The sequence below is a fragment of the Streptomyces sp. NRRL S-118 genome (assembly GCF_000716335.1).
In the GTDB taxonomy this organism is placed as follows: Bacteria; Actinomycetota; Actinomycetes; order Streptomycetales; family Streptomycetaceae; genus Streptomyces.
Map to the genome: position 1 here is coordinate 470,363 of NZ_KL591002.1, position 56,612 is coordinate 526,974.

Here is a 56,612-nt window from a genome sequence, read left to right on the forward strand (position 1 = left end):
GCCGACGTACTACGAGCAGGTGGCGCGGCTGTTCCTCGCCGCCGAGTCGCGGTCGTACGCGTCGCTGTTCTTCGGCAAGGCGCGCGCCGCCGAGCAGCGCCACGCGCTGGCCGTGGACGAGGAGCGGCTGCGGGAGGTGTTCCTGGAGTTCGCCGGGGCGGGCGCGCTGAGCGGCAAGGCGCTGCGCGAGCACGCCAAGGGCCTGGCGGCCCGGCTGTCGGCGCCGGAGGCGTACGAGCAGTTCCGGGCGCTGTCGCTGGAGCGGTGCGCCGCCGGACTGCCGCCGTACGCCGGGATGCTGGAGGACCTGCGGCGGCTGGCGAGGGCGGCGCGGCTCGACGTGGCCGCCGAGGAGCGGTCGCTGCTGGCCGAGATCATCCACACCGGGCCGATGAGCCGGGCCGCCGCCAGCTTCTGGAAGGCGGCGCTGCCCGCGCTGTCGGCGGTCGCGGCGGAGAACCGGGCGGTGCGGGAGCGGCTGCTGCACCTGATGCCGACGGCGGGCGGCGACCAGCGGGCGGAGTTCGAGACGTCGTGGCTGGCCCTGCTGGACGGCTGCGGCGCGACCGGACTGCTGCTGGACGGCACGGTCCCGGCGGCCCCGTGGCTCACGGCCTGGGCGGCGCACCGGCAGCGCGGTTACGGGCGCAGCACACGGCTCGCCGCCGAGCTGGCGCTGGTGGAGCGGCTCGCGGACCGGCTCGCCGCGGACGGGGTGCCGGTGCGGCTGCTGGGGGGCGGCAGCTGGCGCGTCGACGCCGACCTGGACCTGCTGGACCTGTGCCTGGCGCGGGGTGTCCCGGTGGAACCGCCGGCGCCCGACGCCACCACCACGTATCTGGACGTGGCGGGCTGGCTGGGGGACGAGGCGGAGGGCCGCCGGGACCTGGCGGCGCTCGTCGCCGACGAACGGTTCGGCCCGCTGCTGCGCCGGTCCGTGGAGCAGCTGGCGGGGGACGGGGCCGAGTCCACGGAGCGGCTGCGCCGCGTCGTGGAGCACCCGGCGCTGGAGACGGTCGTCGCGGACTGGCTCACAGAGCTCGCCGACGGCCTGAGCCGGCCGTTCGGACTGCCGGAGCTCGACGAGCAGTTGACCCGGCTGGCACCGTTCACCAGCCCGTCCGTGCTGGCCACGGCTCCGGCCGCGGTGGAGCGGATCGCCGCCGTCACACCCGCCGACGCGCTGCGGCGGACCCTGCGGGCGGGGATCCTGGACGAACTGGGCTGGCCCGCGCTGGAGGAGACCCTGCCCAAGCTGGGCAAGGTCGACGCGCAGGTGGCCGGGCGGGGGCGGCGGCGTCCCTTCCTCGCCGAGCAGTGGTACCGCACCGCGGACGCCTGGCCCGCCCTCGTCGTGCGCAACGGCAACGAGGTGGCGGCGATCGGCCCCGACGCGGCGCTGGACGTGCGCACGCTGACGCTGCCGGTCGCCCGGACCAATCACTGGGACCAACCCACCGTGCGCTTCGTGGACGGCCAGTGGCTGGTGGCGAACGGGCACGGGAACGAGCGGCGCGCGGTGTGGTCCGGGCGGCCCGCCGATCCGTTCACCCCCTCCGGTCCGCTGGGCGACCACTGGGGTGCGGTGCACACGACGTCGCTGGGACTGCCGGGCGGCGGCCGCTGCTACGGCGGCCGGCCGGTGCACCCCGGGGACACCTCGTTCGCCGAGGAGCGGCGGCCGGTGGCCTCCGACGGCATCTCGGTGTGGGTGCTGCACGAGGGCAACTGGTGGGAGTACGACCCGGCGACCGCGCGGCGCGGCCGGGCGGCGGCGCCGGCGTTCTTCGACTCGGCGCTGGCCGGCGCGTCGGACGGGCAGCGGCTGCTGCAGAGTTACTGCGTGCTGCTGCCCGCGCAGCCCGGCATGGAGTCCTCGCCGTTCGGCAGCAAGGACGGCCTGCTCGGCTGGTGGGTGCTGCACGACCACGAGGCGGGCACGATGACGGCCTGTTCGGTGGACGGTACCCGCAGCCCGGCCGTCCCGGCGCCGCGGGCACGGCACCTGTACCCCTCGAAGGGCATCCCGCTGCCGCCGCTGCGGCTGCCGGGCGGCGCCGTGCTGCACCCGCGCGAGACACGGCAGTTCGACCCGACCGTCGACCTGTACGACACGGACGGCGTGCGGGTCGCCACGGTGCGGCTGTGCGACCACGGCGACCGGTACGCCGCGGGCATGCCGCTGGTGCCGCCGCTGGCGTACTGGCACGCGCTGCGGCCGCGTGACGAGCGGGGCTCGGCACGGCTCCGGGAGGTCACCGGGGCGGACACCGAGGCGCTGCTGGCGGCCGTGGCGGAGGGCACGGCGCCCGCCGAGGCGGTGGCGCGGGTACTGCCGGAGCTGACCCACCCGGGGCTGATCGCCGGTGTCGCGGGGCTCGTCGCGGAGGCGGCCCGGTGCGGCAAGCGGCTGGCGGGTGTCGAGGAGAAGGCGCGCCGCCGCGAGCCGCGGCAGGACGAGTCGCCGGTGCGGCACGCGCACGACAAGGTGCTGGGCCCGGTCATGTCCGAGCTGGGCGCCGGGGCCAACGCGTACGGGTCGTACGGCTACTACCACGCGCAGCAGGGCAGGGGCCCGCACACGGCCGTCGACCAGTTGCACCGGGTGGCGGCCGTGCTGACGGCGCCCGAGGGAAGCGTCCCGGAGAAGGTGAAGCTGCCCGCGTCGGCGGTGCCGTGGCTGTCCTTCACCGGCCGGGGGCTCGCGGCGCTCGCGGTGCGGGCGGCGTCCCCGGCGACCGGGGAGGAACAGCGCGCGGCGCTGCTGGAGTTCCTGGGCCTGGCCGCGGCGGTGGTCGTCGGCAGCGATCCGGTGCTGGTGGACCCGCGTGGACGGCTGCGGCTCGTGGGGCTGCGCGGCGCACGGCCCGGCGGCACGCAGCGGCTGGGCGAGGTGCACCGGTCGGGCCGGCGGCGGATGCTGCTGATCGCGTGCCGGCGCCAGGACGACCAGTACGCGTTCTGGACCGCCCTGGAGTACGACCCCGCGGCGGAGTTCGGGGCCTGGGACGGTTTCACGGTGGTCGACGACACCGTGTTCGGCCGGCCGGAGGACGGGCCGCTGGCTCCCGCGCTGCGGCGCACGGCGGAACTGGTGGCGGAGCGAGGCCCGCTGCCCTACCGGCCCGAGCAGGTCGCCGGGTTCGCGGAGCGGGTGGGTCTCGGCGCGCCCGCGGCGGCGCTGGTGCTGACCGGGTTCCCGGGCCTGGAGGGCTGGGACCGGGAGAGCCTGCTGCCCGCCGAGCTGCTGGCCCCGTTCGGCGCCAAGGTGCGGGAGGCGGAGGCCGCCCGCACCGCGCTCAGGGAGCTGTCCGGCGCCGACCGGCGGCGGTTCACCGCCCTGCTGCTGCCGGAGGACGCCGAAGCCGTACCCCGCCTGTGGGAGTCCGGCTTCGGCCTGGATCCCCTGGCCGAGGCGTGGGTGGCGGCGCGGGGCAGGCGGCGCGTGGCGCCGCCGGAGCTGGTCGCCCTGGCGGTCGCCGAGACCCGTCAGGCCCGGATGCTCGACTGCGTGCTCAACCCGGAGGTGCAACCGCAGCTCACCGGCCGTACCGAGCAGCGGATGGACGCGGAGCTGGGCCGGCTCGACCCGGTGGAGCCGGCGAAGCTGCTCGACGGGCCCGCGCTCTCGGCGTACCTCACGATGCTGCGCTGGCTCGCCTACCGGCTGCCGTTCGGTGACCCGCTGCGCGCGGTGCTGCCGGTGACGCTGCGGATGCTGCGCGAGCGGCTGGCCGATCCGGGGCTGCTGCTCGCCCTGGGGGTCGACTGGGACCACGAGGGCAAGGCCACCGCGCTGCGGCTGCGCGAGGCGCACGGGCTGCCCGCCACCGGTGGCGCGACCGAGGACGGCCTGGTCGAGGTGTCGGACGCGCTGGTGCTGACGCCGATGCCGTACGGAACCCAGTGGGAGACGGTCTGGCTGCGGCCGGCGGCGGTGCTGCCGGGCGCGGGCGAGCAGGGCGGCCCGGACCATCCGGCGCTGACGCTGCTGGCGGCCGTCTCCCGGCCGTCGGCACAGCTGGAGGCGCTGCGGACGCTGCTGAGCGACGGCTTCGAGGAACTCGTGTCGGCGGACAGCCCGGCGCACGGCCCCGCGGGGGCGGCGCAGCACCCGGTGAACAGCGTGCCGGAGCTGGTGGACGAGGCGGCCGGGCGGCTGGGGCTGTCGCAGGACGCGGCCGCGCTGTACCTGATGCTGCTCGCGCTGCCGGATCCGACGGACCGCAAGCAGGCGCAGTGGACGGGCTGGAAGCCGGCGCGGCTGAAGAAGGCCCGGGCCGAACTGGCCGCCACCGACCTGGTGGTGGAGGCCAAGCGGGCCCGCGCGGGCCGGTCGCTGTTCCTGCCCGGCGGCTGGCTGGAGCAGAAGGCGCCGCTGCTGCCCCTGGAGAAGTGGAAGTGGGAGCTGCTGCGGTGGGACTCGTACGGCTTCGTGGTGCCGGACCGCCCGGTGGCCGCGCTGTACGCGGCGGCGTGGCGCCGGGTCGTCGACGGTGACGTGCCCGGATACGAGGAGTTCGAGGGCCGCGGTGGCGGCCGGGGCCGGGGAGGACGGCGATGACGGTGACGGTGACGGACGGGGGCCGGCAGCGGCAGGTGGAGCTGCCGGAGGACCGGTACGCCGAGGAGCTGGCGTTCCTGGCGGCGTACGACGACGGGCCGCGGCCGCCGGGGTGGCGGCTGACCCCGCGCGCGGTGGTGGTGTTCGTGTGCGGGTCGGGCGGTGAGGAACTGACCGGGCCCGACGGCCGGGCGATGGCCGTGTCGCGGAAGTTCGTGGGCGACCGGGCGCTGGTGGAGCGGTGCGTGGTGACGCTGGCCGGGGAGCGGGGCCTGCTGCTCGTCGGTGAGCCGGGCACGGCCAAGTCCATGCTGTCCGAGCTGCTGGCGGCCGCCGTCTGCGGCAGCAGCACGCTCACCGTGCAGGGCACCGCGGGCACCACGGAGGACCAGCTGCGCTACGGCTGGAACTACGCGATGCTGCTGGCCAAGGGGCCCAGCCGGGAGGCGCTGGTGCCGTCGCCGGTGCTCACGGCGATGGTGCGCGGCGCGGTCGCCCGGGTCGAGGAGGTCACCCGCTGCCTGCCCGAGGTGCAGGATTCGCTGGTCTCGCTGCTGTCCGAGCGGCGCATGTCGGTACCGGAGCTGGCGGGGACCGGTGAGGACGGCGAGGACGCCACGGTGCACGCCGCGCCCGGCTTCACCCTCATCGCCACGGCCAACCTGCGCGACCGGGGCGTCTCCGAGATGTCCGCCGCGCTGAAGCGGCGCTTCAACTTCGAGACGGTCGGCCCGATCGACGACCTGGCGGCCGAGACGGAGCTGGTGCGCGGGCAGGCCACGGCGGCGCTGGTCCGCGGTGGGGCGGAGTTCACGCTGGACGAGGCGGTGCTGGAGGCGCTGGTCACCGCGTTCCGGGACCTGCGCACCGGGCGCAGTGCGGAGGGCTGGGAGGTGGAGCGGCCGTCCACGGTCATGTCGACGGCCGAGGCCGTGCAGGTCGCCGCCTCCATGGGCCTCGGCGCGGCGTACCTGGGCAACGGCCGCGATGTCGTGCGGACGCTGCCGGGCCATCTGCTGGGCACCGTCCGCAAGGACGATCCGGCCGACCACGCGCGGCTGCTGGGGTACTGGGACGGGCCGGTGCGCCGCCGCGCGGAGGGCGGGGCTCCGCTGTGGCGGACGCTGTGGGAGCTGCGCGATGAGCTCACCTGAGCCCGGGCCCGCCGGGGCCGTGGAGGAGCTGGCGGGGTGCCGCGACCCGTTCCTGATCGGGGTGCGCCACCACTCCCCCGCGCTCGCGGCGGCGGTCCCGGCGATGCTGGCGCAGGCGGCCCCGGAGGTGCTGCTGGTGGAGCTGCCGGAGGAGTTCGCTCCGTGGCTCCCGTGGCTGGCGGACACGGCGACGGTGCCTCCGGTGGCGCTGGCGGGCAGCGGCGGTGCGGGCGGACTGGTGTTCCTGCCGTTCGCGGAGTTCTCGCCGGAGCTGGCCGCGATCCGCTGGGCGCGGGAGGCGGGGGTCGAGGTGGTGCCGTTCGACCTGCCGCTGGGGGCGCGGGGCGCGGCCGCCGCACGGGACGCGGGTGCGGACGCCCCGGGCCGGAGGGCTCCGGGTCCGGACGCCGCGGTGCCGCCGGCCACGGACCCGGACGGGGGTGCGCGCCCGCCTGTCGGGGCCGGGGCGCGGGGTGTGGCGGCCGCGCTGCGGGCCAGGGCGGGGGGAAGGCCCGAGGACGACCTGTGGGACCGGCTCGTGGAGGCCCCGGCGCCGGGCGCGTCGCCCGAGGCGCTGCGGCGGGCGGCGCTCCTGGTGGGCTGGGCGCTGCGGCACGACCAGGAGGCCGTCGACCCGTACGACCTGCGGCGCGAGGCGCACATGCGGCGCCGCCTGGCCGCGTACGCGGACCGGCGCGCCGCGGCCGTGATCGGCGCGTTCCACGCGCCCGCCCTGCTGCCCGGTGCGGCGCGCGGCGGTGCCCCGGAGGACACGGCCGTGGAGGGGACGGCCGTGGAGGGGTCCGCGGGCGGGGTGGTCACGTCGCTCGTCCCGTACGCGTACGGGTTGCTGGACGAGCGCTCCGGCTACCCGGCGGGCATACGGGACCCGGAGTGGCAGCGCGGCGTGTACCTCGCCGGGGGCGACCCCGCCCGGCTGGACGACCTGCTGCTGTCGTCGGCGGTACGGATCTGCGCGGCCGTGCGCGCCGCGGGGCACCCGAGCGGGCCGGCCGACGCGCGGGAAGTGGTGCGCCTCGCCCGTGACGTGGCGAGCCTGCGCGGGCTGCCGGCCGCCGGCCGGGGGGAGCTGGTGGAGGCGGCCCAGTCGGTGCTGACGCAGGGCCAGCTGTACGGGCGGGGCCGGGTGGTCGCCGCCGCCATGGAGAAGGTGCTGGTCGGTGAGCGGCGCGGCCGGCTCGCGCCCGGGACACCGCGCTCCGGGCTCGGCCCGGACGTGGAGGCACTGCTGGCCCGGCTGTCGCTGCCGGCGCCGGACGCGCCCGCGCGGCGCGAACTGCGGCTGGACGCGCTGCGCGGTGACCTGGACCGCGAGCGCGAGGTCTGTCTGCGACGGCTCGCGGTGTGCGGGGTGCCGTACGGGGAGGAGTCCGGGGTCGCGGGCGTGGGCGGTGCCGCCGCGCTCACCACCCGCTGGACGGTGGCCTGGACGCCGTCGACCGCGGCGATGCTCGATGTGGCGGGCGTGCACGGGGTGACCCTGGAGCAGGCCGCCGCCGGGGTGCTGCGGCAGCGGCACGCCGCACAGGTGCGGGAGGGCGGCCCCACCGCGGCGCAGGCCCTGGACGGGCTGCGCGCGGCCGCGCGGTGCGCGCTGCCCTGCCTCGCCGCCGAGCGGCTCGCGGAGACGGCCGTCACGCTGCCCGCCTCCGGGACGCTGCCCGAACTGCTGGACGGGATCGCCCTCCTGGACCGCATCCGGTCCGGCCATGTGCCGGGCCTGCCGGAGGGATGGTGCGCCAACGCGGTGGACGCGGCGTACGAGGAGCTGGCCGGGGCCGGGGTCCGCGCGCTGGACGGGCTCGCCGGGTCCACGGACCCGGAGGACGCCCGCGCGCTCGTGGGCCTGGCCGGGCAGGCAGCCGCCGCGGGGAGCGGGGGCCTGCGGCTCGCCGACGCGCTCTCCCGGCTGGACGCGCAGGCCACACCGCTGATCCGCGGGGCGGCGGGGGCGGCGCGGGTGCTGCTGGGACAGCGGGACGCCGGGGACTTCGGGGTGCGGCTCGCTTCCCGGGCGGACGGCGCGACGACGCCGGAGCTGCGGTCGGAGCTGTCCGGGCTGCTGCGCGGTGCCCTGCTCGCGGCGGGTCCCCTGCTGGAGACGGGCCGGGCGCTGGACCCGCTGCTGGAGCGGGTGGAGACCTGGCCGGACCGCGGTTTCCTGGACCGGCTGCCGGCACTGCGCGCCGGTTTCGACACGCTGTCGCCCGCGGCCCGGTCCCGGCTGCTGGCGGCGGTCGAGGACCGCACGGGGATCGCCGCCGGCTCGCTGCCGGACGCGGTGCCCGACCCGGCGGCGCTCGCCCGGCTCGCCCTGGCTGATCTGGCGGGGCGTGAGGCGCTGGCACAGCGAGGACTGGGCGTGGCCCCGGCCGGTGCGGGTGGTGCGCCGGAGGCGCCCGGCATGGACTGCGCGGCCGCATCGCCGACGGCCGGCCGGCGTGACGGTTCCGCCGCTGATGCCGCTGAAACCGCTGATGCTGTTGATGCCGTTGATGCCGCCGGTTCCACCGGGGACTCCGGGGACTCCGGAAGCTCCGGGGGCTTCGGGGGCTCCGGGGCTGAGGCGGGCTTCGCCAGGGATTCGGCCGGGTTGACGCCGGGCGAGCGGTGGCGGCTGGTGCTCGGCCGGGCGCAGGGGCTCGGCGGGGCCGCCGGCCGGCTCGCCAGGGCCCTCGACGAGCTGTACGGGCGCGGCCACGGCGAAGGTTCCCGGGGCGAGGAGGCCCGCGGATCGGGGGGCGGCGGCGAGGCGCCGTTCCCGGACGTGCGGGCGTGGTCGCAGGAGTTGGCAGCGCTGTTCGGGCCCGGTGTGCGGGAGGAGGTCCTCGCGGCGGCCGCCGACGCCGGGCGCCTCGACGCCGCCATGGAGCTCGACCCGGCGGCGGCCCGGCCTTCGGTGGAGCTGCTGCGCACGGTGCTCTCGTACGCCGGCGGCCTGCCCGAGCACCGGCTGGACCGGCTGCGGCTCCTGGTCGCCCGGCTCGTACGGGAGTTGACGCGGGCCCTCGCCAACCGGCTGCGCCCCGCGGTGAGCGGGCTCGCGCACCCGCGCCCCACGCGGCGCCCCGGTGGCCCGCTCGACCTGGAGCGCACGCTGCGGGCGAACCTGGCGTCCGCGCGCCGCGACCCCGCGACCGGCGCGGTGACCGTGCTGCCCGAGCGGCCCGTGTTCCGCACCCGGGCCCGCAAGCAGGCGGACTGGCGGCTCGTCCTGGTCGTGGACGTCTCGGGGTCGATGGAGGCGTCCACCATCTGGTCGGCGCTGACCGCGTCCGTCCTGGCCGGGGTCCCGTCGCTCAGTACGCATTTCGTGGCCTTCTCCACCGAGGTGATGGACCTCACTGGCCACGTCGAGGACCCGCTGAGCCTCCTCCTGGAGGTCCGGGTCGGCGGCGGCACCAGCATCGCGCGGGGCCTGCGGCACGCCCGCGGGCTCGTCACCGTGCCGTCGCGCACACTCGTCGTCCTGGTCAGCGACTTCGAGGAGGGCGGCCCGGTCGGGCCCCTCCTGGCGGAGGTGCGGGCCCTGGTGGACGCGGGCTGCCACGTGCTCGGCTGCGCCTCGCTCGACGACGAGGGTCGCCCACGGTACTCGGCCGGCGTGGCCGGACAGCTGGTGGCGGCGGGCATGCCGGTCGCCGCGCTCAGCCCTCTCGAACTGGCCCGCTGGGTCGGCGAACGCGTAGGAGGTACGCAGCGGTGACGGTTCTTCCCCCGGTGGTCGCCGAGGTGGCGGCCACCGCGCTCGACCTGCTGCCCGCGCGGCTGCGCAAGCGCGTGGACGGCGCGGTGGCGAAGGCGGCCGACTGGCCGGTGGAGCGGGTGGCGGACGGTGTGCGGGTCAGCGCCGGTGACGACACGGTGGTGACGCTGACGACGACCGCGGGCGGAGTGGTGGCGTCGGCGGAGGCGGCGGTGTGCAGTTGCCTGCTGGCTCCGGCGTGCCTGCACCGCGCCGCGGTCCTGTCCCGGGCGCCCCTCGCGGAGCCCGAAGCCACCGCGTCCGATGCCACCGCGTCCGATGCCACCGCGTCCGACGCCACCGCGTCCGACGCCACGGACCCGGCCGGCACGTCGGACTTGGCGGAACCGGCGGACCCGGCCATCACGGACGCCCCCGCGACGACCGCCGTGGACACCGCGGACACCGTGGACACCGCGGATACCGCGCACACCGGCGTTGCGGCACCCGGGAGTGGTGCCGAACCCGTGACCGCCGGGCCGACCCGTCCCGATCCGCCCGGCCGGACCGACCGGCCCGGAGATACCGGCGGGCCCGGAGATACCGGCGGGCCCGGAGATACCGGCGGGCCCGGAGATACCGGCGGGCCCGGAGATACCGGCGGGACCGGGCAGCAGGCGTCGCCCGGCGCGCCCGGTGACGCCGAGCAGGCCGGCGACGGAACGGGTGCGGCGCTCACCGGTGTCCAGGGCGCGGCCCTGCGGGCGCTCGGGGACGCCGCGGTGGGCGTGCTGGTGGCCGGGGTGAGCGGGGCCGGCGCCGTGGTCCGCGCCGAAGTGCTCCACGCGGCGCACTCCGCCCGCCTCGCCGGGTTGCCCCGGCCCGCCGCGGTCGCGGTGCGCGTGGCGCGGCGGCTCGGCGAGGCGCGCTCCGAGGACCCGGCGTTCCGTCTGCCGGAGCTGTCCGCGGACCTGGCCGAGTTGCTGGATGCCGTGCAACGGCCGCTCTCGGCGGCGGGTCCGGCGCGGCGCGCGTACCGGCCCACCGGTCCGCTGCGGCTGTACGGGCTGTTCACCGAGCCGGTCGTCACCGCGTCCGGGTACGCGGGCGCGACCGCGTACGCCGTGACGCCCGACGGTGCGCTGCGTACGGTCTCCGACGTGGCGCCCGGGGGCCCGGAGCGCGCCGTGCAGGCGGCCGGCGCGGCCCTGGTGCCCGGCGGCTCCGCGCTGCCGCTGCGGGAGCTGGGCGACGGGGGCGGGGTGATCCTCACCTCGCCGACGGTCTCGGCGGACGGGCGGGTCGGCGGGGGCGGGCCGGTCCGTTCCGTACGGGCGGCGGGCTGCTCCTGGCACGAGCCGCCGCTCGACGCGCTGTGGCGGCGTCCGCCGGCGGCCCAGCTGGACGCGGCCCTGGACTGGTGGGACCGGCCCGCCGACGACCGGACGGCGGGCGGCGATCTGCTGTTCCTCGACGGGACGGTCACGGCGGCCGCCTCGGCGGGCGGCGGCCCCGCGTTCGCGGTGGAGGGCGGGCCGACCGTGTCGCTGTACGCGCCGGACGAGCGGCCGGAGTTGCCGTACGCCGAGAACCTGCGGCTGCTCGCGGCCCGCCCCGGGCTGCGGTTGCGGCTGATCGCCCGGATCGCGCCGGACCGGCCCGGCGGGGTGTGCGCGCTGGCCGCGTCCTGGGCGGGGCACGACGGGGAGGCGGTCCGCGCGGACCTGGGCCTGCGCCGGCTGCACCGTACGGACTTGCCCGCGGTGTCCGCCGAGCCCGCCGCACCTGCCGCGCCACCGGCCGTGGAGGCGCCGGCGGCCCTCCCGCTCGAGCTGGACCTGCTGCGCCGCGCGGTGGACCGTACGGTGGCGGGCGGCCGGGCCGTCACGGCCGCCGCGGCCGACGGCGAACTGCCGCGCCGGCTCCGCGCGGTGGGCCTGTCCACGGGCGCGGGCTGCGCACGTGCGCTCGAGGAGGCGTCGTCCGCCCGTGGCCGGGATGCGCTGGGGCGCCTGACGCCCGCCGATCCGGAGGTGTTCGCCCGGGCGTGGCTGGCCGCGTCGGTCTACGTGTCGGCGGCGGCCCGTTCCCTGCTGTCGGCGGCCTGGGCGTCGTCGTCCGGCGAGGTCTCCGTGGAGAGCCAGACGCGCAGCGGGCCGGTGGCCGTGAAGCCGTGACACAGGGCGGCGTCGAGGTCGTCGCCGTGTTCGTACCCCACGACCGGCGTCCCCGGCAGGCGGGCGGCGATCGCGGCGAGGCACCCGGGCCAGGCGGCGTCGCCGCCGAACAGGTTGGAGACGCCCGCGACGCCGGCGGCGTGGCTGACCACGGCTCCGGAGACGATACGGCCGTCCGGTCCGCGCCCGGCGAGGACCGTGGTCGACGGGTCGGCCAGCAGCGCCGGCCGGAACAGGCCCATGGTGTCCCCGTCGCTCCACGCCGCCTCCCACGCGGCGAGTCCGGCGGGGGCACGGACCGGCTGCCAGGCGGCCTCACCGGCGTCGGGTCGTCCCGGCGGGGGCAGGTCCGCGGGCCGGTGGATCCACCGGGCCTCGAAGAGCGGCGCGAAGCCGTGGCCGGTGAGGTCCAGGTCGGCGAAGCTGTCCTTGACCGAGCACCCGGGTGCGCGCCGGTCGACGGCGTCCAGCAGGTCCCGTACGTCCCGCGGTGAGAGGCCCGGGGCGAGGGTCACGGCGTCCGGGTAGTACGGCGGCGTACGGCGCGGGCTCGTCCAGGCGCGGGCGCCGAAGGTACCCCCGGGCAGGCCGTGGGCGCGGCACATGGCGGCGCACCACGCGGCGTTGTTGCGGGCGGATGCTCCGAGGTCCATGCCGGGATCCTGTCAGAGCTGACAGTCCTTCCCCCGCCCCCTGCCATTTTCCGAAGAACGGAATATATTTTCCGTACATCGGACTTGGGGGTACTCATGGCAACGGAGCGGGCCCTGCCCCGCCGCGCGGTCGCCGAATCGGTCGGCAGCGCGGCCCTGGTCGCCGTCGTCGTCGGCTCCGGATTGCACGCCAGCGGCCTCAGCGACGACATCGGCGTGCGGCTGCTGGCCAACTCGCTGGCGTCGGCGATCGGACTCGGCCTGCTCATCGCGCTGTTCGCGCCGGTCTCCGGGGCGCACCTCAATCCGGTGGTCACCCTGTGCGTCTGGTGGACGCGCCGCCGGGCCCGGGACGGACTGACCGGTCGCGAGGTGGTGGTGTACATCGCCGCCCAGCTGGCCGGTGCGGTCGCCGGCGCGCTGCTCGCCGAGGCGATGTTCGGGCGGGCGCCCGGCAGCTGGTCCACCCAGGTGCGGTCCGACGGGCACCTGTTGCTCGGCGAGACGGTCGCCACGGCCGGGCTGGTCCTGCTGATCCAGGGCCTGGACCGGATCGGGCGGGCGTCGCTCACGCCGGTGGCGGTCGCCGCGTACATCGGGGCGGCGATCTGGTTCACCTCGTCGGGGTCGTTCGCCAACCCCGCCGCGACGGTCGGCCGGTCCCTGACCGACTCCTTCACCGGCATCGCCCCGGCCTCCCTCCCGGGCTTCATCGCCGCACAGCTCGTCGGCGGACTGGTCGGCGCCGGGCTGGCGAACCTGCTGTACGGGCGGCGGCCGCCGGGGGCCGAGCCGGCCGCAGGCTGAACCGGCCGCCCGCTTTCCGCGTCTCGACGAAGGGACGCGAACGGGAACACCAGCGGGAGGTTCGTACATGCGACGCAGGTGGCCGCTGCCGCTGCCCAGGAGCCGGCGGGGCAGGCGGCGGCTGGTGCAGGGCGTCATGCTCGGGTGCGTGCTGGCGCTCACGCCCGCCACGTGGATGCACGCCGTCGCCGACGGCCGGCTGCGCAGCGCCGGCGAGGTCCCGGCGCAGGACGTCGCCGTCGTCTTCGGCGCGGGGCTGTGGAACGGCCGGCCGACGCCGTACCTCGCCCACCGCCTCGACACGGCGGCGGAGCTGTACCGCGGCGGCAAGGTGAAGGTGGTGCTGGTCACCGGCGACAACAGCCGCGCGGAGTACGACGAGCCCGACGCGATGCGCGCGTACCTGACGGACCGGGGGGTGCCGGACGGGCGGATCGTCAGCGACTACGCGGGCTTCGACACGTGGGACTCCTGCGTGCGCGCGAAGAAGATCTTCGGCGTCGACCGGGCGGTCCTGGTGACCCAGGGCTTCCACATCCGGCGGGCCGTGGCCCTGTGCCGGGAGGCGGGCATCGACGTGTACGGGGTCGGCGTCGACGAGCCGCACGACTCGGTCTGGTACTACGGCGGGGTGCGGGAGCTGCTGGCGGCGGGCAAGGCGGCGGCGGACGCGGCGTTCGAACCGGACCCGGTGTTCCTGGGCCCCGAGGAGCGGGGCGTCACCGAGGCTCTCGGCCGCTGACACCACGCCCCGCCCCGCCGGCGCCCGCGCACCCCCGCGCCCACACCCCGGCACCCCGACCCTGACACCACGCCCCGCCCCGCCGGCGCCCGCACACCCCCGCCCCCCGGTGGCGGGACCACCCGGGCCCGCCGCCACGCCCCTCCGCGCCCTGGCCGCTCACCGTCGCCCGAGCGCTCGATGGAGCCCGACGTACCGGAGGCGTAATGCGGGGGGTGCGTGGGCGTAACACGGGCGTCGCATGCTCGGGGGCATGCTCACCGCCACCACCCCCACGCACTGTCCGTACTGCTCCCTGCAGTGCGGCATGAACCTGCGAGCCGCCGGTCCGGGCGTCGAGGTGGTGGAGCGCGCGGACTTCCCCGTGAACCGGGGTGCCCTGTGCGGTAAGGGACGTACCGCACCCGCAGTGCTCTCCTCCCGGGTCAGGCTGGTCGAGCCCCTGGTCCGACGCCCTGCCACAGGCAGGCTCGAACCGGCCACCTGGGAGGAGGCCCTGCAGGCCGTCGCCGACGGCCTGCGGCGCACGCGGCAGGACCACGGGCCGGACGCCGTCGGCGTGTTCGGGGGCGGCGGGCTCACCAACGAGAAGGCGTACGCGCTCGGCAAGTTCGCCCGGCTGGTCCTCGGGACCTCCCAGATCGACTACAACGGCCGCTTCTGCATGTCCTCCGCCGCCGCGGCCCACCAGCGGGCCTTCGGCCTCGACCGGGGGCTGCCCTTCCCGCTGGAGGACATCCCGCGCACCGGCTGCGTGGTCCTCGTCGGCTCCAACCTCGCCGAGACCATGCCGCCGGCCCTGCGCTACCTCACCGAACTGAAGGAGAACGGCGGCAAGCTCATCGTCGTCGACCCGCGCCGCACCCGTACCGCCGAGCAGGCCGACCTCCACCTCGCGCCGCGCCCCGGCACCGACCTCGCGCTCGCCCTGGGCCTGCTGCACCTGGTCGTGGCGGAGGGGCGGACGGACGAGGAGTTCATCCGGGACCGCACGAGCGGCTGGGAGGACGCCCGCGCCGCCGCCATGTCCCACTGGCCCGCGCTCGTCGAGCGCATCACCGGAGTGCCCGTGCCGCAGCTGCGCGAGGCCGTCGGGATGTTCTGCGACGCCGCCGACTCGATGGTGCTCACCGCCCGCGGCCCGGAGCAGCAGTCGAAGGGCACCGACACCGTCGGCGCCTGGATCAACCTGTGCCTGGCCACCGGGCGCGCCGGGCGCCCCCTGTCCGGGTACGGCTGCCTGACCGGCCAGGGCAACGGGCAGGGCGGCCGCGAGCACGGCCAGAAGGCCGACCAGCTCCCCGGCTACCGCAAGCTCGACGACCCGGCCGCCCGTTCCCACGTCGCCGCGGTCTGGGGCGTCGACCCCGATGTGCTGCCGGGGCCGGGGCGCAGCGCGTACGAGCTGCTCGACGCGCTCGGCACGGACATCAGGTCGCTGCTCCTCATGGGCTCCAACCCCGTGGTGTCCGCGCCGCGTGCCGCCCACATCCAGGAGCGGCTGGAGTCCCTGGACTTCCTGGCCGTCGCGGACGTGGTGCTGTCCGAGACGGCGCAGCTCGCCGACGTCGTGCTGCCCGTGACGCAGTGGGCCGAGGAGACGGGCACCCTCACCAACCTCGAGGGCCGCGTCCTGCTGCGCCGCCGCGCGATCGACCCGCCCGCGGGCGTACGCAGCGACCTGGAGGTGCTGAGCGGACTCGCGGAGCTGCTGGGCTGGGAGAAGGGGTTCCCCACCGACGCCGAGGAGGTCTTCGACGAGCTGCGGAGGGCCTCGGCCGGCGGCCCCGCCGACTACGCGGGCATCAGCTACCGCCGCATCGCCGAGGAGGACGGCGTCTTCTGGCCGTGCCCCGAGCCCGCCCACCCCGGCACGCCCCGCCTGTTCCTGGAACGGTTCGCCACGCCCGACGGGCGGGCCCGCTTCGTCCCGGTGACCCACCGGGCCGCGGCCGAGGAGACGGACGACGAGTACCCGGTGGTGCTGACGACCGGGCGGGTCGTCTCGCAGTACCAGTCAGGTGCGCAGACCCGGCGGGTCGACGAGCTGAACGCCGCCGCGCCCGGGCCGTTCGTGGAGCTGCACCCGCGCCTCGCGCAGCGCCTGGGCGTCGCCGAGGGCGAGCCGGTGGCGGTGGTGTCGCGCCGCGGCCGGGCGGTGGCGCCCGCGCGGATCACGAACGGGATCCGGCCGGACACGGTGTTCATGCCGTTCCACTGGGCCGGGGAGGGCCGGGCCAACACGCTGACGAACCCGGCGCTCGACCCGACCTCGCGGATGCCCGAGTTCAAGGTGTGCGCGGTCCGTCTGGAACGGGCGACCGGCGCCTGAGCCAGTCGCCGCCCGCTATGGGGGCGCCGGGCTCCGCGGCGGCCGCGGCGACATAGACCCAGGCCCGGACCGTGACGCCGTCCCGTACGCGCACGACGTCGCAGGCCTCCCGCTCGTAGAGGTTGAGCGGGTGGCCCGGGCCGTAGTACTCCTCCAGGCGGTCGAGTACGGACAGCAGGGCGTCGTACCGGCCCGGCGCCGCCGTCACCAGCTCGCCCAGCACGCCGCCGCCGCCCGCGCCCCGCACCGCGTACGGGTAGCCGGGGCCGTCGCGCAGCAGCGCGCCCGGCAGCCGGGCGGGCTCCTCCGACGCCGTGCGGCCGTGGAGGAACAGCGCGTGGTTGCACTCGCCGGGGCGGAGCGTCCCGTACACGAAGAACGGCAGCTCCCCGGTCACGCGGACGTCTCCCGCTGCAGCCACGCCAGGTAGGCGGCGCTGCCGCGGATCACGGGCGTGGCGATGATCTCGGGGGTGTCGTAGTCGTGGACCGCGGTGAGGTGCGCCTCCAGCGAGGCGTAACAGGCTTCCGTCGTCTTGAACAGAACCTGCCACTCCTGGCTCGTCTCGATGGCGTTCTGCCAGTGGTAGACCGAGGTGACGGGGCCGGAGATCTGCGCGCACGCGGCGAGCCGCGCCTCCACCGCGCCACGGGCCAGTTCCCGGGCCTTGTCGGCGCTGTCGGTGGTGGTGAGGACGGTCAGGGCCAGGGTCACGGTCTCTCCTCCGCGTGTCGTCACGGCACGGCGGCGCGCGCACCGCGCCGCGTACCGCCGAGCGTACGCACCTCCGGCCGCCGACGGCCCGTCCCCCGCCCGTCCCCGGCCGGCCCCGTCGGCCCCCGCGTCTCAGCCCTCGTACGGGCGGACGGACTTGGCGTCCCGCAGCGCGTGCGCCCACCACGCGAGCTGGTCGAGCATCTTCTTGGCGGCGGCGTCGGGACCGCTGGGCTCCTTGTGCCGGCCCGTCTCGTCGAAGTGCCCGTGGGCGTTGTGGAAGGAGACGGTGTCGCGGACGGTGACCGCGTGCATCTCGGCGAAGACCTGGCGCAGTTGCTCCACGGCGCGCAGGCCACCGGACATCCCGCCGTAGGAGACGAAGGCGACGGGCTTGGCCTGCCATTCGGTGAAGTGCCAGTCGATGAGGCTCTTGAGGACGGCGGGGAAGGAGTGGTTGTACTCGGGTGTGAGGACGACGAACGCATCGGCGGCGGCCAGCTTGGGGCTGACCTCGGCGAGTGCGGCGCGAACGGCGGGTGCGGGCCGGCGGGAGAGCGTGGTGGGCAGATCCGTCGTGGCGAGGTCGACCACGTCGACGGTGAAGTCGTCGCGCTCGGCGAGCCGGGAGAGGAACCAGTCGGCGATGACCGGCCCGAAGCGGCCCTCGCGGTTGGACCCGACGATGACGGCGAGCCGGAGCGGCACGGGACGGGTCGTGGCGTGCGGCGCGGTCTGCTGCGTGGTGTTCGTTTCGATGTCCATGCCGAGAAGCCTCGTACCTCGACCAAACTTGAGGTCAAGCCCCGATTTTCAGCACCCTTCGCCGGTCCCTCCCCGGTCCCTCCCCCGGGCCTCCCCGGTCCCTCCCCCGGGCCTCCCCGGCCCCTCCCCGCGGCCGGCGGCCCGCCCGGCGCCGGCCGCGGCGCGGCTCACCCGTTCGGCGCGGACCGGGCCGGGCGCGGCGAATGAGCCCCGGAAGCCCGGCTGACCTGCGGGGACGCGGGCGACCGGGACCGGCACCACGTACGAACTGACGGCTTCTCAGCAGGCGGGGCGGGGAGCCGGGGCCTTACCCATGGGAACAAGGACATCCGCCCCGCGGTCACCCGCGCCGCGGACACCCGCCCTCGCGCCCGGAGGATCCATGCGCACCACCACCCGCCCGCTGACCGGTACCGCGCTGGCGGTCGTCTCGCTGGGAGCGCTCGCGACGCCGAGCGCGTACGCCGGGGACCTCGCGGCGCTGGAGGTCTACCCGTCGAGCGCGGCCCCCGGCGAGACCGTCACGGTCAACACCACCGCGTGCGGCAAGAACGGCCACGGTGTCGGCGACGCGGGCTCCCTGGGCGCGGGCGAGTTCAAGCTGGCCCCCGGCACCCACAAGGAGGTCGTGGTCGGCCAGTTCAAGGTGCCTCACCACACCAAGCCCGGCACGTACGCGATCAACGTGTCCTGCCACAACGGCAAGACGGCCACCGGGGACCTGGTGGTCGTCCACGGAGGAGGAGGCAAGGACACCGGCGGTAAGGACACGGGCGGTAAGGACACGGGCGGGCTGGACACCGGCGGCATGGACACCGGCGGGCTGGACACCGGTGGCAAGCACACGGGCGGCATGGACACCGGCGGGCTGGACACCGGCGGGCAGGGGGACGTACCGAGCGGGCATGTGAAGACCGGTGTCGGAGGCAGCGTCGGCCCCGACACCGCACAGATCGCGGCGGGTGCGGCCGTCCTGGCCGCGGCCGCCGTCGGCGGGGTCTGGCTCCTGCGCCGCCGGGCGAGCGGCGCGCAGGGCCGCTGACCCGCCGCTCCGCTCCCCGCCCCCGTCGCGCGCGCCCCGAGGCCGCGGCGCGGGCGGGGGGCACCACGCCGCACCAGCGTCATGGAGGGACGCCCGATGAGCAGAGGCAAGGGGTGGGGTCTAGCCGTCGCCGCCGTCGTCGGCGTGTGGCTCGTCCAGAACGGCTCCGCCGACGTCACCCCGCCCGTGCCGTCCGCCGCCGAGGCCTTCGCGGCCGGGCCCCACCGGCACACCGACGCCGCTGCCGCCCCCCTGCCGCCCTCCGCCCCGGTCCGCGTCCGCATCCCCGGGATCGACGTCGACGCGCCGGTCATGCGCCTCGGTCTCGCGCCCGACGGCAGCCTGGAGGTCCCACCCACCGGGAACCGCAACGTCGCCGGCTGGTTCCGGGACGGCACCCCGCCCGGCGCCAAGGGCACGGCGATCATCGCCGGGCACGTCGACAACGCCGACGGCCCTGCCGTCTTCTACGCCCTGGGCACGCTCAAGAAGGGCCACCGCATCGAGGTCGCCCGCCGCGACGGCCGCACCGCCGTCTTCACGGTCGACGCGGTCGAGGTGTACGACAACGACCGCTTCCCCGACCGCAAGGTCTACGGTCCCGCCGACCGCGCCGAGCTCCGCGTCATCACCTGCGGCGGCGACTTCGACGAGAAGACCGGCTACCAGGGCAACGTCGTCGCCTACGCCCATCTGATCGGCGTGCGCTGACACCACCCGGACCGCCGGGCCACCCGGCCCGCCACCGCCGGCCCCCGGGCCCAGCGCCACCCCGCCACCGACGGCCCGGCACCACCACCCACGGCCCCGGGCTCACCACCGCCCACGGCGGCCGGGGCTCAGTACCACTGGTCGAAGGCGAGCTTCGCCACCAGCGAGAAGACCACCACCAGGAGCACCCCGCGCACGAACTCCGCGCCCCTGCGCAGCGCCGTCCGCGCCCCCAGCATGCCGCCCGCCAGGTTGAACACCGCCATCACCGCGGCCAGCTGCCACAGCACGTTCCCCTGGTACGCGAACATCGCCAGCGCGCCCGCGTTGGTGCACACGTTCACGATCTTCGCGGTGGCGGACGCGGTCACCAGGTCCAGGTGGAGCACGGCGGTGAGGGCCAGCACCAGGAACGTCCCGGTGCCCGGCCCGAACAGCCCGTCGTAGAAGCCGATCCCGCCGCCGACGAGCACGACCGCCGTGACGATTCGGGCCCGCGTCACCGCGACGGTCGTCTCGCCCGTCCCGAAGGACGGGCGCAGCATCACGAAGGCCGCCACGCCCAGCAGCACCACCATGATCACCGGCCGCAGGACCTCGTTGCTGATGCCGCTCGCGAAGAACGCCCCGCCCATGGAGCCGGCGAGGGCCGCCAGCCCGACCCGTACCGCCGTCTTCACGGGCACCCGCACCGGCGCCCGGCGTACGTACGTCACGGCCGCGCCCGTCGTGCCGACGATGGCGACCGCCTTGTTCGTGCCGAGCACCTGCGGGGCGGGGACGTGCGGGACACCGAGGAGCAGGGCGGGCAGGAGCAGCAGCCCGCCGCCGCCCACCACGGCGTCGATCCAGCCCGCCAGGAGCGCGGCGGCGCAGAGGAAGAGGACGGTGGTCAGCGATATGTCGGGCATGGCTTCGACCCTAGGGACGGAATACGTGTGCCGTCCACGGAACGCGGGAGACTTGAGCTGCCTCTGAGGTTGCCGCCCCGGCCCTCCACCGCCCTCGTCCCCGCGCCGGCGCCCACGCCCCCACGCCGCCACCGCCCCCACCCCTCACCGCCCGCACCCCCCTCCGCTGAGGGCAGCTTTCCGTGCGCGAAACAAACGGGATGCGGCCGGGAAACACCGCCGACGCACGCTTCTGGACATGAGTTCACGGATCGTGGTGGTCGGCGGAGGCACGGCGGGCGCACGCCTCGCCGAGCGGCTGCCCGTCACCCTGCTCGGCGAGGAGCCGCACGCCCCGTACAACCGGGTGCTGCTGGCGGACGTCCTGGCCGGCCGGTACGGGCCCGAGGTCATCGCCCTGCCGTCCTCCCGCGGTGGCGGGGCGCGGCACCAGGTGCGGGTGACCGCCGTCGACCGGGCCGCCCGGGTGGTGCACTGCGCGGGCGGCGAGTCGTTCGCGTACGACCGGCTGGTCCTGGCCACCGGCTCCAACCCGGTGCTGCCGCCGCTGCGCGGTCTGGGCGGCGACCGGCTGCCGGCCGGGGTGCACGCGTTCCGGACGCTCGACGACTGCCTGGCGCTGGACGCGCTGGTGGCCCCGGGCGTGCGGGCGGTGGTGATCGGCGGCGGCCTGCTGGGCGTGTCGGCGGCCCGCGCGCTGGCGGCACGGGGCGCGGAGGTGGTGCTGGCCCAGCAGGGCGAGCACCTGATGGAGCGCCAGCTCGACGCGGCCGCGTCCGCGATCCTCCGCCGCCACCTGGAGGCGGACCTGGGCGTGGAGGTGCACACCGAATGCCGGGTGCGCGGTCTGCGCTGCGCCGGCGACGCCGTCGAGGCGGTCGAACTCGCCGACGGCTTCGTCCTCGACGCGGACGTGGTCGTCATCGCCTGCGGGGTGCGGCCGCGCGTCGGCCTGGCCCTGGAGGCCGGGCTGGACGTGCGGCGCGGGATCGTCGTCGACGACCAGCTGCGCACCTCCGACCCGTACATCCACGCCGTCGGCGACTGCGCCGAGCACGACGGACGGCTCTACGGGCTGGCCGGTGCCGCCCTGGAGCAGGCCGACGTCCTCGCCGAGGTGCTCGCCCACGGCACCGGCGCCTACCGCGGTACCCGCGCGCTGACCCGGCTCAGCATGGACGCCCTCGAACTGGCGGCGTTCGGCGAAGCCACGCCGCGGCCCGGTGACGACACCGTGCAGCTCGCCGACGCGACGAGCGGCGCGTACCGGAAGGTCGTCGTCCGCGGCGACCGGCTCGTCGGGGGCGTGCTGCTCGGCGATCTCGGCGCGGTCGGGGCGCTCGCCCGGGCCTGGGAGGGCGACGAGGCCCTGCCGGAAGCGCCCCTGCTCCACCTGCTCACCCATGACGGAGGCTCCTGACATGCCGAACAAGCCCACCATCGTCCTCGTCGGCCACGGCATGGTCGGCCAGCGCTTCCTGGAGGCCCTCGCCGACCGGGGCGTCACGGAGCGGGCGCGGATCGTCGTCTTCTGCGAGGAGCCCCGCCCGGCGTACGACCGGGTCCGGCTGACCTCGTACTTCGACGGCAGGACGCCCGAGGACCTCTCCATGGTCGAGGACGGGTTCATGGCGCGGCACGGGATCGAGCTGCACCTGGACGACCCGGCCGAGACCGTCGACCGGGAGGCGCGCACGGTGACGTCCCGCGCCGGGCACGTGGTGGCGTACGACACGCTGGTGCTGGCGACCGGTTCGTACCCCTTCGTACCGCCGGTTCCCGGCAAGGACGCGACCGGCTGCTTCGTCTACCGCACGATCGAGGACCTCCTCGCCATCGAGGAGTTCGCGAAGACGGCGAAGACCGGCGCGGTGGTCGGTGGCGGACTGCTCGGCCTGGAGGCGGCGGGTGCGCTCAAGGGCCTGGGCCTGGAGACGCACATCGTGGAGTTCGCGCCCCGGCTGATGCCCGTGCAGGTGGACGAGGGCGGCGGCGCCGCCCTGTTGCGCACCATCGAGAACATGGGCCTCATCGTCCACACCGGCACCGGTACGCAGGAGGTGCTCACCGAGGACGGCGCGGTCACGGGCATGGCCCTGTCGGACGGTTCCGTGCTCACCACCGACATGGTGGTCTTCTCGGCGGGCGTCCGGCCCCGCGACCAGCTCGCCCGCGACTGCGGCCTCACGGTCGGCGAGCGCGGTGGCATCGCGGTCGACGAGCAGTGCCGTACGTCCGACCCCGCGGTGTACGCGATCGGCGAGTGCGCGCTGGCGGCGGACGGCCGGGTGTACGGCCTGGTCGCGCCCGGTTACGAGATGGCGCTGACGGCCGCCGCGGCGATCGCGGACGAAGAGGGCCAGGCGTTCACCGGTGCCGACATGTCGACCAAGCTGAAGCTGCTCGGCGTGGACGTGGCCTCCTTCGGTGACGCGCACGGCACGGCGGAGGGCTGCCTGGAGGTCGTCTACTCCGACTCGCGCGCCGGCATCTACAAGAAGCTGGTCGTCGACGCGGACGGCGCGCTGCTGGGCGGCGTACTCGTCGGCGACGCCGAGTCGTACGGCATGCTGCGGCCGATGACGGGGACGAAGCCGCCGGTCGCGCCCGAGCAGCTGGTGCTGCCGGCGGGTGCCGGGGCGCCGGTGACGCTCGGCCCGTCGGCCCTCCCGGACGACGCGATCATCTGCTCCTGCCACAACGTCACCAAGGGCGCCATCTGCGCCTGCTCGTCGCTGCCCGAGGTCAAGAAGTGCACCAAGGCGGGCACCGGCTGCGGCAGTTGCGTGAAGGTGATCCAGCAGCTGCTGCCGAAGGCCGCCGACAGCGGCATGTGCGCCTGCTTCTCGTACACCCGCAGCGAACTGTACGAGATCGTCCGCACGATGCGGTTCACGTCGTACGGGGAGCTGCTCGACTCGCACGGCCGCGAGGAGGCGCGCGGTGGAGAGGGCTGCGAGATCTGCAAGCCGGCCGTGGCGTCGATCCTGGCGAGCCTGCACAACGAGTACATCCTCGACGGCGAGCGCGCCGCGCTCCAGGACACCAACGACCACTTCCTGGCGAACATGCAGCGCAACGGCTCGTACTCGATCGTGCCGCGCATCCCGGGCGGTGAGATCACCCCGGACAAGCTCATCGTGATCGGCGAGGTCGCCCGGGACTTCGGCCTCTACACCAAGATCACGGGCGGTCAGCGGATCGACCTCTTCGGGGCCAGGGTCGACCAGCTGCCGGCGATCTGGGCGCGCCTGGTGGACGCGGGCTTCGAGTCCGGGCACGCGTACGGCAAGTCGCTGCGCACGGTGAAGTCGTGCGTGGGACAGACCTGGTGCCGCTACGGCGTGCAGGACTCGGTGCGGATGGCGATCGACCTGGAGCTGCGCTACCGGGGCCTGCGCGCCCCGCACAAGCTCAAGTCGGCCGTCTCGGGTTGTGCGCGCGAGTGCGCGGAGGCCCAGTCGAAGGACTTCGGCGTGATCGCCACGGCCAACGGGTGGAACCTGTACGTCGGCGGCAACGGCGGTGCGACGCCGCGCCACGCGGACCTGCTGGCGCAGGACCTGTCGGACGCGGAGCTGATCCGGCTGATCGACCGGTTCCTGATGTTCTACATCCGTACCGCGGACCGGCTGGAGCGCACCGCGACCTGGCTGGAGCGGCTGGAGGGCGGCCTGGACCACCTGCGGGACGTGGTCGTGCACGACAAGCTCGGGCTGTGCGACGAGCTGGAGGCCCAGATGGCCGCGCACGTGGCGAGCTACCGGGACGAGTGGGCCGAGACCCTCCAGGACCCGGAGCGGCTGCGCCGGTTCGTCTCCTTCGTCAACGCCCCGGACGCGCCGGACCCGTCGGTGCGGTTCGTGCCGGAGCGCGGCCAGATCAAGCCGGACCTGACGGTCCTGACCCTGGAAGGGACTTCTGCCCGATGATGCTCGAACTCTCCTACGACGACGCGTGGCTGACCGTCTGCGAGGCCGCGGCACTGACGCCGGGGCGCGGGATGGCGGCGCTCCTGCCGGACGGACGCCAGGTGGCGCTGTTCCAGGACCGGGCCGGCCGGTGGTACGCGATCGACAACCGCGACCCGTTCACGGGCGCCCAGGTGCTGGCGCGGGGGCTGCTCGGGGCGGCGGCGGGGCGGCCGTTCGTGGCGTCGCCGCTGCTGAAGCAGCGCTTCGACCTGGAGACCGGGCAGTGCCTGGACGACGAGGAGGTGTCGGTGGCGGTCTTCCCGGTCCGCACCCGCCAACTCGCCCTGGTTTCTTGACCGTACGTTCCAGATAGCCGTAGAGTCCTGGTCGTGGCCAGGACCAAGGAATTCGATCCGGACGCCGCGCTCCAGTCGGCTCTCGAGCTCTTCTGGGAGCGCGGTTACGAAGCGACGTCAATGGCGGACCTCGTGGACCGCCTCGGCATCGGCCGCGCCAGCATCTACGCGACCTTCGGCAGCAAGCACGAGCTGTACCTGAGGGCGATGGACCGGTACGCCGAGACGCGCGAGCCGTCCCTGGTGGTGCAGCTGTCCCAGCCGGGCCCGGCGCTGCCGGCCGTCCGCGCGGTGATCCGCGGGTTCGCCGCCGAGGCGTCCTCGGACGAGGAGCGGCTGGTCGGCTGCTTCTTCACCAACACGGCGGCCGAGCTCGCACCGCACGACCGGGCGGCGACGCGCCGGGTCGAGATCAGCTGGGAGCACATCGAGACCGCGCTGCACTCCGCGCTGGTCCGGGCCCAGGCCCAGGGCGAGCTCCCGGCGGAGCGCGCGCCGCGCGCACTGGCCCGGATGCTGCTGGTCCTGCTCCAGGGCATACGGATCGTCGGGAAGGCGTCCGGGGACCCGGCCCGGGTCCGGGACGCCGCCGAGCAGGCGCTGGCCCTGCTGGACTGAGCCGGACGGCGGAAGAGGGGCGCCCCACGCCGGGGCGCTCCTTTTTCCGGCCCTTTTCCGGCCCTTTTTCCGGCCTTGATATTGGATCGTTCGGTCAAAAAAGAGGAGACACCATGTCCGCACCGCGCTTCACCGGCACCACCGCTCTCGTCACCGGGGCCGGCACCGGTCTCGGCCGGGCCGTCGCCCGCGCCTTCGCCGCCGAGGGCGCCTCGGTGGCCGTCGCCGGACGCACCGCCGCCACCCTGGACGAGACCGTCGCCCTGATCGAGAAGGACGGCGGCACGGCCGCCGCCTTCACCGCGGACGTGAGCCGCGCCGACGACATGCGCGGCCTGGTGGAGCGGACCGCCGCCCGCTTCGGCGGCCTGGACGTGGCGGTCAACAACGCCGCCGTGCTGCGTGGCGAGGGAAGCGCGGCCGCCGACCTCGACCCGGCCGACTGGCAGGCCATGCTCGACATCAACGTCACCGGGGTGCTGTACGCGCTCCAGGCCGAGATCGCCCACATGCGGGCACACGGCGGCGGCGCGATCGTCAACATCAGCTCCACGCTGGGCGCCCACGTCCGCCTGCCCGGCATGGTGGGCTACGCGGCGAGCAAGGCCGCGGTCGCCGCGCTGACCCGCGCCGCCGCCCTGGACCACGCCCGGGACGGCATCCGCGTCAACCTCGTGAGCCCCGGCGCCTCCGACGCCCCGATGTCCCTGCGGCCGGGCGAGACCCACGAGGAGCGGGCGGCCCGGCTCACCAGCCCGCTCGGCCGACTCACCTCCGCCGAAGAGGTCGCCGCCGCCGTGCTGTACCTCGCCTCACCGGCGGCGGGGTCGGTCCTCGGAGCCGATCTGGTCGTGGACGGCGGCGTCGCGGCGTGACGATCCCGCGGGCTCAGCCCTGGACGGCCGAGGGGTCCATCCACATGACCTCCCAGAGGTGGTGGTCGGGGTCCTGGAACGAGCGACCGTACATGTAGCCGTAGTCCTGGGGGTCGTTGGCCGGTGAGCCGCCGGCCGCCAGGGCCGCGTCGGCCAGCTCGTCGACCTTCTCGCGGCTGTCGGCGCTCAGCGCGATGATCGCCTCGGTCGAGGCCCGGGCGTCGGCGATCTCCTTCTTGGTGAAGTCCTTGAAGCGCTCCTCGGTGAGCAGCATCGCGAAAATGGTGTCGCTGAAGACCAGGCAGGCGGCGTGCTCGTCGGTGAACTGCTCGTTGAAGGAGTAGCCGAGCTTGCCCCAGAAGGCCTTGGAAGCCTCCAGGTCCTTCACGGGCAGGTTCACGAAGATCATCTGAGGCATGTCGTCCATCCGTTCGGTGTGTTTGCCATCGTGCTGTCGAGGGGTGGACCCGGCCCCCACCGAAAACTCATCGCTCCCTGGAGGAAACCCTCGGGAAAAATCTCCCTCACTTTGCGGCCCCCCGCACCCGGACCCGGGGAGTGTCCGCGAAGCAGCGTCGTCCGCCCGCGGGGCGAGGCCGGACGCCGGTCGGCGTGGCCGCACCAGACTCGCGGACGCGGTCGCCGCGTACAAGGTGGTCCGGCGGGAGCGGAAGCGGAGCTGAAGACCCCGCGGGAGAGCTGACGGCCCGCGGACCGGGCGCGCCGGCGCCCGACCCGGGCCGCGGAGCCGTTGGGGCACCAGTGGTCCACGACAGCAGGTGTGACGCGAGGGGCCAGCCGGGAACCGGTCGGCAACGGCCGGATACCGCCCGGTCGCTGGGGTGTCCGCCGCTTCCGCTTCACCGGCTGTTGATGCACCGTCAATGCAGGACTCCTAGGTTCCCCGAAGCGCGCCAACCCCGTCCGCCGTCCGGCGGCGGGACAGCCACATCCCCCTCCTGGAGTGACAAGTGGAACGTCGCAGTTTCCTGCGCGGAGCGGTCATCGGCGGCACGGCCGCCGCCTTCGGGTTCACCCTCATGGAAGGCGCGGCCTACGCGGCCCCCGCCCAGCCGGGCGCGGGCCCGTACGGAGCGCTCGGCGCCGCCGACGCCAACGGCATACGGCTGCCCAGCGGCTTCACCAGCCGGGTGATCGCCCGGTCCGGACAGCGGGTCGGCTCCACGTCGTACACGTGGCACAACGCGCCCGACGGCGGCGACTGTTTCGCGGACGGCACGGGCTGGATCTACGTCTCCAACTCCGAGATCTCCTCCACCGGCGGCGCGAGTGCGATCAAGTTCTCCGCGACCGGCGCGATCACCGGCGCCTACCGCATCCTGTCCAACACCAACCGCAACTGCGCGGGCGGCAAGACGCCCTGGAACACGTGGCTCTCCTGCGAGGAGGTCGACACCGGGTACGTCTACGAGACCGACCCCTGGGGCGTGAACGCCGCGGTGCGCCGTGCCGCCATGGGCCGCTTCAACCACGAGGCCGCGGCCGCCGACCCGGTCCGCAAGGTGATCTACCTGACGGAGGACAAGTCGGACGGCTGCTTCTACCGCTTCGTCCCGGCGACCTGGGGCAACCTGTCCTCCGGCACCCTCCAGGTCCTGGTGGCGGGCACGGCCACGTCCGGCTCCTTCACCTGGCAGAACGTGCCCGACCCCGACGGCTCCCCGACCGCGACCCGCAGCCAGGTGGCCGCGGCGAAGAAGTTCAACGGCGGCGAGGGCTGCCACTACGCCAACGACACCGTCTGGTTCACCACCAAGGGCGACAACCGCCTCTGGCAGCTGAACCTCACCACCAACACCTACGAACTCGCCTACGACGACTCGCTCGTCCCCAGCGGCACCGCCCCGCTGACCGGCGTGGACAACGTCACCGGCTCGTCCTCCGGCGACCTGTACATCGCGGAGGACGGCGGCAACATGGAGATCTGCGTGGTCACGCCGGACGACGTGGTCGCGCCGTTCCTGCGGATCGAGGGCCAGACCGGCTCGGAGATCTGCGGACCGGCCTTCTCGCCGGACGGCAGGCGGCTGTACTTCTCCAGCCAGCGGGGTACGACCGGCAGCTCCTCGGGCGGCATCACCTACGAGGTGACGGGTCCGTTCCGCGCGTAGCGACGCCGTCGCTGCTGGCCCGGCTGGGCGCCGCCGTGCAGGAGGGCGGCGCCCAGTGGTGTGAGCGTGTGCAGCACGGAGCTGCCCTGGCGCAGCGTGACCACGAGCCCCGCCTCACGCAGCACCCCCGCGTGCTGGCTGGCGGAGGCGAGCGAGACGCCCGCGCGGCGGGCCAGTTCGCTGGTCGTGCCGCCGTGGCCGATGGCCTTGAGCACGGCACAGCGGGTGTGCCCGACGAGCCGGCCCAGCGACGACTCCCCGCCGGAGCCGACCGGCTCGCAGGCGGCCGGCGCGTCGCTGTGCGTGACGGGGTAGACCAGCACGGGCGGCAGGTCCGGGTCGCGGTAGACGACCGGGGTCCCCCGGCAGAAGAACGACGGCTGCAGCAGCAGCCCCCGCCCGTCCAGGCGCAGGTCCCGGTCGGCCGGGTAGTCCGCCTCCAGCACGGGCGAGCGCCAGCGCAGCGTCGGCGGCAGCGACGCGAGCAGTTCGTCGGCCCCTCCGTCGAGCAGGGCCCTGCCCCGCACGGCGCGGTCGGCCTCCACGCGGGACTGGATGTACGTCCAGTAGGGCTCGATCGCCGCCCGGTGGTAGCCGCGCAGGGCGCCCAGGAGCCGGCTGAAGGGCTGGGAGCACCCCTCGGTGAGCCTGCCGGCCCAGTTGGGCAGGGGCGCCGCGCCGGGCCGCGAGGCGGCCAGCAGGGCGAGTTCGCTGTGGATGCGGGCCGGCGGGGTCTCCCGTACGGCCTCCAGCGCCGCGTCGAGGCCGTGCAGCCCCTCCGGCGGGGTCAGGAAGTCCGGGAAATAGCCCCGCTGCGGGACGAGTGCACCCAGCAGCCTTGTTTCACCGTTCAACCGGGTCCGGGTTTGGGAGCGCCATTCTCCGTAGACCAGGGCGCCGCGGCGGTCGCGCAATCGATGAAAGCTGAGAATCGTTTCCCACAACACATCAGGCCGGGCCGCCATGCGGACCCCCGCAAGGTCCGCCCCGGTGAAATGTATACGTAGCACTGAACCCCCACCTGTTGCATCCGCAATCACCCCCCACCACTGAGTATGCATGCCATCACAGGACGTCACCACGGCATTTCAGCCACAGTTGAAACGCATCGCGGAGTCAGGGTGTAAACCGAAAAGCTGTACGCCGTCGGACGGGAAACCTTCAGGACCGAGGTGACGCGCTGAAGACCGTGGGGGGCTTCGCGCGTCCGGCGGCGGTCCGGGGAGGTTGCGGCTCTCCTGTCCGGCAGGGGTAATGGGGCGCGGTCGGCGGGTGGGGATCCGGTGGCCGCGCTCCGCCCATTCTTTGCGGCATGAATGGCGCAATTCGAGCGGACACCTGAAGTCCGCCCTTCAACAGCCCAGAATTCAACCGGCACCCGGGACGAAATATGACGGGGCGGACACCTCCGCACAAGGTGTCCGCCCCGTCTCTCTTGCACCCCGGAGCCGCCGCCGCGTCGGTGAGGGTCGGTGTGACCGACGGGGCTCCGGTGGCTTTCCCGGAATACCGACCACGCGGTATTCCGTAATATCCGGGTACCTGCGTGACAGGTACCCGCGCCGTCAGCGGCTGTCGCTGCCCGAGGACTGCGCCGCCGCCCGGCCCGCCTCCAGGCGCGCCACCGGGATGCGGAACGGCGAGCAGGAGACGTAGTCCAGGCCCACCTCGTGGAAGAAGTGCACCGACTCGGGGTCACCGCCGTGCTCGCCGCACACGCCGAGCTTGATGTCCGGACGGGTGGCCCGGCCGGCCTGGACCGCGCTGCGCACCAGGGCGCCGACACCGTCCTTGTCGATGGTCTCGAACGGGCTGACGCCGAAGATGCCCTTCTCCAGGTACGCGGTGAAGAAGCTGGCCTCCACGTCGTCCCGGGAGAAGCCCCACACCGTCTGGGTGAGGTCGTTGGTGCCGAAGGAGAAGAACTCGGCGCACTCGGCGATCTGACCGGCGGTCACGGCGGCGCGCGGCAGCTCGATCATCGTGCCGAGCGCGAGCTTGAGCTCGACCCCGGTCTGCGCCTGCACCTCGGCGATGACCTGCTCGGCCTCGTCGCGGACGAGCTCCAGCTCCTGGACGGTGCCCACGAGCGGGATCATGATCTCGGCGCGCGGGTCGCCCTTGGCCTCGATGCGCTCGGCCGCGGCCTCGGCGATCGCCCGCACCTGCATGGTGAACAGGCCGGGGATGACCAGGCCCAGGCGCACGCCGCGCAGACCCAGCATCGGGTTCTGCTCGTGCAGCCGGTGCACGGCCTGGAGGAGGCGCAGCTCGTTCTCGTGCGGCTCCTTGCGGGCCTCGGCGAGGGCGACGCGCACCGACAGCTCGGTGATGTCGGGCAGGAACTCGTGCAGCGGCGGGTCCAGCAGGCGGACCGTGACGGGCAGGCCGTCCATCGCCTCGAAGAGCTCGACGAAGTCCTGCTTCTGGAGCGGCAGCAGGGCCTTGAGGGCCTCCTCGCGCTCCGTGTCCGTGTCGGCGAGGATGAGCCGCTCGACGTACTGGCGACGGTCGCCGAGGAACATGTGCTCGGTGCGGCACAGGCCGATCCCCTGGGCGCCGAAGCGCCGCGCCCGCAGGGCGTCCTCGGCGTTGTCGGCGTTGGCCCGTACGCGCAGCCGGCGTACCCGGTCCGCGTACGCCATGATCCGGTGCACGGCCTTGACCAGCTCGTCGGCGTCGTCGGCACCCGCGTGCATCCGGCCCTCGAAGTACTCGACGACCGGGGACGGCACGACCGGGACCTCACCGAGGTACACCTTGCCGGTGGAACCGTCGATGGAGACGACGTCGCCCTCCTCGACGACGTGCCCGCCGGGGACGGTCATCCGGCGCCGCTTGGTGTCGACCTCCAGCTCCTCGGCGCCGCAGACACAGGTCTTGCCCATGCCGCGGGCGACGACGGCCGCGTGGGAGGTCTTGCCGCCGCGCGAGGTCAGGATGCCCTCGGCGGCGATCATGCCGTCCAGGTCGTCCGGGTTGGTCTCGCGGCGGATGAGGATGACCTTCTCGCCGGACCGGGACCACTTGACGGCGGTGTAGGAGTCGAAGACGGCCTTGCCGACCGCGGCGCCCGGCGAGGCGGCGATGCCGCGGCCGATCTGCTCGACCGAGGACTTCTCGTCGAAGCGCGGGAACATCAGCTGCGCGAGCTGGGCGCCGTTGACGCGCTGGAGCGCCTCGGCCTCGTCGATGAGGCCCTGGTCGACGAGTTGCGTGGCGATGCGGAAGGCGGCACCGGCGGTGCGCTTGCCGACCCGGGTCTGGAGCATCCACAGCTGGCCGCGCTCGATGGTGAACTCGATGTCGCAGAGGTCCTTGTAGTGGTTCTCCAGCGTCTCCATGATCTGCATCAGCTGGTCGTACGACTTCTTGTCGATCGACTCGAGGTCGGCCAGCGGCACGGTGTTGCGGATGCCGGCGACGACGTCCTCGCCCTGCGCGTTCTGCAGGTAGTCGCCGTAGACGCCCTGGTGGCCGGAGGCGGGGTCGCGGGTGAACGCCACGCCGGTTCCGGAGTCCGGGCCGAGGTTGCCGAAGACCATGGAGCAGACGTTGACCGCCGTGCCGAGGTCGTGCGGGATGCGCTCCTGGCGCCGGTACAGCTTGGCGCGGTCGCCGTTCCACGAGTCGAAGACGGCCTTGATGGCGAGGTCCATCTGCTCGCGCGGGTCCTGCGGGAAGTCGCGCCCGGCCTCGGTCTTGACGATCTTCTTGAAGCCCTTGACGAGCTTCTTCAGGTCGCCCGCGTCGAGGTCGGTGTCGACCGTGACCTTCTTGGCGGCCTTGGCCTCCTCGAGCGCCTCCTCGAAGAGCTCGCCGTCCACGCCGAGCACGGTCTTGCCGAACATCTGGATGAGGCGCCGGTACGAGTCCCACGCGAACCGCTCGTCCCCGGCCTGCTGGGCCAGGCCCTCGACGGACTTGTCGGAGAGTCCGATGTTGAGGACGGTGTCCATCATGCCGGGCATGGAGAACTTGGCGCCGGAACGGACGGAGACCAGAAGGGGGTTGTCGGCCTGGCCGAGCTTCTTGCCCATCTTCTTCTCGAGGGCGTCGAGGTGCGCGGTGACCTCGTCCCGCAGCTCGACGGGCTCGTCGCCGCTCTCGAGGTAGACCTTGCAGGCCTCGGTGGTGATGGTGAAGCCGGGAGGCACGGGGAGACCGAGGTTGGTCATCTCGGCGAGGTTGGCACCTTTACCGCCGAGCAGGTCCTTCAGGTCCTTGTTGCCCTCGGTGAAGTCGTACACGAACTTCTGATCTTTGTTTTCCGACACGGGTCTCGACTCCTCGAGGACTCGGTGGCTGCCCTGACGGCGAGGAACATACCCAGATCGAAGGCTTCTGGGTACGTACGCTTACCCGTCATACGGCCTTAACCACCCGTCCGCCAGCAGATCGCAGGTAACTGACTGGTAGCGAAACGGGGCTCCGACCGTTCATCCTCCGAATGCCGTTTGACCGAAAACTGGCCCTAGGCGCTCACATGAGCGGACCTCAAGGCAAGTGAGTTCAAGGCTTGAACACAGAAAGGGTGGCACTGAGTGCCACCCTTTGAAAAGTGCAGTCGTCCGTCGCGCGCTCATATGAGCGCAACCCCTATCAGGGGTGGCGAGAATCACGCCGTCCGAACCAGCCGTATTCCAGCATCCGGACCGTCCCGGCCCGCTGGCGAGACCCCTTCCGCGGGGCTTCCGCCGGGGCGGCCGGAGGCCCGTCGTCGCACGTCAGCCGCCGGATGTGTCCAGTTCCGCCTCCGCGCCGACGACCGCCGCGCAGTCGTACGGATCCTTCAGCCAGCCGTCCGGGAGAACCACCCGGTTGTTGCCCGAGGTCCGCCCGCGCGGCCCGTCCGCACCCACCGGCCAGGCCTGGTCCAGGTCGAGCTCGCTCAACTGAGCGCGCAGCTCGTCCAGCGACGACGTGACGGCCAGCCGCTTGCGCATCTCGGAGCCCACGGCGAAGCCCTTCAGGTACCAGGCGACGTGCTTACGGAAGTCGATGACGCCCCGCGCCTCGTCCCCGATCCACTCCCCCAGCAGCTGCGCGTGCCGCACCATCACGTCCGCGACCTCGCGCAGGGTGGGTGTCGCCGGCGCCCCGCCGCCCTCGAAGGCCGCGACCAGGTCGCCGAAGAGCCACGGGCGCCCCAGGCAGCCGCGGCCGACCACGACGCCGTCGCACCCGGTCTCGCGCATCATCCGCAGCGCGTCGTCCGCGGACCAGATGTCGCCGTTGCCCAGGACCGGGATCTCCGGGACGTGCTCCTTGAGCCGGGCGATGGCGTCCCAGTCCGCCGTCCCGCCGTAGTGCTGGGCAGCGGTGCGCCCGTGCAGGGCGATCGCCGTGACGCCCTCCTCGACCGCGATCCGCCCCGCGTCCAGGTACGTGATGTGGTCGTCGTCGATGCCCTTGCGCATCTTCATGGTGACCGGCAGGTCCCCGGCGTTGCCCACGGCCTCGTTCAGGATGGCCCGCAGCAGCGGCCGCTTGTACGGGAGGGCGGACCCGCCGCCCTTGCGCGTGACCTTGGGCACCGGGCAGCCGAAGTTCAGGTCGATGTGGTCCGCGAGGTCCTCGTCGACGATCATCCGGACCGCCTTGCCGACGGTCACCGGGTCGACCCCGTACAGCTGGATCGACCGGGGCTTCTCCGTGGCGTCGAAGTGGATCAGCTGCATGGTCTTCTCGTTGCGCTCGACCAGCGCCCGCGTCGTGATCATCTCGCTCACGAACAACCCCTTCCCGCCGCTGAACTCGCGGCACAGGGTGCGGAAGGGGGCATTGGTGATGCCGGCCATGGGGGCGAGCACCACCGGCGGCTGCACGACGTGCGGCCCGATGGCGAGAGGACTGAACGCGGTCATGCCCCCCATTGTCGCCCACTGCCGGAGAGGGTCGTTAGTTAGGCGTACTTTGAATGCATGGCCGAGCTCACCCACCGCCGACGGCTGCTGATCCTCGCGATCTGCTGCATGAGCTTGCTGATCGTCAGCCTGGACAACACCGTCCTCAACGTGGCCCTGCCCTCCATACGCCGTGAGCTCGACGCCGGCGTGGCGGGGATGCAGTGGACGATCGACGCCTACACGCTCGTCCTGGCCTCGCTCCTCATGCTCGCCGGCTCCACCGCCGACCGGATCGGCCGCCGCAAGGTCTTCGCCACCGGACTGGTCCTCTTCACCCTCGGCTCGGTGCTGTGCTCCCTCGCCCCGAACCTGACCGCCCTCGTCGCCTTCCGCATGGTGCAGGCCGTGGGCGGCTCCATGCTGAACCCGGTCGCCATGTCGATCATCACCAACACCTTCACCGAGCCGCGTGCGCGGGCCCGCGCCATCGGTGTCTGGGGCGGTGTCGTCGGCATCTCCATGGCGGCGGGCCCGCTGGTCGGCGGCGTCCTCACCGACACGGTCGGCTGGCGCGCGATCTTCTGGCTCAACGTCCCGATCGGCCTCGCCGCCCTGCTGCTCACCCTCCGGTACGTCCCCGAGTCCCGCGCCCCGCGCCCGCGCCGCGTGGACCCGGTAGGACAGCTGCTGGTCATCGTGCTGCTCGGCTCGCTCACGTACGCGATCATCGAATCGGACCTCCGCGTGGCCGCCCTCGCCGCGCTCGCGCTCCTCGCCCTCCTGGTGTACGAGCCCAGACGCCCCGAGCCCCTGATCGACCTGCGGTTCTTCCGCAGCGCGCCCTTCAGCGGAGCCACGGTGATCGCGGTGTGCGCGTTCGCCGCGCTCGCGGGGTTCCTGTTCCTCAACACCCTCTACCTCCAGGACGTGCGGGGCATGGACGCCCTGGAGGCCGGGGTGTACACGCTGCCGATGGCGGCGCTGACCTTCGTCTGCGCACCCCTGTCGGGACGGCTGGTCGGCAGCTTCGGCCCTCGCCCGTCGCTGCTGATCGCCGGGGTGGCGATGACCGCGTGCGGGGTGCTGTTCGCCGCCTTCGACGCGGAGAGCTCCACGCCCCTCCTCTTCACCGGGTACGTGTTCTTCGGACTCGGCTTCGGCATGGTGAACGCGCCGATCACCAACACGGCGGTCGCCGGCATGCCCCGGGAGCAGGCCGGTGTCGCGGCGGCCGTCGCCTCCACCAGCCGGCAGATCGGGCAGACGCTGGGCGTCGCGGTCATCGGCGCCGTACTGGCCCACGGGGTCTCGGCGGCCTTCCGTACCGAGGACTTCGCCGCAGCGAGCCGCCCGGCCTGGTGGATCGTCGCCGCCTGCGGCCTGAGCGTCCTGGTGGTGGGCGCGGCGACGAGCGGCGCCTGGGCCCGCGGCACGGCGGAACGGACGGCCCGCCGGTTCGAGGAGGACCCACGCCCGCCGGCCCGCACGACCCACTGACGCGCACGCGCGCCCGCCCACCGGCCGCAGAACCCCTGACGAGCGCACACGCCCACACCCACCGGCCCGCGGCACCGCCCGACGAGCACGCGCCCACCGGAACGCCCCACCTCCGGACGAGGCACGCGCCCACACCCACCGGCCCGCGCCGGGGCCCGTACGTACGGGTGCCGGAACGGCGAAGGCCCGGACCGCCCCGCGAGGGGGTGATCCGGGCCCTGCCCGTGCGCCGTGCGACATATCGCCGTGCGCCGTTCCAAGGGACGGCCGTCGCGGTCACCGTCCGGGCGGCCGACCGGAGCCGGTCGGCGTCCCGCGAGAGGCGGGCCGTCCCGGGTCGGCCGGGCCCGCGCCGCATGGCGCGGACGGGTGTCCTGCCGCGGTCAGCTCTCCTGCTGCTGACCCTGGGCCCGCTCGCGCATCCTGCGCAGCAGCTCCTGCTTCTGGTCCTCGGCCGCCTTGCGGTCGGCGGCGCGGGCGGGGGCGGAACCCTGCTGGTCCCCCTTGGACAGCTTCCGGCGCTGTCCGCCGACACCGAGGAGGTTGTTACGGCTCTTGGCCACGGGTGTTCTCCCATCGTGCTGAGTCGATCGCATGGTCTGACGGGGGAGGGCGGGCGTCGCAGCAACCCGCCGCACTCTCACTCGTAGATCTGGAAGAGCCACATGGCCCCGACGTTAACCGGCACGGCGGCGTTCCGCATCAGGTTTTCCGGCGCACCTCTCACCTCGTCACGACTGACAGATATTGAAATCTGTCAGTCGACATCACATACTTGTCGTGCGTCCCCCGTCCGTCCCGCCCCAGGAGAGACCCATGACCTCCCGCACCCTCCCCTCCCGCCCCCTCGGCACCACCGGTCCCCGCGTCTCGGCCCTGGGCCTCGGCTGCATGGGCATGTCCGCCCTGTACGGCGAGACCGACCGCACCGAGTCGATCGCCACCCTCCACGCCGCCCTCGACGCCGGCGTCACGCTGCTCGACACCGGCGACTTCTACGGCATGGGCCACAACGAGCTGCTGATCAACGAGGCGCTGCGCACCGCGGGCCCCGCGGCCCGCGAGCGGGCAGTCCTGAGTGTGAAGTTCGGGGCCCTGCGGACCGTCGAGGGCGGCTTCACCGGGTACGACGGCCGGCCCGCCGCGGTGAAGAACTTCGCGGCGTACTCGCTCCAGCGTCTCGGCACCGACCACATCGACGTCTACCGGCTCTCCCGGGTGGACCCCGGCGTACCGGTCGAGGAGACCGTCGGCGCCATCGCCGAGCTGGTCGAGGCCGGGCACGTGCGGCACATCGGCCTGTCCGAGGTCGGCGCCGACACGCTGCGCCGGGCCGCCGCCGTGGCGCCGATCGCCGACCTCCAGATCGAGTACTCGCTGGTCTCGCGCGGCATCGAGGACGAGATCCTGCCGGCCGCCCGCGAACTGGGCATCGGCATCACCGCGTACGGCGTGCTCTCGCGCGGCTTGATCAGCGGCCACTTCACCCGCGACCGCGCGCTCGCGCCCGGCGACTTCCGCGGCATCAGCCCGCGGTTCCAGGGGGACAACCTGCACCGCAACCTGGAGCTGGTGGACCGGCTGCGCGAGGTCGCCGAGCAGCGGGGCGCCACCGTCGCCCAGACCGCCATCGCCTGGGTGCTCGCCCGGGGCGAGGACATCGTCCCGCTGATCGGCGCCCGCCGCCGCGACCGGCTGGCCGAGGCGCTCGGCGCGCTCGACCTCCCGCTCACCGCGGACGACCTGGCCGCCGTCGAGCAGGCCGTCCCGGCGGACGCGGTGGCCGGCGAGCGCTACCCGGCGGCCCAGATGGCCCACCTGGACAGCGAGCGCTGACCCCGGGACACCCCCCGGCCCCGCCGGGGTACCTTCACTGTCCATGAGCACCGATGCCCTGACGCCCGACCGGATCCTCGAAGCCACCGAGGAGGTGCTGCGCCGCTACGGCCCCGGCAAGGCGACGGTGGTCGACGTGGCGCGGGCCCTGGGGGTCAGCCACGGCAGCGTCTACCGCCACTTCCGCACCAAGGCGGCGCTGCGCGAGGCGGTCACCGAGCGCTGGCTGGAGCGGACGGTGACCGAGCTCGCCCCCTTCGCCGAAGGGCCGGGCCCCGCGGCCGGGCGGCTCACGGACTGGCTCTCGGCGCTGTTCACGGCCAAGCGCCGCAAGGCGGGCGGCGATCCGGAACTGTTCGCGACGTACGAGGTGCTGATCGGCGAGGCCAGTGACGTGGTGGCCCGCCATGTGGAGCACCTGGTCGGGCAGCTCGCCCGGATCCTCCAGGACGGCCACGAGCAGGGCGAGTTCGCGGACCCCGGCACCGGCTGGACCACCACGGCCCGCGCGGTGTTCGACGCCACGGACCGGTTCCACGACCCCGTGCACGCCGCCGACTGGAGCGACCCGGGCATCGATGACGCCTTCGAGGCGGTCGTCGCCCTGCTGCTGCGCGGCCTGCGCCGCTGAACGGCCTCCCCCGGCCGGCGAGAGGGCACTGCCCCGCTCCCGCGCCCGTCCCCGTGCGCACCGAAGCCCCCGGCTCCTCTCGGAGAACCGGGGGCTTCGGCGGTGCGGGACTCAGCAGCCGATGAGGCGGCTCGCGAGGTAGCCCTGGATCTGGTCCAGGGAGACGCGCTCCTGCTTCATGGTGTCGCGCTCACGCACGGTCACGGCGTTGTCGTCCAGGGTGTCGAAGTCGACGGTGACGCAGAACGGCGTGCCGATCTCGTCCTGGCGGCGGTAGCGGCGGCCGATGGCGCCGGCGTCGTCGAAGTCGATGTTCCAGTTCTGCCGCAGGTCCGCCGCGAGGCCCTTGGCCTTCGGGGAGAGCTGCGCGTTGCGGGAGAGCGGCAGCACGGCGACCTTGACCGGCGCGATGCGGTGGTCGAGGCGCATCACGGTGCGCTTCTCCATGACGCCCTTGGCGTTCGGGGCCTCGTCCTCGATGTACGCGTCGAGCAGGAAGGCCAGCATGGTGCGGCCGACGCCGGCGGCGGGCTCGATGACGTACGGCGTCCAGCGCTCCTGGGCCTCCTGGTCGAAGTAGAGGAGGTCGTTGCCGGACGCCTTGGAGTGGGCCTTCAGGTCGTAGTCGGTGCGGTTGGCGACACCCTCGAGCTCGCCCCACTCGCTGCCGCCGAACTGGAAGCGGTACTCGATGTCGGCGGTGCGCTTGGAGTAGTGGGAGAGCTTCTCCTTGGGGTGCTCGTACCAGCGCATGTTCTCCTCACGGAGACCCAGGCCCGTGTACCAGTTCCAGCGCTGCTCCATCCAGTACTCGTGCCACTGCTCGTCCTCGCCCGGCTTGACGAAGAACTCCATCTCCATCTGCTCGAACTCGCGGGTGCGGAAGATGAAGTTGCCCGGAGTGATCTCGTTCCGGAAGGACTTGCCCATCTGCGCGATGCCGAACGGCGGCTTCTTGCGCGAGGTCTGCAGCACCTGTCCGAAGTTGGTGAAGATGCCCTGCGCCGTCTCGGGGCGCAGGTAGGCGACGGAGCCGGAGTCCTGGGTCGGGCCGAGGTGCGTGGAGAGCAGGCCGGAGAACTGCTTGGGCTCGGTGAAGGTGCCCTTGTTGCCGCAGTTGGGGCAGTTGAGGCCGGCGAGGCCGTTCTCGGGGAGGCGGCCGTGCTTCTCCTCGTACGCCTCCTCCAGGTGGTCGGCGCGGAAGCGCTTGTGGCAGGAGGTGCACTCGGTGAGCGGGTCCGTGAAGGTGGCGACGTGGCCGGAGGCCTCCCAGACCTCGGGGGCCAGGATCACCGACGAGTCGAGACCGACCACGTCCTCGCGCGAGGTGACCATGTAACGCCACCACTGGCGCTTGATGTTCTCCTTCAGCTCGACACCCAGCGGCCCGTAGTCCCAGGCGGCCTTCTGGCCGCCGTAGATCTCGCTGCAGGGGTAGACGAAGCCACGGCGCTTGCTCAGGCTGACGATGGTGTCGATCTTGTCGGCGGCCACGGTGCTCTCTTCATTACGGTGACGACGAACGGCGAATGCTTCAGATTAGCGGCGCGCAGGGCCCCGGGATCAAATCGGTGGGTGGCTGGGGCCACATACCACCTTTGTTGACAATCGTTTCCAGTTTTGTTGAAAATGAATCCCATGAACGTACGACGCCGCCTGATATCCACCACCGCCCTCGCGGCCACCGTGACCCTCGGCACGGTCACGCTCTCCGCCTGCTCCGGCTCCTCCGGCGCCGCGGGGTCGAAGGAGGACGGCAAGCTGGACGTGGTGGCGTCCTTCTACCCGATGCAGTTCCTGGCCGAGCAGATCGGCGGTGACCACGTCGACGTCACGACGCTCACCAAGCCGGGCGTCGAGCCGCACGACCTGGAGCTCAAGACCAGCCAGATCCGCGAGCTCGGCCGGGCCGACTACATCCTCTACCTCAAGGGCCTCCAGCCCGCCGTCGACGAGGCGATCCAGCAGGCGGGCGTGAAGAACACCGTCGACGCGGCCGGCCTCACCTCGCTGGAGGAGCACTCCACCTCGACCGGCGGCCACGAGGAAGGCCACGAGGAGGGCCACGAGCACGAGGCCGGGAGCGACCCGCACATCTGGCTGGATCCGGTGAAGTACGCCGAGGTCGCCAAGGGCGTCGGCGCCTCCCTGGAGAAGGCCGACCCCGACCACGCCGCCGACTACAGGAAGAACACCGCGGAGCTGGTGAAGAAGCTCGACGCCCTCCACGGGAAGTTCGACCAGGGCCTGAGGAACACCACCACCCGGACCTTCATCACCACGCACTCCGCCTTCGGCTACCTCGCCGAGCGGTACAAGCTGGACCAGGAGGGCATCTCCGGCGTGGACCCCGAGTCCGAGCCGAGCCCCGCCCGGATCAAGGAGCTCCAGGCGACCGCGAAGAAGGAGAAGGTCACGACCGTCTTCTTCGAGACGCTCGCCAGCGACAAGACCGCCAGGACCCTCGCCGGGGACGCCGGTCTCAGGACGGACGTCCTCGACCCGCTGGAGGGCATCACGGACAAGTCCAGGGGAACCGGCTACATCGAGGTGATGGAGTCCAACCTCGCCGCGCTGCAGAAGGCCCTCGGCGCCAAGTGACACCCCATGTTGGAGGCAGCGACGTGAGCAGCAGCGAGCCCGTCATATCCGTCCGCGCGGCCACCGCCACGCTCGGCTCCCGTCCTGTGCTGCGGGGCGTCGACCTCACCGTGCACCGCGGTGAGGTCGTCGCCCTGCTCGGCGCCAACGGATCCGGCAAGTCGACCGCCGTCCGCTCGGTGATCGGCCAGGTCCCGCTCACCGGCGGGTCCGTGTCCCTCTTCGGCACGGAGCTCCGGCGCTTCCGCGAGTGGGCCCGGGTCGGCTACGTGCCGCAGCGCACCACCGCCGCCAGCGGCGTGCCGGCCACCGTCCGCGAGGTGGTCTCCTCCGGACGCCTGTCGCGTACGAAGCTGAGGTGGCCCTCCAGGGCGGACAAGGCGGCCGTGGAGCGCGCCATCGAGCTCGTCGGGCTCGCCGACCGCGCCAGGGACTCGGTGAGCGCCCTGTCCGGCGGCCAGCACCAGCGCGTGCTGATAGCCCGGGCGCTCGCCTCCCAGCCCGAGTTGCTGATCATGGACGAGCCGATGGCGGGCGTCGACCTGGCCAGCCAGGAGATCCTCGCCTCGACGCTGCGCGAGCAGGTCGGGGCCGGGGCGACCGTCCTGCTGGTGCTGCACGAGCTGGGCCCGCTGGAGCCGCTGATCGACCGCGCGGTCGTCCTGCGGGACGGCTGCGTCGTCCACGACGGGCCGCCGCCCGAGGCCGTGGGCCAGCACGCCCTGCCCGGCCACGACCACGTACATCCGCACGCGGCCGACGAGCCGCTCCGCACGGGACTGCTGACCTGACCATGGACATCCTGCACGACCCCTTCATGCAGCGGGCGCTGCTCGCGGCCGTCCTGGTCGGCATCACCGCGCCCGCCGTCGGCATCCATCTGGTGCAGCGCCGGCAGGCCCTGATGGGCGACGGCATCGGCCACGTCGCCATGACCGGCGTCGGCCTCGGTTTCCTGATGTCGGCCAATCCGGTGTGGATGGCGACCGTCGTGTCGGTCGCCGGCGCCGTCGCGATGGAGCTGATCCGTACGTACGGGCGCACGCGCGGCGACATCGCGCTGGCGCTGCTGTTCTACGGCGGCATGGCCGGCGGCGTCATGCTGATCAACCTCTCCCCCACCGGCTCGAACGCCAACCTGGTCTCGTACCTCTTCGGCTCCCTGTCGACGGTCTCGGACGAGGACGTCGTCGCGATCTGCGTGCTGGCGGCGTTCGTCGTGCTGGTGTCGCTGGGGCTGCGGCGCCAGCTGTTCGCGATCAGCCAGGACGAGGAGTTCGCGCGGGTCACCGGCCTGCCGGTGCGCACGCTGAACCTGCTGATCGCGGTGACCGCGGCCGTGACCGTGACGGTCGCCATGCGGGTGGTCGGGCTGCTCCTGGTCAGTGCGCTGATGGTGGTCCCGGTGGCCGCGGCGCAGCAGCTCACGCGGAGTTTCCGGGCGACGTTCGCCGTGGCGGTGCTGATCGGTACCGGGGTGACCCTGGCGGGCACGGTCACGACGTACTACAACGACGTGCCGCCGGGCGCGACGATCGTGCTGATGGCGATCGCGGTGTTCATCGTGCTGACGGCCCTGGCCACCCCGCTGGCCCGGCGCCGGGCGCGGGCGGCGGAACGGCGGGCACCGGAGAGCTGCGACCTGGAGGTCGCCCCGGCGCAGGACGCCGAAGTGACGAAGGGCTGAGCACGGTCTGCCGGGTCCCGCCGGGCGGCCTGGCAGAATGGCCCGACGGACTTTCGAGCGGGCCGAGGCTAAGGAGGCACCTGTGGCGACGGCTGGACCTACCGGCGTGCGCGGCCGGTCGACGCGGCAGCGAGCGGCCGTGTCGGCGGCGCTGAACGAGGTGGACGAGTTCCGCAGCGCGCAGGAGCTGCACGACATGCTCAAGCACCGCGGCGATTCGGTGGGCCTGACCACGGTCTACCGCACCCTGCAGTCGCTCGCCGACGCGGGTGAGGTCGACGTACTGCGCACCAGCGACGGCGAGGCGGTCTACCGCCGCTGCTCGTCGGGCGAGCACCACCACCACCTGGTGTGCCGCGTCTGCGGAAAGGCGGTGGAGGTCGAGGGCCCCGCGGTCGAGGAGTGGGCGGAGGCCATCGCGGCCGAGCACGGGTTCGTGAACGTGGCGCACACGGTGGAGATCTTCGGCACCTGCACGGAGTGCGCGGCCACTCTGGAAAGCGGCGCCTGAGGCCGGCCACGCCCTTCTTTCCAGGCTCGATCCGGCTCCGGGGCGCCTGAGTCGGTGACGACGGTCGTTCTCCCCCACGCCGGGCCGGGTGGGGGACTCCCGCTCGTTTCGCGACCCTCCGCGCTCCCCCTGCCTTCGGCGGGGATCCCCGTCCCTTTCGGTACCGACGCGCCCCTTCGCCTCACTCGCCACAGGCGACGGAGGCGAGGGGGCGCGTCGGCGTGAAGGCCGGGCGGCGCCCCGGAGGCCGACCGAGCCCCGGGGAGCCGGCGGTACGCCGGGACGCCGGGTCAGACCGCGGGCTCCGCGCCCTCCGGGCGGCCCTGCATCGCCAGCAGTTCCTCGTTCGGGATCGCGCCGCCGAAGCGGCGGTCGCGCTGGGCGAACTCCAGACACGCCCGCCACAGGTCGCGGCGGTCGAAGTCGGGCCAGAGCACGTCCTGGAAGACCATCTCGGCGTAGGCGCTCTGCCACAGCAGGTAGTTGGAGGTCCGCTGCTCACCGCTGGGCCGCAGGAAGAGGTCCACGTCCGGCATGTCCGGGTAGTACAGGTACTTCTGGATCGTCTTCTCGCTGACCTTCGACGGGTCGAGCTTCCCCGCCTTCACGTCCTCCGCGATCTTCTGCATCGCGTCCGCGAGCTCGGCCCGCCCGCCGTAGTTCATGCAGAAGTACAGCGTCAGCCGGTCGTTGTCCTTGGTCTGCTCCTGGGCGATCTGGAGCTCCTTGGCCACCGACTTCCACAGCTTGGGCATACGGCCCACCCAGCGCACCCGGATACCGAGCTCGTCGAGCTGGTCGCGGGTCTTGCGGATGAAGTCCCGGTTGAAGTTCATCAGGAAGCGGACCTCGTCCGGCGAGCGCTTCCAGTTCTCGGTGGAGAAGGCGTACAGGGAGATCGACCCGACGCCCATCTCGACGGCGCCCTGGAGCACGTCCAGCACGCGCTCGGCGCCGACCTTGTGGCCCTCGGTGCGCGGCAGGCCGCGGTCCTTGGCCCAGCGGCCGTTGCCGTCCATGACGATCGCCACGTGCTTGGGCACCAGTTCGCCGGGGATCTTCGGCGGGCGCGCGCCCGACGGGTGCGGCTCGGGGCCCTTGTAGTCGCGGCGGGGCCGGCCCAGGAATCCGCGTCGTGCCATGCGCTCCATCTCCTACTTCCTCGTCGTCACTTCTCCACGTACCGGAGGGAGCGCAGCCCCCGCTCCAGGTGCCAGTGGAGATACGCGGACACCAGTCCGCTCCCCTCCCGGACGTGGCGCGGCTCGCACGCGTCCGCGGTCTCCCAGTCCCCGGTCAGCAGCGCGCTCAGCAGGCCCACGGCCTCCGCAGAGGGTACGACGCTGCCGGGCACCCGGCAGTCACCGCATATCACCCCGCCCGCCCCGACCGAGAAGAACCGGTTCGGCCCGGGCATTCCGCACCGTGCGCAGTCCTCGAACGAGGGCGCGTAGCCGTTGACCGCGAGGGACCGCAGCAGGAACGCGTCGAGGATCAGGTTCGGCGCGTGCTCACCGCGCGAGAGCGTCCGCAGCGCGCCGATGAGGAGCAGGTACTGCTGCACCGCGGGCTCGCCCTCATGATCGGTGAACCGCTCGGCGGTCTCCAGCATGGCCGTGCCCGCCGTGTAGCGCGCGTAGTCGCTGACGATCCCGCTGCCGTAGGGGGCGATGGTCTCGCTCTGCGTGCACAGCGGCAGCCCGCGCCCGACGAGCTCGCTCCCCCGCGCGAAGAACTGCACGTCCACGTGCGAGAACGGCTCCAGCCGCGCCCCGAACTTCGACTTCGTGCGCCGCACCCCCCGGGCGACGGCCCGCACGCGCCCGTGCCCGCGGGTCAGGATCGTGATGATGCGATCCGCCTCGCCGAGCTTCTGGGTGCGCAGCACGATGCCGTCGTCGCGGAACAGGGTCATGGGGCCATTCTCCCGTACGCGGCGGGTACGGACCGCATGGTCCCCCGACGGGCGCGAAGGGCCCGGCGAGCCGGACCGGACGGGCGAGCCGGACCGGGCGGGCGGCGCGGACGGGGCACGGAGCGTCACGGCACCTCACCGCGGCTGCGCGCGTTCGCGTACGCCGTCGCCGCGCTGAGCCGCTCCGAGTCCGTCGCCGGACGCACCCCCTCCGGCGGGCACTCCCACTCACGCCCGCCCCCGAAGGGTCTCAGCTGGAGGTACGGGCCCACGTGCCCCATGACGCGCCCCACGCGCCCGCTGCTGATCTCCACCACGTACGACCCGACCGGCAGGTTCATCACCGGCTCCCTTCCCCCGGCAGGACGGCCGCCGGGCGGCGCGCCGTCTCCACCGTGCAACGTCCCAGCTCGGCCAGCGGCCGCGGCGGCTGCGCGGCGCAGGTGACGAGGTCCAACCGCAGGGACGGAAGCTTGATTCCCACCCTTTCCAGCGCCGCACGCAATTCCGCCACCGCCTCCTTCGCCGCTTCGACGGTTCCCGCCGACGACCGCTTCGCTTCTTCCTTCACCGACCCTGTCCTTTCCGAATCCATTTCCCGATTTCCGCCCCCGTGGTGGGGCCGCATCCGTAACATCGGCAGATGCGCGAGCGCCACAAGCACGGGGCTGCACAGGGGAGTTAACCCTTGGCCAAAGCAGGGTCGTCACAGCAGGCCGCACGGGAGTTCCACGGCACGGAGCTCAAGCGCCGCCGGGAGGCCGCCGGAATGACGCAACATGAGCCGGGGCGGCGGGTGTTCGTTTCCGGAGGAGAATCGGCCAATTCGAACAGGCCATCCGGAAACCGCAGATCGACGTGGCGCAGCGGATCGATGAAGTACTGCAAACCGATGGTTTTTTCGACCGGATGCGCCGGAAGCTGATCCACGGTTCGCCGTACGCCGAGTATTTCCGCCCCCTGGCGGAGCTGCAGGCGCTCGCCACGAGGATCTGCGAGTTCGCCCCCACGGTGGTGCCCGGCCTGCTCCGGACGGCCGCGTACGCGCGGGTGGTCACCGTCGCGGCCGACCCGTTCGTCGCCGAGGAGTACGTGGAGGAGAAGGCGACTGCGTCGAAGTCCGCGACGACGTGCCCGGGGTTCGTCCCCGTGCGGGACAGCAAGAACCCGGCCGGTCCCGTGCTCATGATCGCGGGACCGGCGCGGCGGGCCTTCGTCGGCAGCCTCGGGCGGGCGGATCGCCCGCTCAGCCGATGGTGACGACGCGCGCCCACGGCGGCGGGGTGTCCGGGACGTAGTGGGGGTTCTCCTCGTCCACGGCGCGGGCGGGACGGGGGAAGAGACCGACGACGGTGCGGCAGGGCGGTTGTGCCGAGGGCCACGGGGTCTGGCCGTCCGTCAGGGCGACGATCACGTCCGGGCGGGGCCGCGAGCGCAGCGCCCTCCCGAAACCGGAGCGGAGGTCCGTTCCTCCGCCGCCGATCAGCTCGATGTTCTCGGCGCGGCAGAGCGGGACGGCGATTCCGGCCGCCGCGTCGCAGGAGATCACCGAGACCAGGTCGCGCCGTCCGCCCACCGCCCGCGTGATCGCCGTCACCTCCAGCAGCGCGCTGCCCAGCTCGGCGTCGCTCACCGACCCGGAGGTGTCGATCACGACGCAGACCCGGGGCGGCGTACGGCGCAGGCTCGGCAGCACCACCCCGGGGACGGCAGCCGAGCGCCGGGACGGGCGCCGGAAGCTGTGGTTCTCGCCCACCCCCGGAGCGCCCGCCGCCGAGCGGACCGCCGCCCCCAGCAATCGGCGCCACGGCTGAGGCGGATGGAACACCTCCTCCGCCCACCGGCGCCACCCCTCCGGGGCCTCTCCCGGCCGGCCCTTGATGCCCTCGGCGACCCGGAAGCGGACCGCGTCCCGCTGCTGGCGGCTCAGCCCGTGCGCCCCGTCCGGTCCCAGCTCCCACGGCCGTCGCTGCCCGTCGGCGCCGCTGCCGCAGTCCAGCCAGGCCAGGTCGGCGGCGAGCCCGGACATCGACGCCGTACGCAGGTACTCCTCCATGAGCAGCCCGTCGGGCAGCCGCAGCAGCGACGGCAGCACCGCTCCCGCGGGGCGGGGCAGGCCGTCACCGTAGATGTCGTCGTTGATCTCGAAGTCGGCGGCGATGTTCCGGCGCAGCCTCTCGCCCGGCCCGTGCTCCTCGTGCTCCCGCGCCCACCGTTCGCCGCGTCCGTGGTGGTCGCGCAGCAGATGGGAGACCTCGTGCACCCAGACGCCCGCCAGGTCGCCCACCGGGGTGCGCTCCACGAAGCCGGGCGAGACGTAGCAGCGCCAGTGCGCGTCCACCGCCATCGTCGGCACCGACCGGTCCTCCACCACGTGCAGTGCGAAGAGGGCGGCGGCCAGGTAGGGACGGACCTTCACCGCGTGCAGCCGGGCGGCCAGCAGCTTCTCCATGTCCAGTGGGAGTCCCGGCCGGTCGGGCGGCACGCCGGGGCGGGCCGGCGGGCCCGGCACGGTGGCCCGTACCGGGCGCGGCGGTGCGGGCGGGGGCAGCGGGCGGGGCAGCGGCCGCGGCCCCGGGCGCTTCACCGGGCCCGTCATCGGCCCGCCTCCGTGCGCCGGGAGCCGGCTGCCGCCGCGACCCGCTCCACCGACCGGTCGGCGCGCCGGGCCAGACCGACCACCGCCACCAGCCGCTCCACGGACTCCGGCACCTCCCAGTCGTCGCGCCGCAGCGCGGCCAGCGCTGTCGCCGGGGCGACCAGCAGGTCCGCGGCGCCGGTCTCCAGCGCGCGGACGAGGACGGCCCAGCCCGCCTCCCACCGGGCCCGTTCCGGCCGGGCCCCCACGGCGGCCACCACCGCCTCCAGCGCGGCCTGACGCAGGTCGCCCCGCTCCGGCAGTTCGGCGGCGGCGGGATCGGCCAGCAGCGACTCCGGGTCCGGCAAATCCATCCGGTCCAGGTGGGCGAGGAGTTCGAGCCCCGGCCCGTCCCCCACCGCCCCCCGCACCAGCAGCGCCAGCACCTCCCGGGAGACTCCGGCCGCCGTGCCGAAGGCCAGCAGGGTCAGCGCGGCCTCCCAGCTCCGGGGTGAGGGCCAGGCGCCACCGCGCCGCGTCTCGGAGGTGGGCAGGCGGTGGATCAGCGTCGGCCGGGCCCGGAGGAAGCCGCACACCGCGCGCCGGGCGAAGGCCACCGCATCCGGCAGCCGCTCCGGCGCCAGCCGGGGCAGCTCCGCACGGGGCCAGACCCCGCCCAGCCCGCGCACCACCACCTCCTGGTCGTGCGCCCAGTACAGGTGTACGAACCGGTTGGCCAGCGGCGGGCTCAGCTCCCACCCGTCCGCCGCCGACGCCCGCGGATTCGCGGCGGCCACGATCCGTACCCCGGGCGGCAGTTGCAGCGCCCCCACCCTGCGCTCCAGGACGACCCGGAGCAGGGCGGCCTGGACGGCCGGGGTGGCGGTGGACAGCTCGTCCAGGAAGAGCAGCCCCCGTCCGGCCCGTACGAGCTCCACGGCCCACTGCGGCGGCGCCATCGGTACTCCGTCCACCTCCGGGTCGTCGCCCACGACGGGCAGGCCGGAGAAGTCGGTCGGCTCGTGGACGCTGGCGATCACGGTCGTCAGCGGCAGGCCGAGGGAGGCGGCGAGCTGCGTGAGGGCCGCGGTCTTGCCGATGCCCGGCTCGCCCCACAGCAGGACGGGCAGGTCGGCCGCGACGGCCAGGGTGAGCGCTTCGAGCTGCTCGTCGGGGCGCGGTTCGGTGGTGGTCGTGCGCAGGAGGGCCAGCAGGTCGCCGGCGAGGGCGAGCCGCGTGCCGGCCGGGGACGCGTCGGCGGGGGCGGGGGCGGACAGGAGGGTGCTGGAGGTCATGGGTGATCACCTGGGGTGTGTTCGCGGGGACAGGAGGGCCCGTCCCGGGTGTCGTGGGTGTGCGGCGCGCACCGTGCGGTGGGAGCACGGAAGAGGGGTGGGCGGGGCCGGGCGGGCCGCCCGGTCGCCCGGACGGCGTGCGTACGGGGTCGGCCGGAGGACCGCTCGGCGGTTCAGCGGTTCAGCGGTTCGGCAGGGCGGCGGGGTCAGTGGGTCAGGCCGGTGCGGGGCCGGGTCCGCAGGTTCCGCTTGCGGCGCAGGTCGAGGGGCGTGCGGCGGTCGAGCCGCGGCCGGTGGCCCGCCTCCGCGTGGCCGGCGCCCGAGGCCTTGCCGCCTCCGCCCGTACCGGCGGCGGGGTGCACGGGGACCAGCCCCGCGCGGAAGAGCCCTTGGTCGACGCGGCGGGCCGCGGCCGACTCCAGTTCCTCCTTGAGCGGTCCGTCACGCAGGACCGCCGCGGGACCGAGCAGGGCTTCGACCACGGCCAGTGCCCCGGCGACGTCGCCGTGACCAAGGCGCTCCCGGACCGCGGGCAGGGCCTCGGGGTCGCGGTGCACCGCGTCGATCGCGCGCAGGCAGGGCAGCGGGGGCCCACCGAACGCCACGAGCAGTTCCTCCCGGCGGAGTTGGTCCGGGTCGTGGTCGACCGCCGTGAGCACTCCGTCCCGCAGCGCGATCCGGTGGACCTCGCCCCGGCACTCCACCCGGTGCGGGTCACCGGGTCCGGGGGCGCGGCGGGACTGCGGTACCGCGCCGGGCAGCGCTGCCGCGCCGGGTCCCGTCAGGGCGGCGGCGACGAGCGGGTGCAGGCGGTCGGCCGTGACGAGCCCCGCCCGCAGCAGCTCCAGGTCCGGAAGGACCCGTGCCGACGCCTCCGGCAGCACCGGGAGCTCCGCGACCCGCTGCGGCGGCAGCGCCTCCCGCACGGGCCGGCACACCGGCGCGTGACCGTCGTCGGGGGCGGTGAGTTCGAGCACCGCGCGGCTGCGCGCACCGAGCCGCACGGTGAACGCCCCGCGGGCAGGCAGCCCTTCGGCCCGCAGCAGCAGTTCGGCCTCGGCGGCCCACCGCGCCGACGCCCACGCGTCGTCGTGACCGCCGGGCCGGTCCGGCGGGTCCTGGAGGCACGGCGGAGCCGTGGAGGACGGGCCGCCGTCCGCGCCGCACCGCCGCGTCAGGTCGCCGCTGCGCCCGGCGTCCCAGAGGTGACGGTGCAGGTCGAGCCGGAAACGCCGGTCGGGGTGCGGGTGCGGGTGGGCCCCGTGCTCGGTGGCGCCGGACTCGTCCCACACGGCCAGGGACATCCGCTGTCCGGCGTCCGCCCGGGCCGGCGGGGTCCGCACCACCAGGTGCAGCGGTGCGGCACCGGACGTTCGGTAGCGGGCCAGGGAGAGGGTGAGGCCGGGCCGGAGCCGCCCGTCGGGGGCGATCCGGGGCATGTGCCAGCGGAGCAGATCGGGCGCCAGCCGGCGCAGATCCGCACGGAGGCGGGTGGCGAGTTCGGTGCCGTGGCGGTCGCGCACGGCGCGCAGATCGAGGTCGACGTCGAGCCGGGCAACGGCGCAGGCCCCGGCCCAGTCACCGACCGCACGCCGTGCGGTCGCGGTCTCGATCATGGACAGGGGCACGGCGTACTCGCGTACGCGCTGCCACATCAACAGGCGGGCCGGAATCGTGTGCGTGAAGTGATGTGCCATCAGCACTCACCTTGCGCGGACGATTCCCCCAATCCGTACGAGGAGAAGGTCTTCATCGCGGGCATCATAGGCACGGCGGTGATGATCTGTCAGTCCGATTCCGCCGCCCCGATGCGGGTGCGCCCCCGCCGGGCGGCGGGGGCGCGGGTCATGCATGGCACGGTCGGCGGGTGGGGATCCGGTTGACAGGTCCATGTTCGGCCCCCGGGCCCGGGTGGATCAAGAGTGAACTGTTCTACGATCGGTGATCCACACTCACCAACCGGGAGCGGCGGTGGAGCGGCATGAGATCGAGACGTTCCTGACGCTGGCCGAGGAGCTGCACTTCCGGCGGACGTCGGAGCGGCTGGGGCTGGCGCAGGGCCGGGTCAGCCAGACCATCAAGAAGCTGGAACGGCGCATCGGCGTGCCGCTGTTCGAGCGCACCAGCCGGCACGTGGCGCTGACGGAGGTGGGCAGGCAGCTGCGGGACGACCTGCTCCCCGCCCACCGGCAGATCCAGCGCGCGGTCGCGCGGGCGGTCTCCGCGGGACGCGGGATCACCGGCGTGCTGAACGTCGGCTACTCCAGTCCCATGGCGGCCGAGCTCGTCCTGCGGGCCGCCGACACCTTCCACCTCCAGTACCCGGACTGCGAGGTCCGGATCAGGGAGGTGCAGCTCTTCGACCCGTTCGGGCCGGTCCGCGGGGGCGAGGTGGACCTCCAGCTGACCGAGCGGCCGCTCGACGAGCCCGATCTCACCGCGGGACCGGTGCTGTTCGCCGAGCGCCGCGTACTGCTCGTGCCCCGCGGGCACCCGCTGGCGGGCCATGCGTCCGTGTCGGTCGAGGATCTCGCCCGGACCACGCTGGTGACGCTGTGCGGGGACATCCCGCACTACTGGCTCGACTTCCACTACCCGCGGCGGACCCCGGCCGGGGCGCCCATCACCCAGGGGCCGGCCGCCACCTACTGGCCGGAGGTGCTGGCGCTGGTCGGCGCGGGCAAGGGGGTGTCGCCCTCCTGTGCGCGCGCCGAGCGCTACTACGCCAGGCCGGACGTCGTGTGGGTGCCCTTCCGGGACGCGCCCCCGGTCGAGTACGGGCTGCTGTGGCCGGCCGGCGGCGACACCGCGCGCGTGCGCGCCTTCGTGGAGACCCTGTGCGCGGCGGCGGACGAGCGGCAGCCCGCGCCGCCGGGGATCTGAACCGTCAGGGCAGGGTGAGGATCCGGGGGCCGTCCTCCGTGATCGCGACCGTGTGCTCGATGTGGGCCGCCCGGCTGCCGTCGGCGGTGCGCAGGGTCCAGCCATCGGGGTCGGTGCGGTACGCGTCGCGGCCGCCCGCCATGAGCATCGGTTCCACGGCGAGGACCAGCCCGTGGCGCAGGGGGAATCCGCGCCCGGGGCGCCCCCGGTTGGGGACGTGCGGGTCCTCGTGCATGCGGCGGCCGATGCCGTGGCCGCCGAAGTCGGCGGGCATGCCGCAGCCCGCGGCGGCGGCCACGGTGCCGATGGCGTGCGAGATGTCGCCGACGCGGTTTCCGGGGACGGCGGCGGCGATGCCGGCGTCCAGGGCGCGCCGTGTCGCGTCGATCAGCGCCAGGTCCTCCGGGCGCGGCGTACCGACCGTGAAACTGATCGCGGCGTCACCGGTCCAGCCGTCCAGTTGCGCGCCGCAGTCGACGCTGACGAGGTCGCCGTCGCGCAACCGGTGGCCGGTGGGGATCCCGTGGACGACGGCGTCGTTGACCGATGTGCAGATCACCGCGGGGAAGGGCGTGGGCGCGAAGGACGGCCGGTAGCCGAGGAACGGGGAGCGGGCACCGGCCTCGGCCAGCACCGTCCGGGCCGCCTCGTCCAGGTCGGTGAGGGGCACCCCGACCCCGGCGGCCTCCCGGACCGCGGCGAGGGCGCGGGCCACCACGCGTCCCGCCTCACGCATCGCGTCCAGTGCCCTGCCGGTCTTGATCTCCACCATGCCGTGACTCCCGCCCGTTCCCCTTGGAACCAATTCTTATACCGGTATAGATATCACGGTATTAGTATCGCGGGCATGGTGAGGACCCCCTTGACCCCGTGGGAACGGCAGCGCGGCGAGCGGTTCGGCGCGCTGCTGCGGCAGGCGCGCGGCGAGCGCAGCATGGTGGAGGTCGCGGCGGCGGCGGGGGTGTCCGCGGAGACGCTGCGCAAGATCGAGACCGGGCGGGCGCCCACACCGGCGTTCTTCACGGTGGCGGCGCTGGCCGCCGCCCTGGGGATGTCCCTGGACGAGCTGGCCGCGGCGTGCGCGGAGGCGGCGGACGAGGAGCAGCGGGCACTGACGGCCTGAGGCCCGGCCGGGCTCCGGGAACCCGGAGACCTCACTTCAGCTCCCGCCGCGCAGCCCGCTGCTCCTCGATCGCCACTTCCTTGCGCAACGCCCGCGCCAGCACCACCCCCACGACCATCAGGGCCACCGCGAACCAGCGGGGGGCGGCGCCGAAGAGCAGGACGACGACCCCCATCGGGATGAGCAGTCCGACGAACGGCATCAGCAGGCCCGACACGCGCGGCCTCGGCCGGGAGGGGTCGAGGCGGGCCCGGACGACCGCCGGGTACCACTCGGTGAAGCGCATGGCGGTGACGAGGGCCGAGACTTGGACGATCCAGCCGGTCCACAGGTTCTCGGGGTTGTGCAGCACCAGATCGCCCACGGCACCCGCGACGGCCGCCGCCAGGAAGGCGAGGGCCCAGGCCGCGGTGATGACGGAGGCGGTCCGCAGGAAGTCGGGCGTGTGCCAGAACTCCCGGGGCACCGACCTGCGGGCGTACGGGGCCGTCAGCGGCGCCCGGACCGCGAGCGAGGCGGCGGCGAGCAGCACCAGGGACAGGTCGGCCAGTTCGTCCCCGTACGTCTCCAGCCAGCGCAGCGCGCCGGGGACGGCGACCATGCCGGTCACGGCCAGGGCGGCGAAGAAGACGAGGCCGGCCAGCTCCAGGAAGACCGGGCGGGCGCGGACCAGGACGAGCACGACCGCCACCGCGAGGGCGAGCGCGGCGGCCGGCAGGTAGCGGCCGGGGCCGGCCAGGAGCGAGAAGACGATCCACGGGGACATCCCGGTGATGGAGCTGTCCATCAGCCTGGCGCCCCGGCCCGCGGCACCGTTCATACCTCCAGCGTGACGCCTTCCATGCACGGAGGCCAGAGATCCCATAAGTTGCACTTATGGGGTCATAGGCGGGGGGCGGGTACCGAGGTGAGGGTGGCCTTACTTAGAGTTCGGTGTGCAGTGGCAGCACGTGCCACCGCAGTTGAGCTCATTCACCGCTCGAAGGGAATCCTCATGCCCCGCCCCCTGCGGGTCGCGATCGTCGGTGCCGGCCCCGCCGGGATCTACGCCGCCGACGCGCTGCTGAAGTCCGAGGCCGCCACCGACCCGGGGGTCTCCATCGACCTCTTCGAGCGGATGCCGGCGCCGTTCGGTCTCATCCGGTACGGCGTGGCCCCGGACCACCCGCGGATCAAGGGCATCATCACCGCCCTGCACCAGGTGCTCGACAAACCGCAGATACGTCTCTTCGGCAATGTCGACTACCCGTCCGACATCACCCTGGACGACCTGCGCGCCTTCTACGACGCCGTGATCTTCTCCACGGGCGCGACGGCCGACCGCGAGCTGCGGATCCCGGGCGTCGACCTCGACGGCTCGTACGGCGCCGCCGACTTCGTCTCCTGGTACGACGGGCACCCGGACGTGCCGCGCACCTGGCCGCTGGAGGCCGAGAAGGTCGCGGTGCTCGGCGTCGGCAACGTGGCACTGGACGTCGCCCGCATCCTCGCCAAGACCGCCGACGAGCTGCTGCCGACCGAGATCCCGCCGAACGTCCACGCCGGCCTCCGGGCCAACAAGGCGCGGGAGATCCACGTCTTCGGGCGCCGCGGCCCGGCCCAGGCGAAGTTCAGCCCGATGGAGCTGCGCGAGCTGGACCACTCCCCCACCATCGAGGTCATCGTCAACCCCGAGGACATCGACTACGACGAGGGCTCCATCGAGCAGCGGCGCTCCAACAAGCAGGTCGACATGGTCGCCAAGACCCTGGAGAACTGGGCGATCCGGGACGTCGGCGACCGGCCGCACAAGCTGTTCCTGCACTTCTTCGAGTCGCCGAGCGAGATCGTCGGCGAGGACGGCAAGGTCACCGGCCTGCGCACCGAGCGCACCGAGCTGGACGGCACCGGCAACGTGAAGGGCACCGGCGAGTTCACCACCTGGGACGTCCAGGCGGTCTACCGCGCGGTCGGCTACCTCTCCGACGAGCTGCCCAAGCTGCCCTGGGACACCGCCTCCGGCACGGTCCCCGACGAGGGCGGCCGCGTGATGGAGGGCGACGAGCCCATGCCGTCCACGTACGTCACGGGCTGGATCCGCCGCGGCCCCATCGGCCTCATCGGCCACACGAAGGGCGACGCCAACGAGACGGTCGCCAATCTTCTGGAGGACCACCGCGAGGGCCGGCTGCTCACGCCGGACGCACCGGGCGAGGACGCGGTCGTCGACTTCCTGCGCGGCAAGGGCGTGGAGTACACGACCTGGGAGGGCTGGTACCGGCTCGACGCCGCCGAGCGCGCCCTGGGCGAGGCCGAGGGCCGCGAGCGCGTGAAGATCGTCGAGCGCGAGGGGATGCTGCGCGCGAGCGCGGAGCGCTGACACGGGAGGGCGGGGCGGCCCGCGCACATGCGGGGGCCGCCCCGCCGCCTCGGCCGCCCCGGCACCGGGACGAGCCGTCGCGTGCGCCCGGCTCCCGTGGGGGCGAGCGGTGAGAAGTGAGCGGTGGACGGTGATCAGGCGAACCGGATCTCGTCCCCGATACCCCGCTCCCGCGCGGCCGCGACGACGAGCGCGGCCGCCGCGGCGTCCTGGACCGCCACGCCGACCGACTTGTAGAGGGTGATCTGGTCGGCCGAGCTGCGCCCGGTCCTGCTGCCGTTGAGGAGCTCGCCCAGCTCGGCGTGGACGTGTTCCGGCGTGATGACGCCGTCCCGGATCGGGAACAGCAGGTCGTTGCTCCCGGCCGGGAAGGGCGCGAGGACCGCCCGCCGCGACTCCACGCACACCAGCGCCTCGGCGACGGTCGCGTCGTCGACCTCCCGGCCGCCCTGGTTGAACCCGACGGACGCGATGTGCACGCCGGGCGTCAGCCATTCCCGCCGCACCACCGGGTCCACGCTGTGCGTGGCCGCGGCGACCACGTCCGCGCCGTCGAGCGCCGACGCGTAATGCGGGGCCGCCACCACCTCCACGCCGAGCTCCGCGGACAGCTCCTCGGCCACCACGCCCGCCCGCACCGCGTCCCGCCCGGCCACCCGCACCTGGCGTACCGGCCGCACCCGGCACATCGCCCGGGCGTGCGTCCGCGCCTGCACCCCGGTGCCCAGCACCGCCAGCACCGCGGCGTCCTCACGGGCCAGGAGCCTCGCCGACAGCGCCGAGGCGGCGGCGGTGCGGGCCGCGGTGATGAAGGTGCCGTCCAGCAGCGCGACGGGCCGCCCCGTCTCCGGGTCGAACACGGCGATCAGCGCCTGGTGCGTCGGCAGCGGCGTCCCGGCGTTGTGCGGGAACAGCGACACGAGCTTGCTCATCAGCACGCGGGCCGACGGCACGTACCCCGGCATCGCGGCCAGGAACCCGTCCCGCTCCGGCACGACGGCGGCCACCCTGTCGGGCACCGACGCCCGCCCCTCGCTCAGGTCCACCATCGCCGGGCCGAGCCCGTCGATCAGCGCGTCCATGTCGAGCACCTGCTCGACCTGCGACCGTCCCAGTACCAGCATCCGCACAGCGTCCGTCAGCGCGGCACCGGGCGGGGAGGCGACACGCCGGGGCGCTCCCCGCCGGGGCGCTCTAGAACGGCGTCCGCGCCGACTCCATCAGCCGTGCGGTGTCGTCGGCGCGCAGCCGCAGGGCGTTGCCGACGGTCGTCAGCACGTCCTGCTCCTCCTGGCTGTACGCGCCGTCCGCGAGCGCGATCCGCGCGCCCTGCAGCAGGATCGACTCGCGGCCCGCGGGGGCGAGGTGCGGCGAGAGCGGTTCGAGGGCCTCGTGCAGCTCGATGGCGAGCGCCGCGCCGCAGGGTCCGCCGGCGTCGGTGACGAAGCGGCCCGTGTCGGCTTCGAGCGCCGCGATGAGGGAGGTGAGGCTGTCGGCCGTGCAGTCCTCGTATCCCGCCGCCCGGACCGCCGAGACCGCGGTCTGCAGGACCGTCCGGGACGAGACGCCGCCGGCCGCGAGGACGGCGAGTGCCACGGTGTGGACCGCGTCGCGCAGCATCGCCGAGAAGCGGGCGGTGGTCGGGTGGTCGAGGACGTCCGTGGCGAAGTGGGT

General features: G+C 73.9%; 47 protein-coding genes and 1 pseudogene (2 of these 48 running past the window's edge). 26 read left to right on the plus strand and 22 right to left on the minus strand.

Features of this window, described 5'->3' with window-relative positions:
• The 4 genes in view from IH00_RS45000 to IH00_RS0105645 are tightly spaced (each overlapping or abutting the next) and all read left to right on the plus strand, a layout consistent with a single transcriptional unit that may run on beyond the window.
• A protein-coding gene (locus IH00_RS45000; RefSeq protein ID WP_052411183.1) for a hypothetical protein crosses the window boundary here: on the plus strand, positions 1-4,564 show its 3' portion. It extends 458 nt beyond the left edge of the window; only the last 4,564 of its 5,022 coding nucleotides appear in the window; its start codon lies off the left edge, out of view; it ends in the stop codon at positions 4,562-4,564.
• Positions 4,561-5,718 carry an ATP-binding protein gene (locus IH00_RS0105635; protein WP_031070213.1) on the plus strand — a complete coding sequence of 386 codons (1,158 nt, stop codon included), beginning with the start codon at positions 4,561-4,563 and terminating at the stop codon, positions 5,716-5,718. The genes IH00_RS45000 and IH00_RS0105635 overlap by 4 nt, the downstream gene beginning before the upstream one ends.
• Entirely contained in the window at positions 5,705-9,445 is a 3,741-nt protein-coding gene (locus IH00_RS0105640; RefSeq protein ID WP_031070215.1) for a DUF5682 family protein, read from the plus strand. The genes IH00_RS0105635 and IH00_RS0105640 overlap by 14 nt, the downstream gene beginning before the upstream one ends.
• The gene (locus tag IH00_RS0105645; RefSeq protein WP_158827696.1) at positions 9,442-11,601 is read left to right on the plus strand and encodes a hypothetical protein; all 2,160 of its coding nucleotides are present in this window, start codon (positions 9,442-9,444) and stop codon (positions 11,599-11,601) included. The genes IH00_RS0105640 and IH00_RS0105645 overlap by 4 nt, the downstream gene beginning before the upstream one ends.
• Here the strand turns inward: IH00_RS0105645 and IH00_RS0105650 are convergent.
• A complete protein-coding gene (locus tag IH00_RS0105650; protein ID WP_063835302.1) occupies positions 11,490-12,254 on the minus strand; it encodes a hypothetical protein in 765 nt (254 codons plus the stop codon). The genes IH00_RS0105645 and IH00_RS0105650 overlap by 112 nt on opposite strands.
• Positions 12,255-12,350: 96 nt before the next feature.
• On the opposite strand from IH00_RS0105650, the gene IH00_RS0105655 reads away from it, so the two are divergent.
• From IH00_RS0105655 to IH00_RS0105665, 3 genes are all read left to right on the plus strand, one after another.
• The gene (locus IH00_RS0105655) at positions 12,351-13,061 is read left to right on the plus strand and encodes an aquaporin (RefSeq protein WP_031070219.1); all 711 of its coding nucleotides are present in this window, start codon (positions 12,351-12,353) and stop codon (positions 13,059-13,061) included.
• Between the two features lie 67 nt (positions 13,062-13,128).
• Positions 13,129-13,803: a SanA/YdcF family protein gene (locus IH00_RS0105660; RefSeq protein WP_031070221.1), complete on the plus strand. Its 675-nt coding sequence runs from the start codon at positions 13,129-13,131 to the stop codon at positions 13,801-13,803.
• A gap of 253 nt (positions 13,804-14,056) precedes the next feature.
• Positions 14,057-16,135: a molybdopterin oxidoreductase family protein gene (locus IH00_RS0105665; RefSeq protein WP_031070223.1), complete on the plus strand. Its 2,079-nt coding sequence runs from the start codon at positions 14,057-14,059 to the stop codon at positions 16,133-16,135.
• Here IH00_RS0105665 and IH00_RS0105670 read toward each other — a convergent pair.
• The 3 genes from IH00_RS0105670 to IH00_RS0105680 all read right to left on the minus strand — a co-directional run bounded on the left by IH00_RS0105670 (position 16,092) and on the right by IH00_RS0105680 (position 17,614).
• Entirely contained in the window at positions 16,092-16,532 is a 441-nt protein-coding gene (locus tag IH00_RS0105670; RefSeq protein ID WP_031070225.1) for a gamma-glutamylcyclotransferase family protein, read from the minus strand. The two genes, IH00_RS0105665 and IH00_RS0105670, sit on opposite strands and share 44 nt — an antisense overlap.
• Positions 16,529-16,849 carry a divalent-cation tolerance protein CutA gene (gene cutA / locus IH00_RS0105675; RefSeq protein WP_031070227.1) on the minus strand — a complete coding sequence of 107 codons (321 nt, stop codon included), beginning with the start codon at positions 16,847-16,849 and terminating at the stop codon, positions 16,529-16,531. Before cutA ends, IH00_RS0105670 begins: the two co-directional genes overlap by 4 nt.
• A 132-nt stretch (positions 16,850-16,981) precedes the next feature.
• Positions 16,982-17,614, minus strand: a complete 633-nt coding sequence (locus IH00_RS0105680) for an NADPH-dependent FMN reductase (RefSeq protein ID WP_031070230.1) — start codon at positions 17,612-17,614, stop codon at positions 16,982-16,984.
• Positions 17,615-17,996: 382 nt separating this feature from the next.
• On the opposite strand from IH00_RS0105680, the gene IH00_RS45225 reads away from it, so the two are divergent.
• Positions 17,997-18,656 carry a hypothetical protein gene (locus tag IH00_RS45225; protein ID WP_031070233.1) on the plus strand — a complete coding sequence of 220 codons (660 nt, stop codon included), beginning with the start codon at positions 17,997-17,999 and terminating at the stop codon, positions 18,654-18,656.
• A 96-nt stretch (positions 18,657-18,752) separates the two neighbouring features.
• On the plus strand, positions 18,753-19,367 hold the full coding sequence (locus IH00_RS0105690) for a class F sortase (RefSeq protein WP_031070236.1): 615 nt from the start codon (positions 18,753-18,755) through the stop codon (positions 19,365-19,367).
• 128 nt (positions 19,368-19,495) lie between these two features.
• On the opposite strand, the gene IH00_RS0105695 is transcribed toward IH00_RS0105690, so the two are convergent.
• Positions 19,496-20,278, minus strand: a complete 783-nt coding sequence (locus IH00_RS0105695) for a sulfite exporter TauE/SafE family protein (protein WP_031070238.1) — start codon at positions 20,276-20,278, stop codon at positions 19,496-19,498.
• A 238-nt stretch (positions 20,279-20,516) separates the two neighbouring features.
• Here IH00_RS0105695 and IH00_RS0105700 point away from each other — a divergent pair, with 238 nt between their 5' ends.
• From IH00_RS0105700 to IH00_RS0105720, 5 genes are all read left to right on the plus strand, one after another.
• A complete protein-coding gene (locus IH00_RS0105700) occupies positions 20,517-21,698 on the plus strand; it encodes an NAD(P)/FAD-dependent oxidoreductase (RefSeq protein ID WP_031070240.1) in 1,182 nt (393 codons plus the stop codon).
• A gap of 1 nt (position 21,699) precedes the next feature.
• Positions 21,700-24,210, plus strand: a complete 2,511-nt coding sequence (nirB, locus tag IH00_RS0105705) for a nitrite reductase large subunit NirB (protein WP_031070241.1) — start codon at positions 21,700-21,702, stop codon at positions 24,208-24,210.
• On the plus strand, positions 24,207-24,548 hold the full coding sequence (gene nirD / locus IH00_RS0105710) for a nitrite reductase small subunit NirD (protein ID WP_031070243.1): 342 nt from the start codon (positions 24,207-24,209) through the stop codon (positions 24,546-24,548). The genes nirB and nirD overlap by 4 nt, the downstream gene beginning before the upstream one ends.
• Before the next feature lie 33 nt (positions 24,549-24,581).
• On the plus strand, positions 24,582-25,166 hold the full coding sequence (locus IH00_RS0105715) for a TetR/AcrR family transcriptional regulator (RefSeq protein ID WP_031070245.1): 585 nt from the start codon (positions 24,582-24,584) through the stop codon (positions 25,164-25,166).
• A 113-nt stretch (positions 25,167-25,279) separates the two neighbouring features.
• A complete protein-coding gene (locus IH00_RS0105720) occupies positions 25,280-26,041 on the plus strand; it encodes an SDR family NAD(P)-dependent oxidoreductase (RefSeq protein ID WP_031070247.1) in 762 nt (253 codons plus the stop codon).
• Positions 26,042-26,054: 13 nt separating this feature from the next.
• On the opposite strand, the gene IH00_RS0105725 is transcribed toward IH00_RS0105720, so the two are convergent.
• Entirely contained in the window at positions 26,055-26,459 is a 405-nt protein-coding gene (locus IH00_RS0105725) for a VOC family protein (RefSeq protein ID WP_031070249.1), read from the minus strand.
• A gap of 553 nt (positions 26,460-27,012) precedes the next feature.
• On the opposite strand from IH00_RS0105725, the gene IH00_RS0105730 reads away from it, so the two are divergent.
• Positions 27,013-28,173: an alkaline phosphatase PhoX gene (locus IH00_RS0105730; protein WP_031070251.1), complete on the plus strand. Its 1,161-nt coding sequence runs from the start codon at positions 27,013-27,015 to the stop codon at positions 28,171-28,173.
• Here the strand turns inward: IH00_RS0105730 and IH00_RS0105735 are convergent.
• The 3 genes from IH00_RS0105735 to dusB form a co-directional block, all read right to left on the minus strand.
• Complete coding sequence (locus IH00_RS0105735; protein WP_031070253.1) at positions 28,143-29,183, minus strand: ArsR/SmtB family transcription factor; 1,041 nt, start codon at positions 29,181-29,183, stop codon at positions 28,143-28,145. The two genes, IH00_RS0105730 and IH00_RS0105735, sit on opposite strands and share 31 nt — an antisense overlap.
• Positions 29,184-29,738: 555 nt before the next feature.
• Positions 29,739-32,450 (minus strand): pyruvate, phosphate dikinase, encoded by a 2,712-nt coding sequence (gene ppdK / locus IH00_RS0105740; protein WP_031070255.1) that lies wholly within the window; start codon positions 32,448-32,450, stop codon positions 29,739-29,741.
• Positions 32,451-32,900: 450 nt separating this feature from the next.
• Positions 32,901-34,040 (minus strand): tRNA dihydrouridine synthase DusB, encoded by a 1,140-nt coding sequence (gene dusB, locus IH00_RS0105745; RefSeq protein WP_039946279.1) that lies wholly within the window; start codon positions 34,038-34,040, stop codon positions 32,901-32,903.
• 57 nt (positions 34,041-34,097) lie between these two features.
• On the opposite strand from dusB, the gene IH00_RS0105750 reads away from it, so the two are divergent.
• Positions 34,098-35,519, plus strand: a complete 1,422-nt coding sequence (locus IH00_RS0105750; protein ID WP_031070260.1) for an MFS transporter — start codon at positions 34,098-34,100, stop codon at positions 35,517-35,519.
• 383 nt (positions 35,520-35,902) lie between these two features.
• Here IH00_RS0105750 and IH00_RS0105755 read toward each other — a convergent pair whose 3' ends face one another.
• A complete protein-coding gene (locus tag IH00_RS0105755; protein ID WP_031070263.1) occupies positions 35,903-36,082 on the minus strand; it encodes a DUF6243 family protein in 180 nt (59 codons plus the stop codon).
• Positions 36,083-36,335: 253 nt separating this feature from the next.
• Between IH00_RS0105755 and IH00_RS0105760 the strand changes: the two genes are divergently transcribed.
• Complete coding sequence (locus IH00_RS0105760; RefSeq protein WP_031070265.1) at positions 36,336-37,355, plus strand: aldo/keto reductase; 1,020 nt, start codon at positions 36,336-36,338, stop codon at positions 37,353-37,355.
• Positions 37,356-37,398: 43 nt separating this feature from the next.
• Complete coding sequence (locus IH00_RS0105765; protein ID WP_031070267.1) at positions 37,399-37,986, plus strand: TetR/AcrR family transcriptional regulator; 588 nt, start codon at positions 37,399-37,401, stop codon at positions 37,984-37,986.
• Positions 37,987-38,097: 111 nt separating this feature from the next.
• On the opposite strand, the gene IH00_RS0105770 is transcribed toward IH00_RS0105765, so the two are convergent.
• Positions 38,098-39,480: a glycine--tRNA ligase gene (locus tag IH00_RS0105770; RefSeq protein ID WP_031070269.1), complete on the minus strand. Its 1,383-nt coding sequence runs from the start codon at positions 39,478-39,480 to the stop codon at positions 38,098-38,100.
• A 144-nt stretch (positions 39,481-39,624) separates the two neighbouring features.
• Here IH00_RS0105770 and IH00_RS0105775 point away from each other — a divergent pair, with 144 nt between their 5' ends.
• The 4 genes from IH00_RS0105775 (at position 39,625) to IH00_RS0105790 (ending at position 42,785) form a co-directional block, all read left to right on the plus strand.
• Positions 39,625-40,587 (plus strand): metal ABC transporter substrate-binding protein, encoded by a 963-nt coding sequence (locus tag IH00_RS0105775; RefSeq protein ID WP_031070270.1) that lies wholly within the window; start codon positions 39,625-39,627, stop codon positions 40,585-40,587.
• A 23-nt stretch (positions 40,588-40,610) separates the two neighbouring features.
• Entirely contained in the window at positions 40,611-41,378 is a 768-nt protein-coding gene (locus tag IH00_RS0105780) for a metal ABC transporter ATP-binding protein (protein ID WP_107064405.1), read from the plus strand.
• 2 nt (positions 41,379-41,380) lie between these two features.
• The gene (locus IH00_RS0105785; RefSeq protein WP_031070274.1) at positions 41,381-42,274 is read left to right on the plus strand and encodes a metal ABC transporter permease; all 894 of its coding nucleotides are present in this window, start codon (positions 41,381-41,383) and stop codon (positions 42,272-42,274) included.
• 82 nt (positions 42,275-42,356) lie between these two features.
• Positions 42,357-42,785, plus strand: a complete 429-nt coding sequence (locus IH00_RS0105790; RefSeq protein WP_031070275.1) for a Fur family transcriptional regulator — start codon at positions 42,357-42,359, stop codon at positions 42,783-42,785.
• A 290-nt stretch (positions 42,786-43,075) separates the two neighbouring features.
• On the opposite strand, the gene IH00_RS0105795 is transcribed toward IH00_RS0105790, so the two are convergent.
• From IH00_RS0105795 to IH00_RS0105810, 4 genes are all read right to left on the minus strand, one after another.
• Positions 43,076-43,927, minus strand: coding sequence for an isoprenyl transferase (locus IH00_RS0105795; RefSeq protein ID WP_031070278.1), 852 nt, complete (start codon positions 43,925-43,927; stop codon positions 43,076-43,078).
• Between the two features lie 26 nt (positions 43,928-43,953).
• Entirely contained in the window at positions 43,954-44,700 is a 747-nt protein-coding gene (gene recO, locus IH00_RS0105800; protein WP_031070279.1) for a DNA repair protein RecO, read from the minus strand.
• A 125-nt stretch (positions 44,701-44,825) separates the two neighbouring features.
• A complete protein-coding gene (locus IH00_RS0105805) occupies positions 44,826-45,041 on the minus strand; it encodes a hypothetical protein (protein ID WP_031070281.1) in 216 nt (71 codons plus the stop codon).
• Positions 45,041-45,271, minus strand: a complete 231-nt coding sequence (locus IH00_RS0105810; protein ID WP_031070283.1) for a hypothetical protein — start codon at positions 45,269-45,271, stop codon at positions 45,041-45,043. The genes IH00_RS0105805 and IH00_RS0105810 overlap by 1 nt, the downstream gene beginning before the upstream one ends.
• Positions 45,272-45,388: 117 nt before the next feature.
• Between IH00_RS0105810 and IH00_RS37055 the strand changes: the two are divergent.
• Positions 45,389-45,957: pseudogene (locus IH00_RS37055) on the plus strand (Scr1 family TA system antitoxin-like transcriptional regulator); the annotation flags it as partial.
• Here IH00_RS37055 and IH00_RS0105820 read toward each other — a convergent pair.
• The 3 genes from IH00_RS0105820 to IH00_RS0105830 form a co-directional block, all read right to left on the minus strand.
• Entirely contained in the window at positions 45,947-47,152 is a 1,206-nt protein-coding gene (locus tag IH00_RS0105820) for a vWA domain-containing protein (RefSeq protein WP_031070285.1), read from the minus strand. The pseudogene IH00_RS37055 and the gene IH00_RS0105820 sit on opposite strands and share 11 nt — an antisense overlap.
• 143 nt (positions 47,153-47,295) lie before the next feature.
• Positions 47,296-48,573 carry an AAA family ATPase gene (locus IH00_RS0105825; protein WP_031070287.1) on the minus strand — a complete coding sequence of 426 codons (1,278 nt, stop codon included), beginning with the start codon at positions 48,571-48,573 and terminating at the stop codon, positions 47,296-47,298.
• 206 nt (positions 48,574-48,779) lie between these two features.
• Complete coding sequence (locus IH00_RS0105830) at positions 48,780-50,270, minus strand: hypothetical protein (RefSeq protein ID WP_031070288.1); 1,491 nt, start codon at positions 50,268-50,270, stop codon at positions 48,780-48,782.
• A gap of 274 nt (positions 50,271-50,544) precedes the next feature.
• Between IH00_RS0105830 and IH00_RS0105840 the strand changes: the two genes are divergently transcribed.
• Entirely contained in the window at positions 50,545-51,456 is a 912-nt protein-coding gene (locus tag IH00_RS0105840; protein ID WP_039946284.1) for a LysR family transcriptional regulator, read from the plus strand.
• Positions 51,457-51,460: 4 nt separating this feature from the next.
• On the opposite strand, the gene map is transcribed toward IH00_RS0105840, so the two are convergent.
• On the minus strand, positions 51,461-52,228 hold the full coding sequence (map, locus tag IH00_RS0105845) for a type I methionyl aminopeptidase (protein ID WP_031070294.1): 768 nt from the start codon (positions 52,226-52,228) through the stop codon (positions 51,461-51,463).
• 75 nt (positions 52,229-52,303) lie between these two features.
• On the opposite strand from map, the gene IH00_RS0105850 reads away from it, so the two are divergent.
• Positions 52,304-52,579: a helix-turn-helix domain-containing protein gene (locus IH00_RS0105850; protein ID WP_031070296.1), complete on the plus strand. Its 276-nt coding sequence runs from the start codon at positions 52,304-52,306 to the stop codon at positions 52,577-52,579.
• Between the two features lie 31 nt (positions 52,580-52,610).
• Here IH00_RS0105850 and IH00_RS0105855 read toward each other — a convergent pair whose 3' ends face one another.
• Positions 52,611-53,399: a hypothetical protein gene (locus tag IH00_RS0105855; RefSeq protein ID WP_052411187.1), complete on the minus strand. Its 789-nt coding sequence runs from the start codon at positions 53,397-53,399 to the stop codon at positions 52,611-52,613.
• Positions 53,400-53,573: 174 nt separating this feature from the next.
• Here IH00_RS0105855 and IH00_RS0105860 point away from each other — a divergent pair, with 174 nt between their 5' ends.
• On the plus strand, positions 53,574-54,938 hold the full coding sequence (locus IH00_RS0105860; protein WP_031070301.1) for an FAD-dependent oxidoreductase: 1,365 nt from the start codon (positions 53,574-53,576) through the stop codon (positions 54,936-54,938).
• Between the two features lie 134 nt (positions 54,939-55,072).
• Here IH00_RS0105860 and IH00_RS0105865 read toward each other — a convergent pair whose 3' ends face one another.
• Positions 55,073-56,062 (minus strand): ornithine cyclodeaminase family protein, encoded by a 990-nt coding sequence (locus IH00_RS0105865; protein ID WP_031070304.1) that lies wholly within the window; start codon positions 56,060-56,062, stop codon positions 55,073-55,075.
• Positions 56,063-56,132: 70 nt separating this feature from the next.
• Positions 56,133-56,612: the 3' portion of a TerB family tellurite resistance protein gene (locus tag IH00_RS0105870; RefSeq protein WP_031070306.1), read on the minus strand. Its footprint extends 216 nt past the window's final position; the window shows 480 of its 696 coding nt (coding positions 217-696); its start codon lies off the right edge, out of view; it ends in the stop codon at positions 56,133-56,135.

Excerpts from the sequence above, each read along its gene's own strand:
- IH00_RS0105635 (WP_031070213.1), top strand. The coding sequence starts at position 4,561 with ATGACGGTGACGGTGACGGACGGGGGCCGGCAGCGGCAGGTGGAGCTG.
- IH00_RS0105640 (WP_031070215.1), top strand. The coding sequence starts at position 5,705 with ATGAGCTCACCTGAGCCCGGGCCCGCCGGGGCCGTGGAGGAGCTGGCG.
- IH00_RS0105650 (WP_063835302.1), bottom strand. The coding sequence starts at position 12,254 with ATGGACCTCGGAGCATCCGCCCGCAACAACGCCGCGTGGTGCGCCGCC.
- IH00_RS0105655 (WP_031070219.1), top strand. The coding sequence starts at position 12,351 with ATGGCAACGGAGCGGGCCCTGCCCCGCCGCGCGGTCGCCGAATCGGTC.
- IH00_RS0105660 (WP_031070221.1), top strand. The coding sequence starts at position 13,129 with ATGCGACGCAGGTGGCCGCTGCCGCTGCCCAGGAGCCGGCGGGGCAGG.
- IH00_RS0105665 (WP_031070223.1), top strand. The coding sequence starts at position 14,057 with ATGCTCACCGCCACCACCCCCACGCACTGTCCGTACTGCTCCCTGCAG.
- IH00_RS0105680 (WP_031070230.1), bottom strand. The coding sequence starts at position 17,614 with ATGGACATCGAAACGAACACCACGCAGCAGACCGCGCCGCACGCCACG.
- IH00_RS45225 (WP_031070233.1), top strand. The coding sequence starts at position 17,997 with ATGCGCACCACCACCCGCCCGCTGACCGGTACCGCGCTGGCGGTCGTC.
- IH00_RS0105690 (WP_031070236.1), top strand. The coding sequence starts at position 18,753 with ATGAGCAGAGGCAAGGGGTGGGGTCTAGCCGTCGCCGCCGTCGTCGGC.
- IH00_RS0105695 (WP_031070238.1), bottom strand. The coding sequence starts at position 20,278 with ATGCCCGACATATCGCTGACCACCGTCCTCTTCCTCTGCGCCGCCGCG.
- IH00_RS0105700 (WP_031070240.1), top strand. The coding sequence starts at position 20,517 with ATGAGTTCACGGATCGTGGTGGTCGGCGGAGGCACGGCGGGCGCACGC.
- nirB (WP_031070241.1), top strand. The coding sequence starts at position 21,700 with ATGCCGAACAAGCCCACCATCGTCCTCGTCGGCCACGGCATGGTCGGC.
- nirD (WP_031070243.1), top strand. The coding sequence starts at position 24,207 with ATGATGCTCGAACTCTCCTACGACGACGCGTGGCTGACCGTCTGCGAG.
- IH00_RS0105720 (WP_031070247.1), top strand. The coding sequence starts at position 25,280 with ATGTCCGCACCGCGCTTCACCGGCACCACCGCTCTCGTCACCGGGGCC.
- IH00_RS0105725 (WP_031070249.1), bottom strand. The coding sequence starts at position 26,459 with ATGCCTCAGATGATCTTCGTGAACCTGCCCGTGAAGGACCTGGAGGCT.
- dusB (WP_039946279.1), bottom strand. The coding sequence starts at position 34,040 with ATGACCGCGTTCAGTCCTCTCGCCATCGGGCCGCACGTCGTGCAGCCG.
- IH00_RS0105750 (WP_031070260.1), top strand. The coding sequence starts at position 34,098 with ATGGCCGAGCTCACCCACCGCCGACGGCTGCTGATCCTCGCGATCTGC.
- IH00_RS0105760 (WP_031070265.1), top strand. The coding sequence starts at position 36,336 with ATGACCTCCCGCACCCTCCCCTCCCGCCCCCTCGGCACCACCGGTCCC.
- IH00_RS0105765 (WP_031070267.1), top strand. The coding sequence starts at position 37,399 with ATGAGCACCGATGCCCTGACGCCCGACCGGATCCTCGAAGCCACCGAG.
- IH00_RS0105775 (WP_031070270.1), top strand. The coding sequence starts at position 39,625 with ATGAACGTACGACGCCGCCTGATATCCACCACCGCCCTCGCGGCCACC.
- IH00_RS0105785 (WP_031070274.1), top strand. The coding sequence starts at position 41,381 with ATGGACATCCTGCACGACCCCTTCATGCAGCGGGCGCTGCTCGCGGCC.
- IH00_RS0105795 (WP_031070278.1), bottom strand. The coding sequence starts at position 43,927 with ATGGCACGACGCGGATTCCTGGGCCGGCCCCGCCGCGACTACAAGGGC.
- recO (WP_031070279.1), bottom strand. The coding sequence starts at position 44,700 with ATGACCCTGTTCCGCGACGACGGCATCGTGCTGCGCACCCAGAAGCTC.
- IH00_RS0105805 (WP_031070281.1), bottom strand. The coding sequence starts at position 45,041 with ATGAACCTGCCGGTCGGGTCGTACGTGGTGGAGATCAGCAGCGGGCGC.
- IH00_RS0105820 (WP_031070285.1), bottom strand. The coding sequence starts at position 47,152 with ATGGAGAAGCTGCTGGCCGCCCGGCTGCACGCGGTGAAGGTCCGTCCC.
- IH00_RS0105825 (WP_031070287.1), bottom strand. The coding sequence starts at position 48,573 with ATGACCTCCAGCACCCTCCTGTCCGCCCCCGCCCCCGCCGACGCGTCC.
- IH00_RS0105830 (WP_031070288.1), bottom strand. The coding sequence starts at position 50,270 with ATGGCACATCACTTCACGCACACGATTCCGGCCCGCCTGTTGATGTGG.
- map (WP_031070294.1), bottom strand. The coding sequence starts at position 52,228 with ATGGTGGAGATCAAGACCGGCAGGGCACTGGACGCGATGCGTGAGGCG.
- IH00_RS0105850 (WP_031070296.1), top strand. The coding sequence starts at position 52,304 with ATGGTGAGGACCCCCTTGACCCCGTGGGAACGGCAGCGCGGCGAGCGG.
- IH00_RS0105855 (WP_052411187.1), bottom strand. The coding sequence starts at position 53,399 with ATGAACGGTGCCGCGGGCCGGGGCGCCAGGCTGATGGACAGCTCCATC.
- IH00_RS0105860 (WP_031070301.1), top strand. The coding sequence starts at position 53,574 with ATGCCCCGCCCCCTGCGGGTCGCGATCGTCGGTGCCGGCCCCGCCGGG.
- IH00_RS0105865 (WP_031070304.1), bottom strand. The coding sequence starts at position 56,062 with ATGCTGGTACTGGGACGGTCGCAGGTCGAGCAGGTGCTCGACATGGAC.